Raw genomic sequence first — 57,166 nt, 5'->3', positions numbered from 1 at the left:
GCAAACAACTGCCGCTGGTCCGCCGCTTGAGCGTTAAACCCGTGAATAAGGATCTGAACCCATGAAACAATTGTTCGCCGCGCTGTTGCTCAGCGCCTTGAGCCCCTTCACCTGGGCGTTGGACTCCATCGACCAGCAGCGCCTGAATGACATCCAGACGCGCTGGGCCCATATCCAATACAACCTGCCGGAGGAGCAGCGTACCCAAGCGTTCGAACGACTGGCCTCCCAGGCGACAGCGTTCACACAGGATCGCCCTCAGGTCGCCGAAGCGTGGATCTGGTCGGGGATTGTCACCAGCAGTTGGGCCGGCGCTCAGGGCGGGCTCGGCGCGTTGAGCAAGGTCAAGGTGGCCAAGGCCGACCTGGAAACCGCCCTCGCCCTTGACCCCAAGGCCCTGCAAGGTTCGGCTTACACCAGCCTGGCGGCACTGTACGACCGGGTACCTGGCTGGCCGATCGGTTTCGGCGATGCCGACAAAGCTGAGCAGTTGCTCAAACAGGCCTTGCAACTTAACCCGACGGGCATTGATAGTCTTTACTTCTGGGGTGAACACCTCTACCGGCAAAAACGTTATGGCGAAGCCCGTGATGCCTTGCAAAAAGCCCTGCTGGCCGCGCCACGGCCCGGTCGGGAAACCGCCGATGCCGGGCGGCGCAAGGAAATCGAAAGCCTGCTGGCCGACACCCATAAAAAACTCAACTGACAAGGGGTCTGCGTGCGTCTATTACTGATCGAGGATGACGTGGCGCTGGGGGAAGGTATTCACCAGGCGCTGGCTCGCGAAGGGTACACCGTCGATTGGCTGCAAGACGGCAGCAGTGCCCTGCACGCGCTGCTCAGCGAAACCTTTGACGCCGTGGTGCTGGACCTTGGCCTGCCACGCATGGACGGGCTGGAAGTGCTGCGTCGCCTGCGCGACAGTGGCGCCACGGTGCCCGTGTTGATCCTCACGGCACGCGATGCCACCGAGGACCGCATCGCCGGGCTCGATGCCGGTGCCGATGACTACCTGATCAAACCCTTCGACCTGGCCGAACTCAAGGCGCGCTTGCGCGCCTTGCTGCGCCGCAGCGCCGGCCGTGCACGGGTGGTGATCGAACACGCAGGCATCTGCCTTGACCCGAGCACGCAGCACGTCAGTTACCATGGCCAACCCGTGCTGCTGACTCCCAAGGAATATCAACTACTGCACGAATTGCTGTCACCGCCCGGCCGCGTCATGACCCGTGACCAATTGATGCAGTTGCTCTACGGCTGGAACGAAGAAGCCGAAAGCAACACGCTGGAAGTGCATATCCATCACCTGCGCAAGAAGTTCACCAGCGATCTGATCCGTACCATTCGAGGCGTTGGCTACCTGGTGGAGGAGCGCCGATGACCTCGATCCGGCGGCGCACCCTGACGCTGATCATCGGCCTGTTGCTCACCGGTTTGCTGGTGATCAGCGTGCTGAACCTGCATGACAGCAATCACGAAATTGCCGAAGTCTACGATGCACAACTGGCGCAGAATGCGCGCCTGCTCCAAGGTGTCATGAGCCTGCCACTGGCAAGCAAAGACCAGGCCGACCTGTATCGCGCCTTTAACAAAGCCTTGGGCGAGGCCATTCCCAAGGTGGATGGGCACCCTTACGAAAGTAAGATCGCTTTTCAGGTGTGGAGCCCAAAAGGCGAACTGCTGGTATTTACCGCCAGCGCGCCATCATTCGCCGTGCCCCCGGCACAACCGGGGTACAGCAATATCGACGACCTGAACGGCCGGGAATGGCGCGGTTTCGTGCTCAAGGACAAGGACAATGGCCTGCGCATCTGGGTAGGTGAGCGTGACGACGTGCGCTCCGACCTGGTGCAACGCATCGTGCGGCATACTTTATGGCCCAATGTGTTAGGTAGCCTGATCCTGGCAGCAATGGTCTGGCTGGCCATCGGCTGGGGTCTCAAGCCGCTGGCCGATATGGCCGCCACGTTGCGGGCGCGGCACTCAGGCTCACTGGAACCGATGCAATTGACGCCCTTGCCCACCGAGCTGGAGCCGATGCAGGCGGCATTGAACCGGATGCTCGCGCAGATCCAGGAGATGCTCGGCCGTGAGCGGCGCTTTATCGCCGACGCTGCCCACGAGATGCGCACGCCCCTGGCGGTATTGCGCGTGCACGCGCAAAACCTGCTGGAGGCCGGCACCGAAGCCGAACGACGCGAATCACTGGCCTTTCTGATCACAGGCGTCGACCGCACCAGCCGGCTGGTCAGCCAATTGCTGACCATGGCGCGCCTGGAACCCAGCGCCGGGCAACTAACACTTCAGACGATCGACCTCGCGACAACCGTGCGTGAAACGCTGATCCAGCTGACCCCCTGGCTGCTGAGCAAAGGCCTGGAACTGGTGTTCAATGCCGACGATGCCCCGTACCGCGTGACGACCGATCCTGGCGCGATCAACATTGCCCTGACCAACCTGGTGACCAACGCGGCGAATTTCTCTCCAGAACATGGGGTCATCACCGTGAAGCTGAGCCAGGACGCCAAACGCTTCGTACTGACCGTGGACGACCAGGGGCCGGGCATCGACGAGAGTCAGCGCGAACGTCTCTTCGAGCTGTTCTACAGCCGGGGCAATCCCGAAGGCGCTGGCTTGGGCCTGACCATCGTGCACACCATCGCTCAGCACTTGGGCGGCCGGGTACACCTGGAAAACCTGGCGTCCGGTGGCCTGAGAGCGACACTGGAGATACCTAGGTGAAGTCTGCGCCGGCGGGCACTTTGGAGCGCCTGTTACTGGAGCGCTTAGAGAACCCTTGAGGTCTCCTGCAATCGGAAAGCCGATCTCGATCAAATGTGGGAGCTGGCTTGCCTGCGATGGCATCACCTGGCTATGCCTGATGTGCCGAGTACCTGCATCGCCGGCGAGCCAGCTCCTATCGTCGAGTGGTATCAGCGCTGTTATTGCGCGTTAGCCTTCGCCGCATCGTTGATGATCGCCACCACCCGCGCCGGGTTCGACACCATCACCACGTGAGAAGCCCCCTTCACATCCACGGTTTCCTTCGAACCCGCACGGTCGGCCATGAATTTAAGCGCGGCCTCGGGAATATTTTTGTCAGCTGAGCCGTATATGAAGTAGGACGGCACGCTTTTCCAGGCTGGATCACCCGACGGCTCCTTCAGCGCGGCTTCGGTGATCGGACGTTGCCCGGCTGCCATCAACTGGGCTTCCTTGGGTGCCACGTCGGCGGCGAACTGGCTGTTGAACTTGTCTTGCTGGATATACAGGTCGGTCACGCCGTCCTTGGAGACCACCGGTTTGTCGAGGGTCGGACCCAGGGTGCCGCCAGGGTAGCGGCCGGACAGTTCGAACGCGGTCTCGCCTTTTTCCGGGGCGAAAGCGGCCACGTACACCAGCGCCTTGACCTTGTCGCTGCCATGCACGGCGTTGGTAATGACCGAGCCTCCGTAGGAGTGGCCGACCAGGATCACCGGCCCCGGGGTATGTGCGACGATGTCGGCGACGTAGTCCGAGTCGGTCTTGACGCTGCGCAGCGGGTTGGCCACAGCGACCACCGGGTAGCCTTCGGCCTTGAGTCCGGCGATCACGCCGTTCCAGCTGGAGGCGTCGGCGAACGCGCCATGCACCAATACCACGGTGGCTTTCTGTGGCGCGGCAAAGCTGGCGGTGGCGGCACCGAAGGCCAATGCACCAGTGATCAGGGCGGCGGCGACGCGGGAGAACTTGAAGGTTTTCATAGACGTTTGCTCCGTTAGGGTAGGCGCTCAAGGCGTTGAACGTGAGGCCATGATGCCGAAGCGCGTTTTACAAATGGAGGCTAATAGTCGACGATATAGCGCAGATCGTCTAAAACTATTGTTTATTTGCTATCAGGTGAGTCATGGATCGCTTGTCCACACTGCTGGTGCACTTCGGCATCGGTGCCGATACCTTTCACAGCGGGCCCCTGCACGGCGCCCTCGACACCCGCGATCTGCAGCAGCGCGGCCGGGTTTACTTGCTCAAGGAAGGCCAGGCCAGCCTGGAAATGCCCGACGGCACCCTGCGTATTCCCGAGCCCAGCCTGGTGCTGGTGCCGCGCCCCCTGCCCCATCGGTTGGTCGCGGCAAAAGCCGAGCGCGCCCAGGTGGTGGCGGCTTCGCTGCGCTTTGATGGGGGGATCGATAACCCATTGTCCGTGGCGCTGACCGACACCATCGTGATGCCGCTGCAGCAGATCCCAATGATCGCCGGCACGCTGGACTGGCTGTTCGACGAAGCCTTTGCCGAACATTGCGGTCGCGAGGCGGTGATGAACCGGCTGTTTGAGCTGATGGTGATTCAGTTCCTGCGCCACATGATGGCCTATCACAGCATGACCACCGGCATGATGTCTGGCCTGGCTGACTTGCGCCTGGCGCGGGCCATGACCTTATTGCACAACAACCCCGAACGCCCATGGACCGTGCAGGAAATGGCCGTTGAGTCGAACATGTCCCGTGCCAGTTTCGCCGCGCATTTCCATAAAGTGGTCGGCCAGACTCCAGCCGACTACGTGCTGAGCTGGCGCGTGAGCCTGGCACAGAAACGCCTGCGTGAAGGTCGCCCCATCGCCCTGATCGCCGATGAAGTCGGTTATGAAAGCCCCTCGGCGCTGGCCCGTGCGTTTCGCCGCAAGATCGGCACCAGCCCGCGGGAGTGGCTGCAGTTGCAGGCGCCGCTACGGGTCGAGCACGCCGCCGCTGTAGCTGGCGGATAACCGTGTGCCAGTGAACTTGGCGACCACCGAGCCCTGGGCCACCAGGCGCTCGCGGTGCGCGGTGACCATGCGTCCGGCCTGGGCAGCGTGCAAGGTCACTTCGGAGGTCGGATCACCGGGGCGGCCGATAATGCGCGCGAAACACGTGCCTTCGTCCACGTAGTCGCCCAGGCTTTTCTCGAACACCAATATCCCGGCGCAGGGGGCGAGGATGGTTTCCATGCAGCCCATGTCGACCACGTCGCCTGGCCATTCGGCGATGCTCGCCACCTCGTCGATCACGCCGTGGACGCACAACCACGCCCACAAGCCATCGGCATCCTGTTGCGCCAGGGCGTCGCTGACGTCTGCCTGCCCGCGCAGCTCAATGGTGGCGGCCAGTTGCGGCGATGCGTGATTGATGATGGTTTCTTCAAAGGAGCCATCGCCGCCTTCATCCCAGACAATCACCAGCTCCACCTGCAACGCTGCTGCCAGCGCCAGGCCTTGGTCGGGCCAGAAACGGCGATGGATGTACAGGTACGGCAACGCCTCGTCATCGGTGTGCAGGTCCAGCACCAGGTCAGCCTCGGCAGCCAACTGCACCAGGCGTTTCTGCCATTGCGCCAGGTTGCTCGCCGGGCGCTCCATGGCCAGGGAATGGTCGAAGGCACGGTTGAAATTCTGCCCGGTGGCTTCGTGAAACCGTCCGAGCAAGCGGCCCTGGCGAAACTGGCCGATGCCGAAGGGATTGGCTTGGGGCACCACGGTGACCGTCCCCTTGAGTCGCCCCTGATCGGCACATGCCTGCAAGCGCGGCAGCAATTGATGCAATACCAGCATCCCGGCGATTTCGTCGGCATGCACGCCCGCCTGCAGGTGCACCTTCGGCCCACTGCCGTCGCCGTCAAAACGCCAGGCCCCGATATTCAGCACATTGCCGGCGTCGCCGGTTTCCTGCCACGAAAGGTCTTTCGCCATGCCTTGCCCTCCTCTGATCAATTAATCGGTAGAGATTGAACACACGTTCAACTAATCTGAGCGCTGTGCTGTTTCATCCAAGGCCTGCCCATGACCTCCGACCTGCCCAAACTGCGCCGCGCCGACCCCGACGAACGCCGGGACCTGCTGATTGCCGCCACCCTTACCTGCCTGGCCCGTGATGGGCATGCCGGGATATCCGTGCGCCGCATCGCCTCCGAGGCCGGGGTGTCAGTGGGGTTGCTCAACCACCATTTCGGCAGCATTGACGCGCTGATCGCCGAGACCTACCACAAGCTGGCCAACGAGCTGACCAGCGCCCTCTGGGCACACGTGGAACAGGCCGAAGGCGCTGCCGCGCGCCTGGACGCGTTTCTCAGTGCCTCATTCTCGCCCAGGGTCATGGACCCCGATCTGCTCGGCGTGTGGGTGGTGTTCTGGAGCCTGATCCGCCACTCGCCCCACGTGAACCAGTCCCACGAAAACAGCTATCACGCCTACCTGGCATTGATCCGACAACTGCTGGACGACTTGGCCAACAGCGAAAACCTGGTAATCCACGACAGTCACCTGGCCGCCATCGGCTTATCGGCGATGCTCGACGGACTCTGGCTCGAGGGGTGCCTCAACCCCGGCACCTTCAGCCCCGCCAACGGGCTGCACATCTGCCGCTGCTGGGTACAGGGGTTGCGTCACGGCGCATTCGGCGCCGACCACGTCCTGTGACACCGGGTGCCGAGCGCTGAGCATGGCCAGGGTGCCGCTGATGGCAATCAACACCGCGCCGATGATCAGCGAGCCATCCATCAGCGTGCCCCACACCAGGCTCGAGAGAATGAACGCCCAGATCAGCCCGGTGTACTCGAACGGCGCGAGTAACGTCGCCGTGGCGCGGCGGAAGCTGGCAAACAGCAGGAACTGTCCGATACCGCCCACCAAACCCGCCGCCAACATGCCCAGCCAGGCCGGTGCAGGGGCCGGTGTGTGGGTCCACGGCAAGGTCATGCCCATGCACACGACAAACACCACGTTGGTGATCAACATCTGCTCCAGCACCGTGCTGCTCGGGTCGACCTGGCGCAACTGGATATAGGTAAACGCCCAGCACAACGCCGCCCCCAAGGTCAGGGCGATGGGCCACGGGTCGAGCATATGGGTGGGACGGCACGCGATGATCACCCCGACAAACCCGATGATCAACGCGATCCACTGTCCACGGCTGGCGCGCTCCTTGAGGATCAGCGCTGCCAGCAGCGTGACCATGATCGGCGCGGAGAAATACAGGGTGGTCATTTCCGCCAGGCTCAGGTCCTTGGCGGCGGTGTAGTAGAGCAACCACGCCAGCAACGACAACAGACCGCGAATGATCAGCAAGCGGCGGCTGACCGATGCCCAGGCCCGCCGCAACAAGCCCATGCGCCCAGCCACCAGACACACGATCACCACCACCAGGCTGCGCCAGAACAGAATGGTGAACACCGAATAATCCGCCACCAGCCACTTGACCACCGCGTCCTGCAACGCCAGGAACAAGTAGGCCAGCGAACACAGGGCAATCCCTTGCAACCCGCGGTCCTGTGTCATCCGGCCGACCTGCGCAGCGGTGTGCCGCGCCGTTCGGCAATGGCGTAGACGCCTTCGATGAGGAAGGTCAGACACAGGTAGACCGCCGCCACCAGCAACAGCGGCTGATAGATCTGCAAGGTCTGTGCGCGTACCACGTTGGCCGCACCCAACAGGTCGACCACGGCAATGGTCGAGGCCAGCGCGGTGGATTTGAGCAACATCACCGTCTCCCCCGCCAGCGTCGGCAACAACAGGCGCATCGCCCGTGGCAGCCGCACCCGCAACAAGGCTTGGCGCGGCGTCATGCCGAATGCTGACGCGGCTTCCATTTCGCCCTTGGGCACTGCCAACAGGCCACCGCGAATCACTTCGCCGACATAGGCGCCGACTGACAACACCAGCGCAAACACGATGTACCAGTAACCGTCACGCAGGTAGGGCCAGAGAAAACTGCCACGAATCATCGGAAACTGCGCGAACAGGCTGCCCAGCCCGTAGTAGAAAATGTAGATCTGAATCAGCAGCGGCGTGCCACGCAACACGCTGGTGTAGGCCTGCGCGCCACGGGCCAGCCATTTGCGTCGCGACAACCGCGCCAACGCCACCAGCACCGCCAGGGCAAAACCCAGCAGCGCCGAAATCACCAGCAGCGACAAGGTGGTCTGCAAGCCTTTGGCGATCAGCCCCGCGTAGTAACTTATCCAATCAGGCATGGGCCGCTCACTCGACAACCGGCATCCAGCGACGGATTCGTCGCTCCAGGCGCCCGGACAGGTAGTTGGAAGCCAGCGTCACCAGGTAATACAAGGCGGCGGCCGTGAGGTAGAACAGCAGGTATTGACGGGTCGAGCCCGCCGCCTGCTTGGCGGTGTACAGCAACTCGTTGGTGCCGACCACGCTGATCAAGGCGCTGTCCTTGATCAGGTTGATCCACAGGTTGGACATGCCGGCCAGGGCGAACGGCGCCATGATCGGCAAGGTCACCCGGCGGAACAGGCCAAACCCGCTCAAGCCAAACGCCCGTGCCGCTTCGATCTGGCCGTGGGGAATCGCCAGGATTGCCGCGCGGAAGATCTCCGAAGCATAGGCGCCTTGCACCAGGCCCAACACCAGAATCGCCACCAGCGGTCCGCTGATGTTCATCTGCGCGAAGCCCATCCACAGCATCAGGGCGTTGAGGCCCATGGAGCCGGCGTAATACAGCAACAGGATCAACAGCAGCTCCGGGACTGCGCGAAACACCGTGGTGTAGCCGCGCATCAACAGCGCGATGGGCCGCGGCGCACTGAGCTTGAGGCAAGCCACCACCAGGCCGATCAACACGCCCACCGCAAACGAGCCGGCGGAGATCTGCAGGGTCATCCATAACCCTTTGAGCAACGCATTGCCCCACCCTTGTTCGTCGAAGCTGAGAAGGTCGAACATGGTTATTCGGTCTTCTGGGCGATTTGCGGGTAGGGGCTGTCACAGGTCTTGCTCACAAACGCCGGGGTATCGGTGCGCTTGCACGGGCTGACCGACAGGCCGAAATAGTGCTGCGACAGGTCGTCGTAGTCCTTGCTCACCAGCAACTCGCCGATGGCCTTGTCCAGTCGGGCCTTGAGCGCGGTGTCTTCCTTGCGCAGGCCGGCGCCGACCCCACGGCCGATGATCGGGTCGTAGGGCACGCTGGCGATATGGGCCAGGCCACTGGCTTCCGGGGTCTTGACCATCATCGCGATGGCGGTGTCGTCGGCCATCATGTAGTCGATACGCCCGGCGATCAGGTCGGCGTTGGCCGATTCCTGGGTGTCGTAGTACTTCAGGTCAGCGATGTTTTCGTAGTACTTCTTCAGGTAGTTGGCGCTGACGGTGGAGATCTGCACGCCGATCAACTTGCCCTTGAGGCCCGCCGGGGAGATCTCGACTTCGCTGCCTTTTGGCCCGGCCACGCCTAACAGGGAATCGTAGTAAGCACGGCTGAAAGCAATCTGTTTTTCACGCTCATCGGTCACCGACATCGACGAGAAAATCACGTCGATCTTCTTCGCCAGCAACGAGGGAATGATGCCGTCCCACGCCACTTCCTTGATCTGGCATTCGGCTTTCATGCCTTCGCAGAGCTTGTGGATCAGGTCCACCTCAAAGCCGGACCACTGGCCATTGCCGCCTTTCACGGTAAACGGCGGATAAGGTTCTGCGGCAACCGCGAACACGATGGGTTTCTCCGCCGCCCAGCTGAAACCGGCGGCCAACATCAACACTGCACTGCCCAACCACGTTGCCATTCGCTTGGATTTCATGATGTTGCCCCGTCTTGTTATGGAGTTAGCGAGTTTGATGCGCGTTGACGAACTGTCGGCAACGTTCACTGCGTGGATCGATAAACACCGCATCCGGCGAGCCGGTTTCTTCGATCATGCCTTGGTGCAGAAACGCCACTTTTGACGACACATCCCGGGCGAAGGCCATTTCATGGGTGACCAGGATCATGGTGCGGCCTTCCTCGGCCAGGGAGCGGATCACCCGCAGCACTTCGCCCACCAATTCCGGGTCGAGGGCCGAGGTGGGTTCGTCAAATAGCATGACTTTGGGGCGCATGGCCAACGCGCGGGCAATCGCCACCCGCTGCTGCTGGCCGCCGGACAGGAACGCCGGGTATTCGTTGCGTTTGGCCGCGAGGCCGACACGTTCGAGCAAGGCTTCGGCGCGTTCGATGGCCTCGGCGCGGCTTTCGCGCAGGACCTGGGTGGGAGCTTCGATGAGGTTTTCCAGCACGGTGCGGTGCGGCCACAGGTTGAAGTTCTGGAACACCATGCCCAGGGTCGAGCGGATACGCACCAGTTGCCTGGCATCCGCGACCAGGGGCGCGCCGGGACGGCCGTAGTTGAGTTTGATGCTTTCGCCGTCCACATGGATGCTGCCCTGGTCCGGCACTTCGAGCATGTTGATGCAGCGCAGCAGGGTGCTTTTGCCGGAGCCGCTGGCGCCGATCAGCGAGATCACGTCGCCTTCGTGGGCCGTCAGGGAAATGCCCTTGAGCACTTCGATATTGCCGAAGCGCTTGTGCAGGTCGATGACCTCGATCATCTTTTTGGCTTCGGCCGCTGGCACCTCTTCGATCCTGGGCGCTGCCGCAATACGCGGTTCACCGGCGAGCTTGGCGACAAAGTGCGCGATGCGTTGGCAGGCTTCAGACAGGCGCTCCTCGCCCAAGGTGAAAGACAAGCGAACGAAACCCTGGGCCGGCGCCCCAAACGCGGCGGCGTCGAGTACCGAAACGCCGGCTTCACGAAACAGGCGCCAGGCAAAGTCAAGGGAGCCCAGGCCGGTGCCGCGCACATCCACCAGCACAAACATCCCGGCTTGCGGCGCCTGTACCTTGATGCCAGGGCATGCACTGAGCCCCGCCATCACCAAGTCGCGACGGCGCCGATAAATCTCGCGCATGCCCTGAGTCACGTCGTCATGGGCCAGCACCGCGGCGGTGGCGGCTTCCATCACGAAACCCGGCAGTCCGTAGAGCATGCTGAGCACCAAGGTTTCGGCGTGTGCGACCATCTGCGGCGTGGCGATGATCCAGCCGATACGCCAGCCGGTCATGGCATGGGACTTGGACAAACTGCCAATCACCACGCAACGCTCGGCCATGCCCGGCAGCGCAGCGAGGCTGTGGTACTCACCGTCGAACACCAGGCTTTCATAGACCTCATCCACCACCACCCACAGGTCGCGGGCAATCGCCAGGTCGGCAATGGCTTGCAGCTCTTGCAGGTTGAGCACCACGCCGGTCGGGTTGTTCGGGTTGGAGAAGAAAATCGCCCGCGTACGCGGCGTGATGGCGGCGCCGAGCAACTGGGCATCGAGGCGAAAACCGGATTCCGGGGAACAGGGCACGCGCACCAACGTCGCGCCGCTGGCCTTCAGCGTGGCCTCGTAGGTGACGTACATCGGGTCGAGCACCAGCACTTCATCACCGGCCTGCAACAGACACAGAGAGGTCACGAACAAAGCGTTCTGCGCACCCGCCACGGTGATCACGTTCTCGGCGCTCAACGCACGTGCCAGCGTTTTACTGTAGCGCGCGGCAATGGCCTCGCGCAGTGCCGGGCGACCGGGGATTTCGGTGTAGTGGGTGTCACCTTCGCGCAAGGCACTCACAGCGGCGTCGGTGATGAACGATGGCGTGGCGAAATCCGGGTCGCCGACGCTGAGGATGATGATGTCTTCCCCCTGGCTGGCCGCCTGGAACGCGGCGTGGTGGATGTCCCAGGCGGCTACGCCCTGCCCTGCAATTCGTTCGACGAAGGGGGAAAACCGCATGCCAGAGCCTCTTGTTCAAGAAGAAACAGCGCGAACCCGTCCGGTGACAAACGGGTGGATGCGGTCAACATAGTTCAAACTGAACAGTCGTTCAATGGGTAAGTTTGCGACCGTGTCGTTTATGGTCCAAAGAGGTCGTTGTGGCGATTTTTATCGATTGGCAGCGGTGACAGTCCTGCAATTCGCCGGCTGAGCCGAAGTTCAGCTCGCTCAACGTGACGTGGGTGGAGAGCAGCATGAATTCCCATAGGTTCGCAATTGACCCAATCACATTGAACCGGTGACCCGCCACAGTCCTCCAAGCTGAATAGACCACGGCCCGGTACACCTTCGATGACTTTTATTCTATGGATGGCCGTACTGGGCGCCGTATTGCTCACCCTCGCCCTCACCTCTTCCTATCTGCGCTGGATGCCGGTCACCACCTCGGCAGTGTGTCTGCTGCTGGGTGTGGGGATTGGCCCCCTGGGTGTTGACCTGCTGCACCTGGATATCAAGCACTCGGCACGCTGGATGGAGCACCTCACGGAAGTCGCGGTGCTGTTTTCGCTGTTTGTCAGCGGCCTGAAACTGCGCCTGCCGCTCAAGCACCGTACCTGGCGCATCGCGTTTGGCATGGCCGGTCCGGTGATGTTGCTGACCATCCTGGGGATCAGCCTCGCGCTGCACTACCTGTTTACGCTGTCGTGGGGCGTGTCGCTGCTGGTGGGCGCGATACTGGCGCCAACGGATCCGGTGCTGGCAGGCCTGGTGCAGGTTAATAACGCTCAGGATTACGACGCGCTGCGCTTCGGATTGTCCGGCGAAGCGGGCTTGAACGATGGCACCGCCTTCCCCTTTGTGATTTTTGCCCTGCTGTTCATGCAACACGGCGGGTTTGACGGCGATTGGCTGGGCGGTTGGGTGTTGAAGAATTTGCTGTGGGCAGTGCCGGCCGGGTTGTTGATCGGCTACTGGATGGGCCGGGGCATTGGCCGCGTGACGTTGTGGCTGCGCATCACCAACAGTGACAGCACGCTCTCGCCCAATGATTACCTGACCCTCGCTCTGATTGCGCTGGCCTATGTGGTCGCCGAGGCGGTGGGCGGTTATGGCTTTCTGTCCGTGTTTGCGGCCGGCCTTGGTTTGCGCCAGGCGGAATTCCGCTCCACCGGAAACTCACAAACGCCTTCGGAGCATCTGGCATTGCCAGTGGTGGGCCATTTGGAAGTCGAGCCGGACCGGGCGTTGCAAGGGGATGTGAGCGAACTGAAGGACACCCAGATCGCCGCCGGCGTCATGATGGGCGACATGCTCTCATTCGGCAGCCTGGTGGAACGCTCGATGGAGGTGTTCCTGGTGACCGTGTTGGGGATTGTGCTGATAAGCCATTGGGATTGGCGGGCATTACCGATGGCGGCGCTGTTGTTTGGCGTGATTCGGCCGATCAGTGTGCTGGCGATGCCTTGGGGGCGTCTGATTGATCGTCAACAACGCGGCCTGATGGGCTGGTTCGGTATTCGCGGAATCGGCAGCATTTACTACCTGTTTTACGCGCTCAATCACGGCCTGATCGGCACCAGCAGCGCGGTGGCGGTGAACCTCACCTTATCGGTGATCGCCCTGAGCATCGTCGTTCATGGCCTCAGTACCCAACCGATGCTGGTGTGGTATGAACGACGTGCCCGGGTGAATACTCAGTCCTGACGCTCGGTGTTACCCACATCCGCCGCGTCATCCAGATCGTTGAGCGGCACCTCTGCATCATCCATCAACGAACCCGGGTCTTCATTGCCGGGGTCGTTGAGTTCATCGTCGAGTTCTTTGGACATGACCGCCTCCTCTAACCACCTTGGGTGTCGATATCGGCATCGGTTTCAGGCTTGGGCTCAGGCTTGGGCTTGAAGTCTGGACTGTAGTCGTTTTCCTTGGCCTTGGGGTCTTTTGCCGGAACCGGGTCTTTGGGCGCATCCGCACCGGTGGCGGGTTGTTTGTCTGTGCTCATGGTTACCTCTCGGAAAATATCGCCTGGGTAGAGTTAAGGTCATGCCCGGGGCGATGAAGTTCCATCGGCTTACGACCCTGGGTTGTCGACCTGGATGTAAAACGCGTAAGCGGCGAGCATTACCCAGAACACCATGAACAACCAAGGTGCGCGCATGGAGAACAGCAGCGACTTGCGATACCCCTTGTGGGACGACTCCATCTCGGAAAACAGCGGCGACTCGTCATACGCCATGCCCATCACCGGCTCGCTGCGCAACAGCTCGCTTTGCTTGAAGTGCCAGTGATCGATGATGTCATACGCCGCACGGATCCCAGGCCATGCGTTGAGGGAACTGAGGATGCCCAACACTGCGAGAAAGATCGGCACCACCAAGGTGAACAACTTGCCCCATTCGGGGTTGAGGTTCCCCATGCCCGACACAAAGGCAATCACCAGGAACGACTGCGCGGTGAGATAAGCGTCAGTACGGTTGGCGAGGATGGAGGTTTCGTATTGGATTTCGCGCCGATAGAAGTCGAGGCGGTCCTTGGGCGAGCCGAAAATCTTGGCGTTGTGTTCACTGTGATCGATCAGGCTCGATTCCGGAGTGTCCGGTGAGATGATTCTGGGCACATCGATGCTCCATGCGGGTTCGTGTCCTGTTAGAAGAATCAGGTACGGATGAAGTTCAAGTTTGCTCACGCACCAAATCGGAACAGAGCGTGCACCATGAATGGGAGCGCTGGCCTGTTGGAATCGCCCCATACCCAACAAATCGAGGGTTTCCGGCATTCCGGCACAGGCATTGCTTTATCCATTCATCTGCCCGGATACAGGAGCATTGGTTACCCCCCGACCCAGAGCCGACCCCATAAGAAAGTAAGGACCAGGCCCATTGGCACCCATCGCCACGGGCTCATAAAAAATGCGTTTTTTGAAACGGCAGTGCCCCCCCTGCTTCCTCGGCACTGACAAGGTACTGGAATGGCTCGATCTTTCTTTGATGAAATGAATGACGCAAACGGCGTGTGCCGTGCGCATTACCAGGATTTCTCCCGCTGGCTGGCGAACACGCCGCCGGAGCTGCTGGCCCAGCGTCGCCGTGAAGCCGACTTGCTGTTCCACCGCGCCGGTATCACCTTCACCTTGTATGGCGACGAGCAAGACACCGAGCGCCTGATCCCCTTCGACATCATCCCCCGCAGCATCCCCGCCAGTGAGTGGAGCGTGATCGAACGCGGCTGTATCCAGCGCGTCAATGCCCTGAACATGTTTCTTGCCGACATCTACCATGACCAGCGCATCATCAAGGCCGGGATCACTCCGGCGGACCAGGTGCTGGGCAACGAGGGTTACCAGAAGGCCATGGTCGGCCTGGACCTGCACCGCGACATCTATTCGCACATTTCCGGCGTGGACCTGGTGCGCGATGGCGACGGCACCTATTACGTGCTTGAAGACAACCTGCGCACCCCCAGCGGCGTGAGCTACATGCTCGAAGACCGCAAGATGATGATGCGCCTGTTCCCCGAAGTGTTCGCCAAGCAGCGCATCGCGCCGGTGGACCACTACCCCAACCTGCTGCTCAAGACCCTGAAGAGCTCAAGCCGCCTGGACAACCCCAACGTGGTGGTGCTGACGCCGGGTCGCTTCAACAGTGCGTTTTTCGAGCATGCGTTCCTGGCCCGTGAAATGGGCGTTGAGCTGGTAGAGGGCGCGGACCTGTTTGTGCAGGACCTCAAGGTGTTTATGCGCACCACCGACGGCCCCAAACCGGTGGATGTGATTTACCGGCGTATCGACGACGCCTTCCTCGACCCCAAGGCGTTCAACCCCGAGTCGATGCTTGGCGTGCCCGGCCTGGTCGCCGCTTATTGCGCCGGCAACGTGGTGCTGGCCAACGCCATCGGCACCGGCGTGGCCGACGACAAATCAATCTACCCCTACGTGCCGGAAATGATCCGTTTCTACCTGGATGAAGAGCCGGTGTTACAGAACGTACCGACCTTCCAGTGCCGCAAGCCCGACGAACTGTCCCACGTCCTGGCCAACCTGCCGCAACTGGTGGTCAAGGAAACCCAGGGCTCCGGCGGCTACGGCATGCTGGTAGGGCCGGCGTCCAGCGCGGCCGAGATCGAGGATTTTCGCCAACGCATCAAGGCCAGGCCCCATGCCTACATCGCCCAGCCGACCCTGAGCCTGTCCACCTGCCCCACGTTTGTCGAAAACGGCATCGCCCCACGGCATATCGACCTGCGGCCCTTTGTGCTCTCGGGCAAGGAAACCCGCCTGGTGCCGGGCGGCCTCACCCGCGTGGCGCTGAAGGAAGGCTCGTTGATCGTCAACTCGTCGCAAGGCGGTGGAACCAAGGACACCTGGGTGGTGGAGGGCTGAGTATGTTGAGTAGAACCGCCGCAGATCTGTACTGGATGTCCCGTTACCTGGAACGTGCCGAGAACCTGGCACGCATGCTGGAAGTCAGTTATTCGCTGTCATTGATGCCCCAGGCCGGGCGCAGTGACGGACTGGATGAACTGGCCATGTCGTTGCTCAGCAGCGGCACCCTGGACAGTTACCTGGAACGCCATAAACAGCTGGACGCCGAGCGTATGCTGCACTTTTTCGCCCTCGACGAAGAAAACCCCGCCAGCATCTACAACTGCCTACGTGCCGCCCGTGGCAATGCCCACGCGGTACGCGGGCGCATCACTGCCGATATGTGGGAAAACCTCAACGCCACCTGGCTGGAAATGCGCAGCATCGCCGCCGGCGGCCTGGCGCGACATGGCATCAGCCACTTCTGTGATTGGGTCAAGCAGCGCTCGCACCTGTTCCGGGGGGCTACCTCCGGGACGATCATGCGCAACGACGCCTATCGGTTTATCCGCCTGGGCACCTTTGTCGAGCGCGCCGATAACACCCTGCGCTTGCTGGATGCGCGCTACGAGATGTTTGGCGAGGAGTCGGAAGAAGTCAGCGACTTGTCGGCACGCGGTTACTACCAGTGGAGTGCCCTGCTCCGCGCGTTGTCGTCGTTCGAGGCCTACACCGAGCTGTACCCGAACGCACTGAATGCCCGTTCCGTGTCCGAGTTGCTGCTGTTGCGCAGTGATGTGCCGCGTTCGTTGCATGCCTGCATCGAGGAACTGAGCCATATTCTGGCAGACCTGCCAGGCAGTTATGGGCGCACGGCGCAGCGGCTGGCGGCGGAGTTCGAGGCGCGGCTGAGGTATACCGGGATTGATGAGATTCTTGAAGAGGGATTGCACAGCCGTCTGACGGACTTTATCGACACCGTGCGCGAGTTGGCGCGGGCGATTCAAAGTTCCTACCTGGAAATGGTCTGAGTGCATTTGGGGCACTTAACTGTCAGTTAGGGTGATTGACCCTGCTTGGATACCGCTCTTATGTTGGGCAGGTGAACGCCTTCCCATCATAAGAACAGGTACAGCGCATGTCCGAACTCAACCTCACCCCTACCGCCGCCAAAACCTTGCAACGCTGGCACGCCATGTTGGCCAATCGTGACCTCAAGGCCCTGCCCGACCTGCTGGCGCCCGACGCTGTTTTCCGCTCGCCCATGGCCCATACACCGTACCCTGGCGCGCCGGTCGTCTCGATGATCCTCAATACGGTGATCAACGTGTTCGAGGACTTCACCTATCACCGCGAACTTGCCACCGGCGATGGCTTGAGTGTCGTGCTGGAATTCAGCGCGCGTGTGGGCGACAAGCAACTCAAGGGCATCGACCTGATCCGTTTCAACGAACAAGGGCAGATCATCGAGTTTGAAGTGATGATCCGCCCGTTGAGCGGGCTGCAAGCCCTGGGTGAGGAAATGGGCCGGCGCCTGGCGCCTTACCTGGCCAAGGCCAAGGGCTGATTAGCGACGTCGGTGCCAACGGTGCTGGCGGACGTGAGCCTGCGCCTCGTGCACCGCACCCTGCAATTGCATGGGCGCAGCATCCGCTTGGTGGATCAACCGGGTCGAGGCGCGACCTTTAGATTTTCCCTAGAAACCCGAGCATTAGCGCGTTGACCTGTCGGGCTTGTTCGTTCTGGATCCAGTGACCACAGTTCGCCAGTACGTGCTGCTCAAGCTGTGGCACTGAATCCGGCATGCGCTTGAGCGTGTGGGCTTCGAAGACCCCCACCGGATCGCGGTCGCCGATCAGAAACAGCGTGGGTTGCAGTACTTGCTGTCCCGCCAGGAACTCAGTGCGTTGCCAGTTGCGTTCGAAATTGCGATACCAATTCAGCGGGCCGCGGAAACCGTGGTCTGCGAAGGTGCTCACATAAACGTCCAGATCCGCCTGGGAGCACCAGTGTGGTAATGGACCGGGCGCCGGAACGCCTTCAAGCAAGGTGGCGCTGGCCGTTTTCTGTTGCAAAAACACATCCTGGTCCTGCATGAACAGGCGCAGTGTGCGTTCGATATCGGCGTCCAACTCCTGCTCGGCAACGCCCGGTGTCTGGAAATACAGGATGTAGTTGAAACGGTCGGCGTACAACTCGCGCATGATCTCGATCACTGGCCGCCGTGCACGTCCGGCGAATGGCACGGACAGCGTGATCAAGCGTGTGACACGCTCAGGCTCAAGCAGCGCCAGGTGCCAGGCCACCACGGCGCCCCAGTCATGGCCGACCATCACCACCTGGGTATGGCCGAAGTGGTCCATGGCCTGCTGGATATCGCCGCATAGCGTCAACAGGTCATAGTCGGTTATTTCAGGCGGTGAACAGGTGCGGCCATAACCGCGCATTTCCGGGGCAAACACCCGATAACCCGCCGCTGCCAGTACGGGAATCTGTTCGCGCCAGGAGTGCCAGCACTCCGGGAAACCGTGAAGCAGCCAGACCGGTACGCCCTGTTCGGGCCCCGCAATATGAACACTTAACTCAATACCGTTGACGCTGATGAGGTGCTGGCTCATGGGCATGACCTGTTTGACGGTTTTGCCCAGCGTGGACCCTTGCTGTTCAAGCCGCCAGCATCATTGACGCCAGGAATGACTCAAGCTACCGTCCACCAGCGCGGCAACAATTGACGTACCCGTGCCTCGCCAAACCGGTCATCGATCAGCATCACCACGCCCTGATCCTGTTGGCTGCGAATCACCCGGCCTGCGGCCTGCACGACTTTCTGGATACCAGGGTACAGGTAGGTGTAGTCGTAACCCGCGCCGAAGATCGCGCCCATGCGCAGCTTCATCTGTTCGTTGACCGGGTTTAGCTGGGGTAAGCCGAGGGTGGCAATGAATGCGCCGATCAGGCGGGCACCGGGTAGGTCGATGCCTTCGCCGAATGCACCGCCCAATACCGCGAAACCGATGCCCTGACTGTGCTCGGTGAATTGGTCGAGAAAGGCCTGGCGCTCGGCTTCGGCCATGCCGCGAGACTGTTGCCACAGCGTGATCGTTGGGTGCTTCTCGGCCAGTAACTGCGCCACTTGTTGCAGATAATCGAAACTGCTGAAGAATGCCAGGTAATTGCCAGGTTGCTGGGTGTACTGGCGAGCGATCAGCTCGACGATAGGTTCCAACGAGGCGTGGCGATGGACGAAACGGGTGGATATTTCATCAACGATGCGCACGTGTAATTGCTCGGCCTTGAACGGCGATTCCACATCGATCCATGCCGTATCCGCCGGCAAGCCGAGCAAGTCCGCGTAGTAATGTCGGGGGCTCAGGGTCGCGGAAAACAGCACGCTGCTGCGGGCTGCCGTCAACCGTGGGCGGATGAACTCGGCGGGCACCACGTTGCGCAGGCACAGGGTCGAGCTGCTGCGCTTGCCGTTGAGCTGGCGCTTGCTGATGTCGAAAATGAAGTGTTCGTTGAACAGCTCGGCGACCTTGCCGAACTGCAGCACCTCGAAATAGAAGCGTTGCAGGTCGCCGCTGAGGGATTCGGGGTGATCGTTGAAGTATTCACCCATGGCGCTGGCGCACAGGCTCAGGGCCTGCAACAGCTTCTCGGGGCGGGCGGTGTAGGCCTGGTACGGCGCGAGTTGGTCCTTGTGCAATGCGTTCCACGCGCGGTTAAGCCGCTGCAAGGGTTGCTTCAAGGGCTCGGGGGCGGTCTCGCGCAGTGTCTTGAGGTGGTACTGGTCGAGACTGGCGCTGTACATCGAGCGAGCCCGCTCGACCAGATTGTGCGCCTCGTCCACCAGCACGGCTGCGCGCCATTGGTTGAGCTGGGCCAGGCCGAACAGCATGGCGCCAAAATCGAAGTAGTAGTTGTAGTCGGCGACCACCAGGTCGGCCCAGCGTGCCATTTCCTGGCTCAGGTAATACGGGCAGACATCATGGGCCAACGCCACGTCGCGCAGGTTGCGCTGGTCCAGCAGGCGCACCTTGGCGGCGGCGATGCGCGCGGCGGGCAGACGGTCGTAGAAGCCCTTGGCCAGCGGGCAGGCGTCACCGTGACACGCTTTGTCCAGGTGCTCGCAGGCTTTGTCCCGCGCCACCAGTTCCAGCACTCGCAGTGGCTGGTCAGGACTGCTGGCATGCAGCACCTGGGCGGCATCCAGGGCGAGCTTGCGGCCGGGGGTCTTGGCGGTGAGGAAGAACAGCTTGTCCAGTCGCTGAGGCGCCAATGCCTTGAGCAAGGGGAAAATCGTACCGATGGTCTTGCCAATGCCGGTCGGTGCCTGGGCCATCAGACAACGGCCGGTACTGACCGCCTTGTACACCGACTCGGCAAGCGAACGCTGTCCAGGACGGAAACCGGCATGGGGAAACGCCAGGGTTTGCGCGGCGCTGTTGCGCGCTTCGCGGTGTGCCATTTCCTGCTGGGCCCAACCGAGGAACAGCGCGCATTGCTGGTTGAAGAAGGGTTCCAGCTCGGCGGCTTGAAAGCGTTGGTTGAGCACCGTCTCTCCTTCACCGACGATGTCGAAGTACACCAGCGCCAGGTTGATGTGCGAGAGGTTGAGTTTCTGGCACATCAACCAGCCATACACTTTGACCTGAGCCCAGTGTAATTGACGATGGTTGGCGGGCTGGGCATCGAGGTCACCGCGATAGGTCTTCACTTCTTCCAGACGGTTGGCGTCCGGGTCGTAGCCGTCCGCCCTGCCCCTCACCTTGAGTTGTTGGTACTCGCCTTCTAGCGCCACTTCATTCTGGTAGTGCGCGCTGCGCCGCGAAGCGACGGTGCGGTGGCCGATGATGCCTTCCTGAGCACTGGGCGACGGTGTGAAGCGCAGGTCGAGGTCACCGACCTTGGCCGTGAACTCGCACAGTGCGCGCACGGCAACGCTGTAGCTCAAGCCGACTCTGCCCAGCGCACATAGCAGACCGTTACCGGCATCTGGTATTCGCTGCAGAACTCCAGCCAGCGCAACTGGTTATCCTGCAGGCGATCGCCAGGTCCCTTGACCTCGATCATGCGGTAGGTTTTTTGCGTCGGCCAGAACTGGATCAGGTCCGGCATGCCGGCGCGGTTGGCGCGAATGTCCAGTAACAGCCGTTCGAACCAGTAGCGCAGGTGTTCGGCGGGCAGGCAGGCTAGGGCCTGTTCCAGCAGGTCTTCGCTCAGCAGGTTCCAGAACACGAAGGGCGACTGGATCCCCCATTTGTCGCTGTAACGCTGGCGAATGGTGGTTTTGTAACGTTCGTCCTGCAACTGCTCGAAACACGCAGCGAACAGCGGTGCACGGCGCGGGCGGAAGTCCTCGCTGTGCAGGTCCGCCGGGCCACGTTGAAACGGATGGAAGAATGAGCCCGGCAGCGGCGCAAAGATTACGTCCCAGCACAGCAGGCCGAACAGTGAATTGATCAGCCCGTTTTCAACGTAGTGCACCGGCCCATCAGGCTCGCTGAGGTGCGCCTGCACGCAGTACTCCACCGACATCAGCGGCTCGGGTAGCGCAAGGGCCAGGTCCAGGCGCGTGACCGCACGAGGCTGCGCTTTGGGCAAGGCCGGCTTACCCAGTTTGCGGCGCAGCCGTGGCACCACACGCAATAAGTGCTGCTGCTCGGCGGCGCTTTCCGGAGCCTGTTGAGCGGCGTTCGCCAAGGCCATGGCTTGGCCGTAGTCCTCCTGGCGCTCCAGCACCCGTATCAACCTGGAGCGGGCACCGGGATAGGCGCACGTGCGATAGATCTGTTCCGCCAATGCCAGTTCAGCAATGCGCTCGCACTGTTGACCGATCTGGAACAACAATTTGGCCCGCCGCTTTTCCAGCCAAGGATTGTCGGTACTCAAGGTTGCGATCTGCGCCAGTACCTGCTCCAGCGTTTCACCGGCCTCAAAAGCCTGCTGGCATTGGTGCAGGAACAGAAAACCATGCATATCGTCACGGCTGCGCAGGCCGCGGGATTCTGCGCAGAATTCGACTTTTTCGTAGGTGTAGATGCCCAGGTCTGCCAGCACGAATTCCGACCAGTCCTGATGCAGGTTGCCGAAGAACATCAGGCGCAGGCGGTCGCACAGCTCCATGATCGAGAGGCTGTACAGCGTGTCGGCAAGCTCCGGACACCAGCCAGCAAAACTGCGGCGGTCGGTAAAGTGTGCCGACAGCCCTTGCAGCCAATCGGACTTCCTGCCTTTGGGCTGGTCGATCCAGGGCTTGAACGCGCCGAGGATTTCGCCCTTTTGCAGCAAGGCAAACAGCTCTTCAAAGGCCAGTAAGAACTGAGTGTCGACCCAGCCCAATTCAAGCAACGGCGCAGCAGCGGTGTGGGTGCAGCCGATCTCCACGTAGTTGAGTTTGCCCGCCCGGAAATGCACGCCCTTGCGCATCACCATGCGCACCAAAAGCGCCTGGGATGGCTGCGGCAACCTGTCAAATTGCTGAATGAAATGCTGTTCGTCCGCATCGAGCAGATCCGCATAACGTAGCCCCAGCCAATGCAGGACCTGGCGGAAGTTATGCAGGTAATAGAGCGGGTCTTCGAGGGGATTGGCCATGGTACGCAGCGATCAAATACTGGTTATGCATACAGAGTGCCGTCGCAAAGACCAGGTTGCAATCGCTAATAGATAAATGGCGGCTGCAACTTTTTGCATAAAAGTGATCAGATGGTGAAGTCGATGGCGTAACATTTGTTGCCCGCGGCCTCTGGCGCGGGACTTTTAAGGGTTAAGGTAAGGGTTATGAACATGAAGAATTTGGGTCTGCCGCTGGTTGCACTCACTTTTCTGGTATTGGCCGGTTGCGCGACGCAAACCGTAGTGACGCTGCAAAATGGCACGCAGTATTTGACCAAGGACACCCCGAAAACCCAGACCGCCGATGGCTTCTACGAGTTCACCGACATCGCCGGCAAGCGTGTACGGGTCAAGGCTGCCGATGTGGCCACCGTGCGTAAGGAAGGCTGATCGAATAGGTCAGTGGGGGCCGGGCCCCCACTGACCCTCATCAACCGATGGCAACGCCCTCCCCCGACCACCCGTTGACCCCCACCAATGTCACCGAATCTGCGCCGAAGCTGATCACTGTGTCCCCTCCCTGCTCACGGTATTGAGCACTCCCCTCTACCTCCTTGAATACCAATTGATCGCTTGGCTGATAGCCGATGATCCGGTCCTGGCCGAACTGACCGCTGAACAAAAAGGTGTTGTGCCCGCTGTTGTCACGAATCGTGTCATTGCCTTTGCCGCTTTCGATAAAGTCCGCACCCTTGCCGCCCTGGATCAGGTCGTTGCCGTCGCTGCCGATGATGAAGGTATTGCCCTTATGCGGCTCGGCATTGCGGTTGAGGTCCTGCACCCAGGTGGTGGCCCGTGCCGGGTCGGACAGGTTGGCGACGATCACGGTGGAGTCGCGGGTCATTTGCTCATAGAACCCGGAGTCGAGCACGCGACTCAGGCCATCGCCGTACCCGGTAGGCAGGTGCGAAACCCAAGTCGGCAAATTGACAATGGAAAACGGCAGCACATTCCACAGCGTCGAGGCGTAGTGGTCGTTGAAACTGACAATATTGTCGGTGGTGGAGTCATGGGGGGTGTCGTGCACACCCAGGGAAGACAGGGTGAAGGATGAGCCATCCAGCGCACGGAACACCGGGTCATTCTCGTAGCCGATGTTGAGCACCTTGTCGCTGGCACTCTGGGTCGGCGAGGCGTAGGCCACGTAGTTCGCGTCCTTGTAGAACCCCGACCACTTGCTGTTGCTCAGGTCGGCCATGCTGTTGACTGCCAGCCCGCCCAGGCTGTGGCCGCTGACCACCACATCGTGACCGCTCAAGCCATGGGCGCTGGCGTAGTCGGCCACATTCTTGAGCAAACCGCCGAAGGCTTCCCCGGCGTAATTCTTCGCGTAATCCTTGGGGCCCAGGGCGGCCAGCAGGTCGCTGACCAGGTCACCGATGGAATCGCTGATCAAGGTTTCCCGAGGCCCCGAAGTGCCGCGAAAACCAATGCCGATTTCCAGCAGTTTTCCGGCGTCATCGTACTTGCCCAGCACCTCGACCTGGGCCGTGGTGTAGCCCGTCTTCTCGCCAAAGAAGGTGCCTCGCGCATCGACGTTGCCACTGTAACCCAGGGTGCTGGCGCTGATGGGCGTCCAACCGGCCTTGTGTACCGCGTCCAGCGCGGCTTTTTCGGAGTCCGGGTTCCAGGGGATGCCGGGGATTACGCCCTGGGAGTCCGTGCTGCCCAACAGCGCCCCGACCAACGTAGCTGGCAAGCCCAGCCCCAGGCCGTTGTGCTGGTACCCCACGGCAAAGCCGTTATCCAGGTTGTGATAGGAATACAACGTGATCGCCATGGCATCGGCGAACAATGCTTTTGAGCCCTCGGTCCCGAGGTTTTTATAATCAAAGATACCCATGGTGCCGCCTCTCTTGTTGTTGAATGTCGAGAAAGCCAAGTAGCAATCATCAGAACGCCCAATCGAGGCTCAAGCCCACCCCATGGGCTTTGTCCTTGCTGGACAGCAGGCCGTTGTAGTCGAAGTTCACCCGCGCTTCCTTGCTTAACGCCAGACTCACCCGTGCACCGACCAACGCGGCATCACGCGCCATCGGCGCACTTTCGACGGCAAACGAAGGTCCGCCCGAGGCGAAGGCCAGGTGCTGCTCCGAGTCAGTGCTGCTCAGGGTGTGCTGCCAGCCCAGGGTGCCGGACACCTCCAACTGCTGGTGGTTATTCACATTGAAGGTTTTCAGGGCGCGCATACCCAGGGTGCTCAGCACCAGGTCGCGGGTATCGTCGCGACTTTCAAGCGCCGCAGCGTCACCTTTTTCGGTGAAACCATCGCTGTCCAAGTGCACATAGGCCAGGTTGGCGAATGGCTCCAGCGCCAACGGTTGCACGTTGATGCGATAGGCCGCCTCGGTGAACACCTGGGTGCTGCGTGCATCAACCTTGGCTTTCTGCTTGCCGGAGACGTCGCCGTATTGCAGGTCGCGCTTCACGTCTGCGCGGTGCCAGCTGTAGGTGGCACCCCCGCTCAAGCGCCAGGCGCCGATCTCATGCCCGGCATAGGCGCCGAAGTGGTAGCTGTCGACCGACGCACGTGAATGCGTGCCGCTGCCCATGTTCAGTGAGGTATCGCTGTAGCCCGCGACCAGGCCGATGCGCGTGGACTCGTCGAGTGCACCGTCCACCCCGGCGAGCATGCCGCCGATGGAGGTCGTATAGCCGGCAGTGTCGCTGCGGCTGTCGGTCTTGCCCCAGGCGCCCAAGGCCTTCACCCACACGTTGCCACGGGTGTCGACGGTCTCGCTGGTCGCACCCATCTCTCCATTGCGCAGGCGCTCGCCGACGGCTTCGCGTACATAGCGGCTGTCATTGACCAGGGCGGTTTCCAGTGCCGGGTAGATTTCCCCCGACAGTTGCTGGAAAGCACCTTGCGCCGAAGCAGCATCCGGCGCCAGCAGCAGGCTCTCATACACGGCATTGCCCGCGCCCAACTGCTCGGCGGAGGCGGCCACGGCCCGCTGGTTGTCCGTGGCCCCCACGCTGGCAAAACTGTTGGCGTTACGCGCCACGTCCAGTTGCACGCCGTTGGCCGCATAGTTCAGATTGCCGCCAAGGAACAGGTAGTTGGGCAGCACCGCGCCAAAGCTGCCGCTAACTCCGCCGGCGGCTTGCAGGATGTTGTACTGGCGCCCGATCAGGCTTTGCGCCTGTGCGCCACTGAGCAGCGTCGGGCTGTTTTCCAGCGCGAGGGTTACCGTGCCGCCGTTCAACGTGGCGGTGCCTCCCGCCACAATACGATCGCTGTTGGTGGGCGACAGCTCCACGGCGTAGGTCGACCCGGCCTCAAACGTCACATCCCCCGCCACGTTCAAGGTGCCGATGGAGTTGCCCGGCGCTACCGTGCCGCCGGCTTTCGCCAGCAGTGAACCGATGCGCCCTGAGCCTGCGACCACGCCACGTTGGCTCACGGTCACCGGCGAGGTGACCGAACCATTGATCGCCAGCAGGCCCTGGTTGACCAACGTCGGGCCGCTGTAGGTATTGGTGCCGGTGAGTATCAGCGTGCCAATGCCCTGTTTGGTCAGGCCGCCGTGCCCGGCGATGTCATTGCTCCACAGGTCCAGCCCGCAATGCACATCGTTGCAGATGCGCTGAGTCGGCTTGCCGGCATCGACAATCGCGCCCACGCCCGGCAAATCCGCGACAAACTGCCCGCTGCCATAGGCGCCGTCGATGCGGAACTCGGCCGGGATGTCCTCGGCCGTGACAAACATCCCCGGGCCATTGATCGCCTTGCCCAGGTTGATCATGCCCCAGCCGTACAGCGAGTCGATGCCCGGTGCGCCGAGATCGGTGGCGGTAGTCTTGAGCAGCGTCGAAATCTGGTCGCCGCTCATGTACGGGAAACGTTCCATCAGCACGGCCGCGCTGCCGGCCACATGGGGCGCCGCCATGGACGTGCCGTTGAAGTTGGCGTAATCGGTGGTGAGATTGTCCAGGTTGGTGCCGTTGATGACGGAACTGTAGATCTTGGTACCGGGGGCCGACACGCAAAAGCTCGCCGCATAACCGCAACGTGAAGAGAACGTACTGATCACATACGGATCGGCGCTCGCGGTGTCCGGGTTCTGTTGCAAGGCCGCAACGGACAGCCAGTTGGGTGCAATCTCCGGCACAAAGTACGCCAGCCCCGAAATCGCGTCCGGGTTATTGCGGTTGTAGTCGTTACCGGCGGCGAAGATCGTCAGCACGCCGCTGCGGGCCGCGTCGATCGCGCCCTGGTAGGCGCCACCGGCGATCGTTCCGAGGATCGGCCGGATGTTATTGAACTGCGCCTGCGCTTCATTGACCGTGAAATTCGGGAAAGCCGGGTCGCGCCCGCCCTTGGCGTACTGGTCACCGATGCCGATGCCCCAGCTGTTGTTGATGATCCGCGCGCCGCTGGCGACCAAGGCGTCCCAGCCGGCCTTGTACACCGCGCCATCGTTGCCGAGGATGATGCCGTCTTCCGGACCTGGGTCACCGTTCTCGGCGCTGATGATTTGCGCATCAAAGGCCACGCCGTGCATCGGCCCGCCATCGCGGTTACCCGCGGCGATTCCGCCGACGTGGGTTCCGTGGTTGCCGAGCTTGCCATTGGAACCGAGGGACGGTGTGCCGTCATAACGAAACGCATCGCCGGCCTTCACCGGAATGTACGGGTCGGTGTATTGGCGAATTCCCTCGGTGACAATCGTCACCACCTTGCCGGGGCTGGCGAACTCCGGATGCTGGGCATACACCGGCTGATCGAAGATCCCCAGCTTGACGCCTTTGCCGGTGTAGCCGGCGGCATACGCGGTATCCGCATGCACAGCGCCCAGGCCCCAGTCGGCCTTGAACTCATTGCTGCGCCAGCTGGCGGCATCGCCCAGCTTGCCGGTTTCCACATAGGGTGCGGCCTGGGCGGTACCCAGGCTTGCCAGGCAACACAGTAACGCACCGTATGGCACGCTGCGGTTGGCCTTGAGCGGATAGCCCAGGGCGGTGCGGATGGCGGTAGTTAACCCTGACTTGCGTGTATTCACGGTGACCTTCCTTAGTTTTCTTATTGCACGTGTGTAAATCGCTTCAGAATTGCCAGTTGAGGCTCAGCCCCACACCCTGGGTTTTCTCCCGGCCACCCAATTGGCCGTTGTAATCGAGGTTGACCCGCGTGACCGGGCTCAGCGCCAAGCTGGCCTGCACGCCCACCAGCGCGGCGTCGCGCAGCAAGGGCGAACTGCGCACGGCGAATGAAGGCCCGCCGGCAACAAACGCCAGGTGTTCTTCGGATTCAATGGCGGTGAGGCTGTGCTGCCACCCCAGCGAGCCAGAAAGCTGCAGCTGTTGGTGATCATTGAGGGCAACGGTTTTCAGCGCGCGCATGCCAAGCGTGCTGAGCACGGCGTCCCGGCGATCGCTACCACGCTCCAGCGCCGCAGCAGCGCCTTTTTCATGGAACGCCTCACTGTCCAGGTGCACATATGCCAGGTTGGCAAACGGCTCCAGTGCCAAGGGTTGCAGGTGTATCCGGTAGGCCGCTTCGGTGAAGAGTTGCGCCGTGTGCGCATCCAGCTTGGCGTTCTGTTTACCGCTGACAGCGCCGTAGTGCAGATCACGCTTTACATCACCGCGATGCCAGCTGTAGGCGCCACCGGCACTGACGCGCCAATCGCCCAGCTCGCGCCCGGCATACGCGCCGAGGTGATAACTGTCGATGGACGCCGAGGAGTGTGTACCGCTGCCCATGTTCAATGAGCTATCGCTGTAACCGGCGACCAGCCCCACGCGAGTCTGCTCGTCCAGCGCACCCTCCACGCCGCCCAGCAAACCACCGAGGGACGTGGTTGAACCCGCCGTCTCACTGCGGCTGTCGGCCTTGCCCCAGGCGCCAAGTGCCTTGAGCCACAGGTTGCTTTCAGCGTTGACCGGCACATGGCGCAAACGCTCGCCCACGGCGTCACGTAGCGACTGGCTGTCGTTGATTAGCATGGCGCCAATCGCCGGGTAGATCTCCCCGGACAGTTGCTGCAAGCCTTGTTGCGCGACCGCAATGGAATCCGACTGCAGCACGCTTTCATACACGGGGTTGCCCGCGCCCAATTGCTCGGCGGCAGCGGCTACGTTGCGTTGGTTGCGGGTCGCCGCCACGCTGGCGAAGGTGGCGTCATTGCGGACCACGTCCAACTGCACGCCGTCGGTGGCGTAAGCGAGGGTGCCCCCGAGGAACAGATAGTCGGGCAACACCTGGCCAAATTGGCCCTGGATACCCCCCACCGCCTGCAGGATGGTGTACTGGCGGCCGATCAGGCTTTGCGCCTGCGCGCCGCTAAGCAGGGTCGGGCTATTTTCCAAAGCCAGGGTGACGTTGCCGCCGCCCAGGATTGCCCTGCCGCCGGCGACGATACGGTCGCTGTCGGTGGGCGTGAGTTCCACCGCATAGGCCGAACCTGCCCCCAGGTTCACGTCACCCGCCACCTGCAAGGTGCCCACGGAGTTGCCCGGTGCTACGCGGCCACCCTGGTGAACCGACAGCGCGGCAATCCGCCCGGAGCCGCCCAGTGTGCCGCTGTCGTTGACCGTCACCGCAGAGGTCAGCGAGCCGTTGACTGCCAGCAACCCGCCGTTGACGGTGGTCGCCCCGCGATAGGTGCTGTCGCCGCTGAGTACCAGCGTACCCGCGCCGGACTTGATCAGGCTGCCTTCATAGATGCGCGTCGCGGCCGCTTGATCGCGTGCCGTGCCGACAGCGTAGTCCGTTTGGTCCTGCTGGCTGGCACTGGCGCCCACGCCGTTTTGCCAGCCCTTGTCGATCAGGGTCTGCTGCCAAGCGCTGTGCTCGGTAGCGTCCTCGGCCTGGCGCCGCAGCAAGGCCTGGTCGGAGATGCCGTTGCTCCATACATCGCCCTGCCCGGCCGCGAGGCTGACGTTCATAGGCCCGAGTAACTGCCCCGGGCCGTGCATCGCCCGTCCCAGGTCCGGCACACCCCAACCTACGGTGGTCGTGGGCGCCTGGGTGAGGGAACCATCGAGCTGCGTGGCGGTGGTCAACAACACCTGCAACGCCTGCTCGTTGGTCATATAGGGGTAGCGCTCCATCACCAGCGCCAACGCGCCGGTAGCATGGGGCGCCGACATCGAAGTGCCGGATTTGACGCCATAACCGCCGTCGGGGATGGTGCTGTTGATCAACGCACCGGGGGTGGAAATGCACCAGTATTTGGCAATGCCACACTGGTTGTATTTCTGGTTGTTGGCCTTGTCTAGGCCCGACACCGCCAGCCAGTGTCCTTCCAATTCCGGCTGGAAATACGGCAACACCGAGCGCACGCTGGCGTTCGCGTAACCACTGTTGCCGGCGCTGAAGACGTTGATGACACCGGCTTTGGCCACGTCCGCCGCCGCATCCAGCCAGGTGCCCTGGTTGTAGTGCTGGGCGTAGGCCGCATGCAGGTCAGCGAGGGTGCGGTAACTGACATCCTTGGGTTGGCTGCCCCAGCTGTTGTTGATTGCCCGCACACCGGAATCCACCAGGGCGCTGTACACCGCCTTGAAGTATTTGGGATCGGGCGTCGGGCCAAACAGGAAGCTGTCGTTGGCGTTGGTATTGCCCACGTAGAGTTGTGCGTTGTACGCCACGCCGTGCATGCCCACGCCGTCGCGGGCTGCGCCCATCGTGCCGGTAACATGGGTACCGTGAGAATCATTGTTAGGGTTAAGCGCGCCGGTGGTGCTGAAGGCGCTGCCATCGACGTAACTGCCGCTGGCGCTGACGGCGTGATAACGATCCCTGGAGGCCTCCGGATGGTTGGGATCGAAGCCTGAGTCCAGTGCGCCGATCTTTACCCCGCTGCCGGTAATGCCGGCAGCGTAGGCTTCATCCGCCTTCATGCGTCCCAACCCCCAGTCGCTCTGGAACTCGCTGGAACGCCAACTGGCGGCGTTCCCTGGCTGGCCGTTCTCGGTGTAGGCCGCTTGCGCCGCAACGGACAACAGCAGCAAGGAGGTGGCGGTAAACGGTTTGAAACGCGGCGAATCGGTGATCATAGAAACCATCCTTATTGTTGTTATAGAGGCCTACTTCATGGGGCCGAAGGCCTCATCGACTTTTGCCAGGTCGGTGTCCCGCAGGTTGCCGGCGTAGTAATGCAATTTGGTCCAGGCCATCAGGTAGTCATACCGTGCCTGTGCCAGGTCGCGGCGGGTGCTGTAGAGCTGCTGCTCGGCGTTCAACGCATCCAGGTTGACCCGCTCGCCGCCGAGGATGCTTTGCTGGGTCGACACCACCAGCGCTTCGGCAGACACCAGTGCCTTTTGATACGCACGCAACTTGCTCACCCCCGACAGGCAGGCGCTGAACTGCCGACGCAGTTCGATCAGGGTTTCGCGGGTCTTGCCCTCCAGTTCGTACTCGGCCTGCTCCATGGCGCGGCTGGCCTGGCGCGTGGACGCGGAGATACCGCCACCGGCATACAGCGGCAGGCTGACTTCGACGCCGATGGTGTTGGTGTCATAGCGCTGGTTGTAGGTGTTGCCGCTGTCGGACTCCTGTTGTCGCGAGCTGGCATAGGCCGTGACCTTGGGCAAATGCCCGGCGCGATTGCGCTCAACTTCATAACGCGCCACTTCCAGAGCCTGGCGCTGGGAGGCCAGCGTGGGGTTGTTGCTGATCGCCAGCTCATGCCAGGTGTCATAGTTGGCCGGCGTCAGGGTGAACGCGGCAAACCCCTGGTTCAGCGGGGCCAGGTCATGGATGTTGACGCTCTGCACGCCGATCAAGGCGCCCAGTTCCCGCAGGGACGCATCCTGTTCGTCCAAGGCTTGGATCTCTTCGACGGTGGCCAATTCGTAGCGTGATTCGGCTTCCAGAATGTCCGTGCGAGTCCCCTCGCCTTGCTGGAACAAATGCTGGTTCTGCTGGAATTGCTGTTCGAACGCCTTCTTCTTGGCACGCGCGATGTCGATCTGGTCCTGGGCGAACAACGCCTGGGTGTAATACGTCAGCACCCGCACCAGCAGCGCCTGGCTCTTGTCGCGAAAGCTTTCATCGGCGAACAATGCCTGGGCCACGCCCTTGCGGTAATTGGCATAGGCCTCGTAGTCGAACAGCGGCTGTTGCAGGCTGAAGGTAGAGCCGTAGCTGTTGTAGTTGCGGTCGTCGTGGTAATTGCCACCTCGCCCGTCCGGCAAGGTCGCTTGGGAATTGTTGCGGCCCTTGTTGTAGTTGTACGAGAGCCTCGGCAATAGCCCGGCGCGGCCGATGGCGCGGTTTTCCAGACCGGCGTCGCGCTCCTTGATGGCGCCAAGGAAAACGGGATCGTTACGCAAGGCCTGCTCATAGACATCGAACGGGCCCATGGCGGCCTGGGCACTCGCGCTGGTCAACAGCAAGGCGATAAACATGTGCTTCATGCCTACTCCTCGGTCAACGCGGAGCCGGCACGGTCGAGCAGCGGCTTGAACAGGTAATTGAGCAACGAGCGCTCGCCGGTGCGCACGAACATCTCGGCGGGCATGCCCGGCTTGATCACCAGCCCGTGGAGTTTTTCCAGGGCCGCTTCGCTGACCGTGGTGCGCAGCACGTAATAGGGCGCGCCGGTTTTTTCGTCGAGCATCTGGTCAGCGGAAATCAGGCTGACCTCCCCCGGCACACGCGGTGTGCGGCTCTGGTTGAAGGCGGTGAACAGGATGTCGACCGGCAGGTGGGTGCCAACCTTGTCGACCAAATGCACCGGCAAGTGCCCTTCCACCTCCAGGCGCGTGTCCTGGGGCACGATTTCCAGCAGGGTTTCACCGGCACGCACCACGGCGCCTTCGGTGTGCACGCTGAGATTGACCGCGATGCCATCTGCCGGCGCGTTGATTTCGCTGTGCTGCAGGTCGAACCCCGCCGAGGTAAGTTGCTGCTCCAGGGTCAGGCTACGCAGTTGCGAATCGGCCAACTGGCTGCGCACCTCCTTTTGGTATTCCTCACTGTGCTGCTGCAGTTTCAATCGCGATTCGAGAATGCCCTGCTCTACCCGGCCACTTTCGCCGGTGTTCTGCGCCAGGTCCTGTTGCACCTGAGACAACTGCCGCTGGTAGTCCATCAGCCGATTGCGCGGGATGTAGCCATTGTCGGCCAAGGGTTGCAGATTGCTCAGTTGATCGCGCAGGGATTGGGCCTGGGCGGTCAGGTCGCTGCGGGCACGGCGCATGCCGTTCAACTGTGCGGTGGCGCCGTCGATATTGGCGCGGATACCGGCCTGCTCCCGGGCAAAGGCTTCGCGACGGCTGCTGAACAATTGACGCTGACCTTCCAGCACCAGCGCCAGGGCGGGGTCGGGATTGGCGCTCAGTTCAGGCGGAAAGAGGATGCTGGCCCGGTTGTCGCGCTCGCTCTGCCAGCGTGCCACGCTGGCCCAGGCCATGCGGTACTGGGCTTGCAGGGACTGCACGTCGGCCTGGTGCTGAGTCTGGTCGAGACGAAACAGCGGCTGGCCTTGCTTCACCCGTTCGCCCTCCTTCACCAAAATCCGGCTGACCACGCCGGGGCTCAGGGTTTGCACCGCCTTGCGCTTGCCCGATACCACTACGGTGCCCTGCACCGGAATCCCCTGGTCCAACGGCGCCAGGCTGGCCCACAGGAAAAAACCGCCAGCCCCGACCACCGTCAGCAGCCAGCCCATACGCGCGAAGAAGTTCGCGTCGCGTTGTTCAAAAGTGATGCTGCTCATGCGCCTGGATTCCTTCCGGCCTGGTACTGACGACTGAAACTCACGCCCGGTTTCTCTCTAGGCGGCTCCTGCTGGCCGGACAGCGCCCGCAGCACTTCCTGACTCGGCCCGAATGCCTGCAAATGCCCCTCGCTGAGCACCAGCAGCTTGTCGGCCTGGGCCAGCGCGGACGAGCGATGGGTGACCAGCACCACGCTGCTGCCCTGGGCTTTCATCTGCACAATGGCGCTGGCCAGGGCCGCTTCGCCAACGGTATCGAGGTTAGAGTTGGGCTCGTCCAGCACGATCAGGCGCGGCCCGCCGTACAGGGCGCGCGCTAACGCCACCCGTTGTTTCTGACCGCCCGACAGGCCGCCGCCGTTGTCGCCCAGCACCGTGTCGTAGCCTTGAGGTAAACGCAGGATCAGTTCATGCACGCCGGCCTGCTGCGCGGCACGTACCACGGATTCAGGATCAGCCTGGCGAAAACGCGCGATGTTGTCGGCAATGCTGCCGCTGAACAGTTCGATGTCCTGGGGCAGGTAGCCGATGTGGGGGCCGAGGTCGTCGCGGTCCCAGCGGTGAATGTCCGCACCATCCAGGCGCACGGTGCCCGCCAGGGTCGGCCATACCCCCACCAACACACGGGCCAGGGTCGATTTGCCGGAGCCCGATGCCCCCAGAACGCCGAGCACTTCACCGGCGATCAGGTTGAAACTGACTTGATGCAAGGTCGCCACACGCCGGCCGGGCGGGCCCGCGCTGACCTGTTCGAAACTGACCTGACCTTTGGGCGCCGGCAGCTTCATCTGCTCCACTTCCGGCGGAAATTCGCGCAACAGATCATCCAGCCGCTGGTAGGCCAGCTTGGCCGAACTCCATTGCTTCCACACCGCAATCAACTGGTCGATGGGGCTGAGCACTCGCCCCATCAGAATGGAACCGGCGATCATCATCCCGGCGGTCATATCGCCCTTGATCACCAGCAATGCCCCCAAGCCCAGCACCAGCGATTGCAGGCACAGGCGCAGGCATTTGCTCAGCGAGGTCACGACTGAGCCGGTATCACTGGCTTGGTTCTGCAAGCCGAGAAACTGCGAATGCACTGCAAACCAACGTTGGCGCAGCGCACCGAGCATGCCCATGGCCTGGATGGTTTCGGCATTGTGCAAGTGGCTGGTGGCCAATTGCGTGGATTGCTGGGAATAACCACTGGCCTCGCCCAACGGCTTTTTGGTCAGGTATTCATTCAGGCACGCCAGGCCGATCAACAGCACTGCGCCCGCGGTGGCCAGCACGCCCAGCCATACGTTGAACAGGAAGATCACAAACAGGTAGAGGGGAAACCACGGCGCATCGAAAAACGCGAACAGCGCCGGTCCCGTGATGAATTGGCGGATATGGGTCAAATCGCCAAGGGATTGCCCGGCATGTCCCTGCCCACGTTGCAGGTTGCGCTCAAACGCGGCCTTGTACACACGCAGGTTGAAACGCCGCTCCAACTGGCTGCCGATACGGATAACGATAAAACTGCGGATCGCCTCAAGCGTGCCAATAAACGCAAAGAACCCCACGACCATCAGTGTCAACATCACCAGGGTGGTTTCATTCTGGGAGGACAGCACGCGGTCATACACTTGCAGCATATAAATCGACGGCACCAGCATCAGCAGGTTAATCAATGCCGTAAAACAGCCAACACTGATCAAAATACGTTTGTATTCACCCAGCGCCTTGAATAACGGCGCGACGGCATGGGACTTCGCCATGTTTTCTGATCTTCCCTGAAACAAATTGCGCGCAATAGTTGCCCCAGCCCCACATAACGGAGCGGCCAACTAATATATTCAAGTTATAAGCTTATAACGGCAACTAAGGTGCGCGTTGCAATACAACTTCAAGACCGGTGGGTGTGCGACCGGTATATTCACCCTCTTTCTGCCGATTGAGGTGAGTAATGCCGCTGCCTTCGGCGTTCATCAGCCAGATGCCATCCGGCGTCGGCGACCAAGTCAAGGGTTTATCACCGAGCCACTGCGCCACACAGGCCACATCGCCAGCCAAGGCATTCGCTTGCTCCAGCAGGTCCAGCGCACACACCTGATCGTGTTGATGCAATTGCCAGTGGCCCGCCAATTGGGCGGTGGTGGGTAATACAAGACTGCTCGCCATTGCGTGGGCTCCTGCCGACACGAACATCACCTGCAATACGCCGGTGATCATTTTGAAAAAACGCTGCATGTTCACGCTCCATCGGTAAAGCGCGGCGCCGAAGCGCCGCGCCCGTGCATCACGCCACGATGTCGCTGACCGCAGCCTGGCCGACGGTGGTGACGAGGAAGTCCGCCACGCCGTGACCGGAGAAGTCCACTGCCAAGGTGCCCAGGTTGGTGCCTGCGGCGTAGGTCAGCACAGCGTCGCCGGCATGCCCGGTGAAGGCATTGACGAAGGTCAGGCCTGCGCCCTTGGTGATGCCGGACAGGTCGATCTTGTCGGAACCGGAGGCAAAGTCAAAGATCTTGTCCGCCGCCCCAGGCTTGGAGTCGGAACTGGCACCGAACACAAAGGTGTCACTGCCCGCGCCGCCCCACAGCTGGTCCGCTCCGCCGCCGCCGTAGATGAGGTCGTTGCCGGCCCCGCCTTTGATCACGTTGGCCGCGTTGTTACCAATGATCAAGTCATTGCCGGCGCCGCCGAAAGCGTTCTCGATGGTCACGCCCTTGGCGATGGACACGTTGCCCACCAGGCCGCCCACGTCGGAGAACGACGCTTCATTGAGGTTGATCTTCTGGTTCTGGGTGAAGCCGGAGAAGTCCAGGGTGTCGTTGCCGCCACCGTCCCACACCGAGAACACCAGCTTGTCGGCGTTCGACGTTGCGCTAAGGAAATCACGCCCGGTGTTGGAGTTGAACCCGTAGGTGGTGTCGCTGGCACGGGTGCTGTAGTTGGCGCCGTAGAGCTTCTGGATCGCCGCAATGTCGTCGATCAGCGGGCCGGAGGCGTAAGCTTCGACGCCGCCTTTGCTGAAGTTCTGATTGGTATTGCTCTCGCTCCAGTAGCTCATCAGGCTGTAGCCACGCGTGTCCTGTCCATAGGTCGCGTCGTTGTAGGTCGGGTTGCCATTCCCGGCGTTGTAGTCGCCAGGGTGAGCCAGGCCCAGGGTGTGGCCGATTTCGTGGGTGAGGGTCTGCCGGCCGTAGTTGTTCAGGTCCGGGGTCTTGTTCGGCGTGTAGCTGTTGTTGGTCAGGTACCACGACGTGCCATCGTAGCCTGCGCCGGTGCCGGGCAGGTAGGCGAAGGCCGCTGCGCCGTCCTGGCCGCTGCTGTAGTTGCCGAAGGTCATGTGCCCGTCACCGCCGCTGGCTTTCTCGGTGAAGGTGACCTTGGCTACGTCCGCCCAGGATTGCATGGCCAGTACGGCCTGTGCTTTCTGCTGTGCGTTGAACTGGCTGAAGCCCGAGATGCCATGTTTGTTCATGGTGCTCGAAGAGGCCGAGGTCAGGAAGGTGTAGGTCAGGTCGATCTTGCCGTTGCCGTCAAAGTCCCGGTACGCGGCGCCGTCGCGCAGCAGCTGGGTGGCTGCCTGATCAACGGTGTAGGAGGGTTTGCCATTGACCGTGAGGTTGCCGCCACGGTCGTACAGATGGCTGAAGCTATCGATTTGCGAGTAAGCGGTGCTGGCTTGCGCCGCCGATACGATAGCCTTGTCTTTTACTTTTGACATAAACGTACTTCCTTGTGTGCAAGTGCATCAGTCTTTTTTCGATAGGAACCTCGCGGGCGAGATCGTCCTATCACTCGCCTCTTTTGAAGGCGTAAGAAAACTGACACAACTTGAAATCTTTCGTCTACATCTTTTCCAGCGGCAAAACCTGACTCATCATCAACCCAAATAAAGTTCCGCGCCGTGTTTGCTGGGTTAACTTGGGTTTGCCCGCCGAAAACCCACCTCCACTTATTTAAATATTAAATAGCACTAACGCCGTTTAACTAGAGCGGCGCTGTTAATTGTGGATCCAATATATTGGCAGGGTGTCATTGGCAACATTAAACAGCCACTACTTGAATTAATAACTTAAGGTGCCCCCGATTACCGGGACACACTCCACCCCGTCTTGTGCAAGGCCGCCAACAGCGTTTCACCCTCCAGTCCGGGCACCAGGACACCTTGATCGGTGAGCATGTCCTCTCCGGCCAAGATCGCATTGATGATGGCCTCTTCCACCGCCTCCGCCGCAGCGCTGAACAGCGGCGAAATATGGTCGTTATTGACCATCTGCAACGCGCTGCTGAAAGGCAGGCCCTTGCGCCCGTAATCCGCCGCTGGCAAATCGCGGTTACCGGTGGCAAAGGCCAGGAACAGATCGCCGCTGGAGTCCTCGGTACCGCCCCCGGTACGTGCAATGCCGATGGACGCGCGTTGCGCCAGGCGCTGGCATTGGTGCGGCAACAACGGCGCGTCGGTAGCAAGGATCACCACGATCGAGCCCATGCCTGGCGTACCCTGTTCGGCAAAGGGCGACGCAATCTCCATCAACCGGCGCCCCACCGGGTAGCCATCCACCCGCAGTTCCTGGCGCTTGCCATGGTTGGCCTGCACCAGCACGCCGACGGTCCAACCGCCCTGCTCTGCCGGCAAGCATCGCGAAGCCGTGCCAATGCCGCCTTTGAACTCATGGCAGATCATGCCGGTTCCGCCACCGACTGCGCCTTCCTGCACCGGACCGGTTTCGGCGTTGTCCACGGCTTCACGCACATGCTCGGGGCCGACGTGCTGACCCCAGATATCATTGAGCAGACCGTCATAGGTTTCCATCACCACCGGCATGCACCAGTACACCGCCGGGTCCGCCACGCGTTCGCGCTCCAGGGCGATCAGGCTGTCACGCACAACGCCAATGCTGTGGGTGTTGGTGATGGCCAGCGGCGTGGTCAACAGCCCTGCTTCGTTGATCCACTCAAGGCCGGTGGCATCACCATTGCCATTGAGCACGTGATAGCCGGCAAAGCACGGTTGCTGGCGCGCCTCGCCAGCGCGCGGTTGGATCACACTGACGCCGGTACGCACGTGCTTGCCGTCGACAAGCGTCTTGATCGTGCTGTGGCCGACCCGGATTCCCGGCACATCGGTGATGGCGTTCCACTCACCGGGCGTACCCAGTCCCAACGTGATGCCCAATTGACGTGCGCGCATAACCACTCCTTACAATTTCTGGAAGACCGGACTCAACCGGCCACTGATGCAATACAGAATCACCGACAGGGCCAGCAAGCCGACAATGATCATGATGTCGCGGATCGAGGCCGCCGCCACCAAGGTGACCAATAGATAGCCCGCGCCCAGTACCGCGACCAACGCCGGCAGGGGCCACAGCGGCATGCGATAGGGATGCTCGCGATCACGCAGCAGCACCCGGCTCATCAACGCACTCAACGCCACCACCAGGTACACCAGCATGATCAGCAAGACGCTGAACGAGGTCAGGTCGGCCAGGTTGGAGCTGAAACTGAGCAGCGCCGAAGGAATCGCCAGGAACAGCGTAGCCAACCACGGCGAATCCCAGCGCGGGTGAATGCGCGTGAACAGTTTGTTGATGCTCGGCATCCACAGCGCATCGCGGCCGCTGCTGAACACTACGCGGCCGATCTGGATCACGATGGCGACGATGGCATTGAACACCGACAGGAAGATCCCGGCGCTGACCAACCGCGAGAGGGTTTCATTGCCGTGGCTGGTCAACAGATAGCCGATAGGGTCCGGGCTGCTGATCATTTCACTGAGCGACGGCGCGCCGATCAACAACGCGGTGATGGGCACCAGTTCGATGATCACCACCAGCCCCAGGGACCACAGCACCGCCTTGTGCACGCCTTTGCCGCCGCACTTCATGTCCTCGGCAAGCAACACCGCCGGACCATAGCCATTGTAGGAAAACAGACCGATGCCCACCGCGCCGATCACCAGGGCCCAGGGCGCCAGGTGCAGCACGCCGTTTTCGACGATCTGCGGCTGGAACAGCACGCTGGCCGGTTGCACCGGGTTGCCGAAACCGATCACCACGATCACCAGCAGCGCCGCCACTTCAAGCAGCAGGCAGGTGCCGGTGATCCAGGCATTCAGCTTGATATTGAGGATGCCCAGGGCGTAGCTGCACACCACGATCACCAGCGCCACGGTTTGCGAGTCAAACTTCGTGCCCAGCGCGTTGTTCAGGTAAGTCGCGGCTCCCGTGGCGAGTACCGGCGGGATAAACAGCAACATCACCAGCACGGTCAGGAACGTCGCATAACCCGCCATGCCACCAAACACGCGCTTGGCGTACACATACTCGCCCCCGGCGCTGTTGTGTGCACGGCCCAGCTCGGCGTAGCAAAAGGCAAACATCAAGGCAAGCAGACCGGCCATCACGAACGCCAGGAACACCCCGCTACCCGCCTGCTGGATGGCAAAGGGCGCAATCACAAACACGGAACTGGCCGGCGTCACCGCCGATACGGTAATGGCGACTACATCGAAGACACTCAAGGTGGGTTTCAGCACGCCATCGGGCGTGGGGGAAGTGCTCATATCGTTATCCTCTGTCGTTGTTCTTGGTGTGAGGCAGAAACGAAAAGTCTGATGAGTCACGGGCTATGTTTCCCGCTGAATGATGGCGACGATAAACGCGACGTTCATATCAGCCAATTCCCCTATTGGCGTACTCCCCTTGACGCCACCCGGCAAAAGCCGAACCCTTGGCCGATGTTTTGTGGGTGGGAGCCTGTCACATGAGCCTGTTTCGCGAAGTCGGCATGCACGCCGGCCTGGGCCGCACCGTCGCGCACATCGGCACCGAGCGCTTCTGGAAACAGCTGGTGTTGTTGCTGCACCAGTGCCTGCCCTTCGATAACGCCCTGGCGATCTTCTACCCATTGGAGGGGCCGCCCCAGGCCCTCGAAGAATACGACGCCCAGCCCAGCAGCAAACCAGCGTCGATGCTGGTGTACCTCAATGGCTTGTATTTGCTCGACCCCTTTTTCCAGGCCTGCCGTGAGGGGTATGCCAGCGGTGTGTATCGCCTGGAGGAAGTGGCGCCGGACCACTTTCGCCAGAGTGAATACTTCCTCAATTACTTCCACGACAACGTGCTGGAAGACGAGGTGCAGTTCATTCTGCAATTGCCGGGTGCGGGGACCTTATCGCTGTCGCTGGGCATGCAGCGACGCTTCAGCCTTGAAGAGACCGGGCTGATGACCACCGTGGCGGCCTGGGTACTGCCGTTGATGCAGCAGCACTGGCAGCAAAGCACCCAGCGAGCGCCGGCGATGGACAGCCAGATCAGGGATGCATTGAGTCAGTTTGGCTGCGGCGTGCTATCGGAGCGCGAATTGGAAATCGCCCGCCTGGTGCTGCGCGGGTTCTCGTCCAAGGCCATGGCTGAGCGCCTGAACATCTCGCCGGATACGGTGAAGGTGCACCGTCGGCATTTGTACGCGAAGCTGGATATCTCATCACAGCCGGAGCTGTTTTCGTTATTTATCCAGTCGTTGGGGCATGACCTGGAAAACCCCTGAGCCCGAGGTTGTACTCGGTTTAAATGTGGAAGCGGGCTTGCCCGCGAATGCGGTACACCAGTCGCCCGATCTATTGACTGACATTCCGTATTCGCGGGCAAGCCCGCTCCCACAGGGGGCGGGCGTCGCACTTACTTACCGGTGCGAATGGTGTTCCATACCCGCGTGCGCCCCCGGTCGATATTCAGCGGCATGGCTTCCAGCGCGAACAGCTTGCCCATCATCTCGGGGCTCGGGTAGATCTTGGTGTCGGCCTTGATCGCCGGGTCCACCAGGCTGTCGGCGGCTTGGTTGCCGTTGGCGTAATGCACGTAGTTGGTGATGCTGGCCATCACTTGCGGGCGCAACAGGTAGTTCATGAACGCATAGCCAGCTTTCTCGTTGGGCGCATCGGCGGGCATGGCGACCATGTCGAACCAGATCGCGGCGCCTTCCTTGGGAATGTTGTAGCCGATGTTCACGCCGTTCTTGGCTTCTTTGGCACGGCTTTCAGCCTGCAGGATGTCGCCGGAGAACCCAACCGCCACGCAGATATCGCCGTTTGCCAGGTCCGCGGTGTATTTCGAGGAATGGAAGTACGCCACATAAGGCCTGACTTTCATCAGCAGGTCTTCCGCTTTCTTGTAGTCCTCGGGCTTCTTGCTGTGGTGCGGCAAACCCAGGTAGTTGAGCGCGGCCGGCAGCAGCTCCGGGCCGTTATCCAGAATCGCCACCCCGCATTTCTGCAGCTTGGCCATGTTCTCCGGCTTGAAGATCAAGTCCCAGGAATCGACCGGCGCGTTGTCACCCAAGACCGCCTTGACCTTATCGATGTTGTAGCCGATGCCGGTGCTGCCCCACAGGTACGGGAAGCCATGGGCATTGCCCGGATCGTTGTTTTCCAGGGCCTTGAGCAGCACCGGGTTGAGGTTCTTCCAGTTGGGCAACTGGCTCTTGTCGAGCTTCTTCAACGCGCCGCCCTGGATCTGCCGGGCCATGAAATGGTTGGACGGGAACACCACGTCGTAGCCGGATTGACCGGTCATCAACTTGCCGTCCAGGGTTTCATTGCTGTCGTACACATCGTAGGTGAAACCGATGCCGGTTTCTTTCTGGAAGTTCTTGGTGGTGTCCGGCGCAATGTAGTCCGACCAGTTGTAGATTTTCACCGTCTCGGCGGCCTGGCCGATAGAGGCCACCAACATCAAGGGCAACAGGGCAATGGCTTTCATGGTTCGATTTCCTGGCGGTTTTAGGGCTGTTGTTATGGCAGGCGATCAAGGATCAAAGCGTTACAGAATCAACACGTAGGTCTTGCGCACGGTCTCCTGGATATCCCAGATACCAGTGCTGTTGGCCGGCAACATCAGTGCATCACCGGCTTCTATGTGGACGACTTCACCGTTGTCAGGGGTAAAGGTGCAGCGGCCCTGGATAAAGTGGCAAAACTCCTGGGATTTGATCTGTCGACGCCAGACGCCTGGGGTGCATTCCCAGATGCCGGTCTCGACACCGTCGTTGCGCTCGACGCTCAGGGTCGAGGCCACGGCGATGGGCTCACCCAGGGGCACGGCGACGGGCGACGAGTCCGGCAGGTGGGCGTTCAGCGTGTCTTTGAATTGAGTGATGCTCATGGGTTTTCCCGTGTAAGTGAAACGACTTAGTGCATGAAACCTTCCATGAACCCGGCCACGCCGGTCGCCAGCTTGCGGCGCCAAGGGGCGGTATTGGGGTTGGCCAACACCTGGTCTTCATGGACGAAACTGCGAATGATCGCGTTGTAGCCCAACCAGCGGCAGGGTTCGGGTTCCCAGGGCTTGAGTGCGTCCAGGCCACGTTCGCGGATCACCCAGGGTTGATGGATCAGCGCAGTGTCGCGGCCCAGGATCAGGTCGGCCAGGGTGCGGCCACCCAGGTTGGTGGCGCCGACGCCCTCGCCGCCATACCCGCCCGAGAGCGCGATGCCGGTTTTGTGGTCGCACAGCATGTGCGGTCGGAAATTGCGCGACATGCCCAGGTTGCCGCCCCAGGAATGGGTAATGTTCACGTGCTTGAGCTGTGGGAAAAGCTCACCGAACAGGTAGCGACGCAGCTCGACCTCGCTGTCAGTCAGATCGAAGTCGTGGCGCAGCTTCCCGGCAAACTGGTAACCGCCACGGGCGCCGAACACCAGGCGGTTGTCCGCCGTACGCTGGCCATAGGTAACCTGGCGGCTGCTTTCGCCAAAGGCTTGGCCATGGCTCAGGCCGATTGCCTCCCAGGTACTGGCCGGCAACGGCTCGGTGGCGACGATCAAGCTTTGCACCGGCAGTTGGTAACGGCCCAAAAGCGGCAAGGTGTTGGCATAGCCCTCCACTGCCGGCACCACCCAGGCAGCACGAACACTGGCCTTGGCCGTGCGCACACTGCCCGACTGCCAGTGCGTGGCCGGGCTGTTTTCGTAGATCGTCACGCCCATGCGCTCGACCACCCGCGCCAGCCCGCGCACCAGCTTGGCGGGGTTGATAGTCGCTACGTGCGGCGCATAGATACCGCCATAAGGCTTGGCGATGCGAATCTGTTCGGCCAGTTGTGGCGGACTGAGCCAGCGATAGTCGGCTTCGGTCAGGCCCTGGGCGTAGAGCTTGTCCAAGTAGCGACGCAGGCTGACTTCCTGCTCAGGGTAACGCGCGGCGCAGTAAAGGGCGCCGCCCTTGCGGTAGTCGCAGTCGATGCCTTCACGCGCCAGCACCTGGGCCACTTCATCGGGGATGGCATGCAGCAGGTCAAACGAGGCGCGGCGTTGTTCTGGCCTCAGGCCGGCCAACAGGCGGTCTTCACCCAGCACGTTACCCATCAACCAGCCACCGTTACGTCCGGAGGCACCAAAGCCGGCGGTCTGGGCTTCGATGATCGCGATGTTCAGTTCGGGCGCCTGGCGTTTCAGGTAGTACGCGGTCCACAGCCCGGTATAGCCGGCACCGATAATAGCCACGTTGACGTCCAGGTCATGTTCCAGCGACGGCCGCGCGTGCAGCGGCTCGTCCAACTGGTCCATCCATAAGCTGATGTTGCGCCATGCCGGCATGCCGGGATCCCCTACCTCGTTTCGATAGGTTGGATCCTAGAGCGCGGTGTCAGGGGCTGTCTTGCGCGCGTGCACGCAGGGAAATTTGTTTGACGTAGGCCTTGGGCGACTGGCCGGTGTGCTGGCGGAACGCGCTGTAGAACGCCGACAGCGAGTTGAAACCCGCGGCGAATGCCAGGTCGTCGACCTTTATCGGCGGGACGGCCTTGTCCAGCGCCGCCAGCAAGTGCTGGAGCCTGGCCTGGTTGACGTAGCGATAGAAGCTTTGCCCCAGCACCTGGTTCAGCAGGTAGGAAATCTGATTGCGGCTGTAGCCACATTCCTTTGAAACCCGCTGCAGGTCCAGTTCCGGGTCCAGGTAGGGTTGTTTGTGCTGGAAGTACTGCTGCAGGTCATTGGCCATGTGCCCCAACTGCTGGGGCGACAAGCCCAGGCGGCTGACCGAAGGCCGCGCGGCCTGGGCGGGCTGCTCATGCACCAGGGACGCGTATTCATTGACCCGCCAGATCAGCCCGTCACGTACCGTGATGGCTTCGCTGGTGCGGAATGACACCAGCCCGTGACCGCCACGCAAGGTGATGCGGTACTGGATGAACGCGGTGTCGCCATCGGCGCGGATGCGATCACTGTGCTCGATCGCTTCGTCGGCCTCGCGCGGCATGCTGGCTTGCAGGTATTCACGCAACTCGGCGTAACCGACGACACGGTTCTGGAAAAAGTCGTGGTACTGGATGTCCGGATGGTAGTAGGACATTACGCCCTCCAGGTCCCGATGGCGCCAACACAGGTGGTGGCGTAGCACCAGCTCGCGTGTGGCGTGGGATTGCTGGGAATCATCGTCTGGAGCGATGTCAGGCATGGAGGGCTCTGCGGCGGGTAAACCGTGAAGATTGCCGAATTTTGCCGGAGTCTTCAATGGCCAGTGGGCTCTTCTGACTAATGGCCTATTGCCCAACCTCAAGCAGGACATGACCTGTATCAACCTAACGCAAAACAACCGCCAGACGGGGCCGAAAAAGTCACCTTGCGATTGCGAACGGATGCTATTTTGAATGCTTGAACGCCATGACCAGTGAAGGTCATGGCCCCCCTGCCACGAGCTAAAGGAAGCGCTCTATGAACAAGGTGGGCAACATGAACAAAGTGACGTTCCCCAACGCCTGCCAGTTGATGCGCTGGCATTTCCATCCAATGGGCTTTGAGGGCAGCATGGACGCGCCCGGCAGCATGATCGTTCGATTGTTCAACCGCGCCAGCGGCGAGACGCTGATCGCCATCGCCGGCATCCCCTGCGCCACAGTAATGAATGCCGCCGATGTGGAACGCATCATCGAAGCGGTGGAGGATGAGCTGGAGTCGTTTGTGCCGCCGCAGTCCCTGAGGGCCTGACTCGCAAGCCCGCTCACAGGCTAGCTGCGGTGCACCCTCAGTTGCGTTGATCATCGAAGAAGGCTTTTTTGCCATCCACCCGCTCCGACGCCTTGGGCACATTCACTGCCTGGCCTTCGGGCTTTTCCACGTACCAATAGCAATGGCTCACGGCGCGGGTGATGCCCACATAGGCCAGGCGCAGCACTTCGTCCTTTTGCGCATTGTCATAGGGCTCGCTGTCGCCAGCATTGCCCAGGCCCGCCATCCGGTATACCTGGTTTTTATACGGCGAGCTGGTGACATGCTGGCAATCCCCAAGCATAAACACCGCGTCCGCCTGCAGGCCCTTCGCACTGTGATAGGTCAATTGCTTCAGCCTGCGTGCCTGGGGCGGCAAGCTAGAATCCACATTAACTACAGAGCTAATATGCTCTTGAATCAATGACTTATCGCCACTTTTTCGACAAATCATCAAGATCGAATCGCCCTTTTGGTAATGCTCCGACAGCTGCCGACCCAATGCCGCGTCGTCCCGTTCCAGCACCTTGACCGGCACCAAGGCCTGGGGCGCGCCACTGGCCTTGGCTTTCTTGCCAGGAATCGCCGGTGCGGCGCGCACGATGTGCTCGGCCGCATCAATGATGTGTTGGTGACTGCGGTAGTTCTCGCCCAACATCACGCGGGTAGTAGACGGCGATGGGAACTCCTTGTCGAAGGCCATGAAGTACTTGGGCGAACTGCCCCGCCAGCCATAGATCGACTGCCAGTCATCCCCTACACACAGCAACGATGAGCGCTGGGCGCCGCGCCCGATATGCATCGAAGGGCCACGGCTGCGGATCTCGCGCAGGCTGGCGCGGATCCACGAGACAATCTGCGGCGAAATGTCCTGGAATTCGTCGATCATGAGGTGCGACAGCGGCCGCAGCAGCGGATCACTGAGCAGCTTGAGGTTTTCCGGGGTGTTTTCGCCGAACAGCGAGAACATCCGGTTATAGGTCATGATCGGTGGCGATTGGTCCAGCAGGTGATCTTCCAAGGCCTTCCAGAAGATGCTCAAGGCTTCAAAGAAGAAGCGGTCCGGGTCATCCTTGGCAAAGCTCATCTGCCCGACAGCGGTGGGTACGTCCAGGCCGAGGTTCTCGATAAATCCGGCGGCCGCGACGAAACTGTCCAGCAGCGGCGCTGACGCCAACTCGCCTTTGACCTTGTAATCAAAGCCGGGACCGGCCATGGCGTCACCGGCCACACTGCTCAGCAAACGCTTTGATGATTCATAACTATCCAGCCATATCAATGGCTTATGACAGAAAGCTTGAAACAACGTGCGCTTTACCGCCCACTCTGCGCGCACCGAAAGCTTTGAGTGAGGTCGGCTGGTCTGCGGGTTTTCCCGTGAATCGAAGCCCAGCACTACCCAGGCATCCAGCTCGGGGATATAGCCATGGCAGTGAAATTGCGCGCCGTTGATTTCTATGGTCTGGCGGTTGGGTTCAATGCCCTTGATCGGCCACGCACCTGCACGGAACCACAGGTCCTCAATCACATCGCAGAGTTCTTCATCGCGCTTGGCGGCCAGCTCAGTAACAGCCACGCGTTTTTGCACATCCGGGTGATCGCGCTCCAACGCCTTTAGCTGCAGGCCGTGGCGCGCCAGCGGCGCAATCAGCTCACGGAACCGTGGGTGTTCCCTGTGCAGCCGGTGATAGCAGGCATTCATCTGCTGGCGCTGGGCTTCGTTGATACGCAGGTCGAAGGGGTTGCTGTCGGCGTCTTCAAAACCCGAGTTCAGGTTTTCGAAGGCTTGCAGGCGCTCAAAGCCCGGGAGACTGCGCACCATGGGCAGAATGCGCGAGTGAAAGGTACGCACCACGGCTTGGGCTTCTTTCACACCCAGGGGTTGGCCCCACAGGTTGAGAATTTCCATGAGTTTGTTGATGAAGTCCTTGCGCGATTCACGGGTGAAGGTCACCACCGTCATCGAGCTCAGCTCAAAGCCCAGGTAATGGGTGAGCAGCAAAATGCGCAACACCAGCGACGTGGATTTGCCGGCACCGGCCCCGGCGATCACTGAGGTTGAAGGCGTTTCGCTGAAAATCATCTTCCATTGCGCCGCGCTGGGCTGGGCATGAGCCGGCAGCAATCGCGCAACGTCGGCCTTCATGCGTTTCTTCAGCTCGGCGGTAAGCGGCAGGCGCCAATCATCGAACAGACTGTCATCCACGCCCGGCGCTCGGTGTTCATCCGGGCGGAAGTCACGAATCAATAGCACCTGACGACCTTCCTCGATGCCCTCGGCCTTACCTTCGCGGTAGCCATACTCCACGCCCGCCTCATGCCCGCTGCGAAAACCGTCGGCCTGCCCGTGCAGCCAGGAGAACCGGTGCTGGGCGCGCAGACGCGTCAGACCATGGCCAAACAGGCGTGCAGCCAAGCGTTTGAATAGCGGCATTTCAGCCAAAGGGCGCAGTTCGGGAGGAAGATCAGGCTTTTGTTGCGACACGCGGACTCCTGCGATGAGCTGGGTTCAGACAAGTGCGCCATGGTCGCCGGAATCGACGCCGAGTTCCAGCCAATTGCTTTGCAGTCATGCAGTTAGGCGATGAACTGAAAGTCAAAACCCCAGCGACCAATCTAATTAGCCGATAGGAATAAGGCAGTTTTTACGCTTTTTATCGATTATGAGCTGCAGGATCATAGAGCCATTCACAGGAGACGATCATGCTTGAACTTCGACCTTTCAAATCCCTGGGCGGCGCCCACCACGGATGGCTTGACGCTCATCACCACTTCTCGTTTGCCGAGTACCACGACCCCGAGCGCATGCACTGGGGCAACCTGCGGGTATGGAACGATGACATTATCGCGCCGGGCACTGGCTTCGCGCAGCATCCGCACCGCGACATGGAAATCATCACCTACGTGCGTGAAGGCGCGATCAGCCATGCCGACAACCTCGGCAACAAGGGTCGCACCGAAGCCGGTGATGTACAGGTGATGAGCGCAGGCACCGGGATCGCCCACAGCGAGTACAACCTGGAAGACACGCCGACCCAGATTTTCCAGATCTGGATCATTCCGAACGAGGCCGGCTTACCGCCGTCTTGGGGTGCCAAGCCGTTTCCCAAGGGTGAACGCGAGGGCTTTGTGACGCTGGCCAGTGGCAAGGCCGGGGACAGCGAGAGCTTGCGCATTCGTGCGGATGCACGGCTGGTGGCGGCGAACCTGAGGGCTGGAGAAACTGCCGAATACCGGCTGGACAACGGGCGTCGGGCGTATCTGGTGCCGGCGACCGGACTCATTGAAGTCAATGGCTTGCGTGCACAAGCTCGAGATGGTGTGGCGGTTGAAGACGAGCAGGTGTTGCGAGTGACAGCGGTTGAAGACAGCGAAATTGTCTTGGTCGACCTCGCCTGACCCTGTTGGAGCTGGGGAACGTCGAGTGCTTGCCGACGTCCCCCAAGTTCCTACACAGGATCAGTTATTGGCTGATAGCACCGTCTACCAACACCTGCGCCTCTTCCACCAATTGCTTGAGGTGATCCTCACCGATAAAGCTCTCGGCGTAGATCTTGTAGATATCCTCGGTGCCGGATGGGCGCGCGGCGAACCAGCCGTTTTCGGTCATCACCTTCAACCCGCCGATCGCTTGGTCATTGCCCGGCGCATGGCTGAGGATCTGCTGGATGCTCTCCCCGGCCAATTCGGTAGACGTGACCTGGTCCGGCGACAACTTGCCCAGCAGGGCTTTCTGCGCGGGAGTAGCCTTGGCATCCACACGAATCGCGAACGGTTCGCCCAGGGCGTCCGTCAGGCCGCGGTAGATCTGGCTCGGGTCCTGGCCTTTGCGCGAGGTCATTTCCGCGGCCAACAGCGCCGGGATCAAGCCGTCTTTGTCCGTGCTCCAGACCGTGCCGTCCTTGCGCAGGAACGAAGCACCGGCGCTTTCTTCGCCACCAAAGCCCAACGAACCGTCGAACAGGCCATCGGCAAACCACTTGAAGCCTACTGGCACTTCGTACAAACGACGGCCAATGCGGGCGGCAACGCGATCGATCAAGCCGCTGCTGACGACAGTCTTGCCCACGGCGGCGTCCGCGCGCCAGTCAGGACGGTTCTGGAACAGATAGTCGATGGACACCGCCAGGTAATTGTTCGGCGCCAACAGGCCGCCGGACGGGGTGACGATGCCGTGGCGATCGTGGTCCGGGTCGCAGGCGAAGGCAACGTCGAAACGCTCCTTGAGACCAATCAGGCCTTGCATGGCGTAGCTGGAGGACGGGTCCATGCGGATCTGGCCGTCCCAGTCAACACACATGAACCGGAAAGTCGCGTCGACCTCGGTATTCACCACCTCCAGGTTCAGCCGGTAGTGTTCGGCAATCGCCGACCAGTAGCGCACCCCTGCTCCGCCCAGCGGATCCACGCCCAGGCGCAGGTCGGCGCTACGAATGGCATCCATGTCGATCACATTGACCAGATCAGCCACATAGGTGTTGAGGTAGTCATGACGATGGGTGGTGTCAGCCTTGAGGGCCTGGGCGTGGGTGATGCGTTTGACCCCGGCCAGTTTTTTGGCCAGCAACTCATTGGCCTTGGCTTCGATCCACTTGGTGACGTGGGTGTCGGCCGGCCCACCATTGGGCGGGTTGTACTTGTAACCGCCACTCTGCGGCGGGTTGTGCGACGGCGTGATGACGATGCCGTCGGCCAGGCCGCTGGTGCGGCCACGGTTGTAGCAAATGATCGCGTGGGAAATCGCCGGCGTCGGCGTGTACTCATCGCCCTCAGCCAGCATCACGTGCACGCCATTGGCGGCCAGCACTTCCAGCGCGCTGGCACCGGCAGGTGTCGACAGTGCGTGGGTGTCCAGCCCCACAAACAGCGGGCCGTTGATGCCTTGGGCTTCGCGGTACAGGCAGATAGCCTGGCTGATGGCGAGTACATGCCATTCGTTGAAGCTCAGTTCAAACGAGTTGCCACGGTGGCCGGAGGTACCGAACGCCACGCGTTGGGTGGAGATTGCTGCATCAGGCTGGCCAGTGTAGTAGGCCGTGACCAGTCGCGGGATATCCACCAGCAACTGGGCTGGCGCCGGCTTGCCCGCAAAAGGACTGATTGTCATGCATAAACCTCGGAAAGAAGGATTCGGGAAAAAAACGGCAGTTTACTGAGTGTTGGACTGCTTCGCGACGTTATCGATCCTACAACAGTCAAAGAAACTTCACGCAATCATCCCATCTGTGCCTGACGCAATGCTTCGCTTAGCGCCGCCAGGACGACATTCAGGTCCGGTTGCCCCTGAAAGGTGTGGCTCAGGCGCAAATGCTGCTGATGCAGGCCATTGACACTGAACAGTTCGCCGGGGGCAATCACCACTTGCTGGGAAAGCAGGCGCTGGAATACCTGGCGCATATCGACGGTTCTTATGGAGCGCAACCAGAACGCTGCGCCGGCAGCTGGCGCACGGTAGGTCATTTGGTCGCTCAGGTCCCGGTCCAGGCGCTCGCACATTTCGTCCGCCTGCAGGCGTAACTGCAGGCGCAGCCCACGCAGGTGCTGGTCGATCCGCCCGCTGTGATAAAGGCGCGCAATGGCGCGCTGACGGATCGGTGATAAACGAAAGGAGCGCAGCAGGAAATGGCGCTGCAATTCGTTGTTCATACGCCGAGACAGCAGATAGCCATAGGGCGCTTCCGAACCCAACACTTTCTCGAAGGAGGAAAACACCATCAATCGTTCAGGGTTCACCAGCTCGCGTAGTGCAGCCTGCGGCTCGTCGAAACCCAACTCGCCAAAGGTGTCGTTTTCCAGCAGCCAGCAACCGTATTGATCGAGCAATTGTGCAAGGGCCAGGCGATCTTGGGGTGGCATGGAAACCCCGGCCGGCAAGCTGACCCTTGATGACAGCAACACCAGACGCACCGACTCAGCGCTTAACAAGTGATCGAGGTTCACCAGATCCAGTCGCCCGTCCGGTGTCCAGGGCAGCTCGATAACACGCACCCCGGCATCCTGGAGCAGGCGCAGGACCAACCAATCGCAAGGCGATTCCACAATCACCGGCGCCCCCCTCAGGCCCAATACTTCGATGAGGATGTCCAATACACCGCGCAGGTCGGGACCGATGTAGACATCATCGGCCTGCCAGCAGCGGGTGGGCGACGACGTATAGCGCGCCGCCAACGCCGCGCGCAGCTCCCAGACACCGCAAGGCTGGGACCAGGGTTGCAGATACCGCGGATATTGGCGGACGAGTTCGCGCTCCAGACGCAACAGCGTGCCATCCAGCGAGGCCAGCAGCGCGGGTTCATCTCCGCTGAGCACCACCATGCCAGGGCGCCGCGCCGCTGCGTAGAGCCGATCAAGCGGATCACCGCTGGTGCCCGCCAGCGGATTTGCCGAGAGTGGCCAGGCGTAATAACCCGATTTAGCCACCGAATAAACCCTGCCCTCTTTTTCAAGCAACGAGTAGGCATACTGGACCGTCGAGATCGACACGTTCAAGCGTCCCGCCAATTGCCGCAGGGATGGCAGTTTTACTCGTGTATCGGTACTGACTTCGTTGATCAGGTTGATCATGTAGCGATAGACCGCCTGATACGCGAAATCCGCCTGTCGTTCGCCGCGCAGCGTCATCGCCCGGACGATTGACAGGCCTGCGCGCTGCCCTCTGCCATGGTGTCAGCACTGCGCAGTTTGCCACTTGAGTAGCCCAGCGCACGCTTGCGATAGAGGTGTTGCAACAAAGGCATCGGTAAACCGCTGGTATCGGTGACCCACTGTTGCAGCATGTCGGCAGACGGTTTGCCCTGCAGGGCTTTGTGCAGTTCAGGCAAGGCCACCAGCATGCCCGGATGGCATTGTCGCAAATAGCCTTCCAGCCGTTCACCATGATGGACAAAAGGTGAAAACAACAGGCAAATCAATTGCGTCTCGTCCAAGCCAAAGAACTGTTGAGCGTAGGTGCTCGACAGGCTGCGCCCTTCACTGCTCCTCACCTGCGCGAGCAACGCCTCGGGCATATGGCGTGCGGCCTGCCGGATAAACTCTTGCACGCCCTCTTGATAATCCAGGTCCCGTAGACATTGGGCCTGCAACCCACGCAGGTGCGCCATCAGCAGGGGATTGGAATAGGAAGGATGGCTGAAGTGAAAACCCTGCGGGTCAGGCGTGAAGGCCATGAACTCGTTGAGCATGGGCGAAGATGGCAGGTCGACGTCGTCCAGCAAATCGGCAACACCAATGTAAGCCAAGTGACGATGGCCGTTCTTGCTGGGGTCGTCACTCACCCCATAGTGCTCTCCGTAGACGTCACCGTAATAAGCGGTACTCCATTCGTCCATGCGCGCGAACAGCCCGGTGAGCGACGACGGCCAAGTGTCCGAGATCGCGATACCCGCGCCGCGTGCTGTGTTCTTGAGCCAGGCAAGAAGCTGACTTTGTTTACGCGGGGAATCGCCACTGACCAGTGCATGGACCCCGCCATCCCAGGCAGTGACGCGTTGGTAGAAATCCCCAAGCGCCAAGTAGGTATCACTGCTTAATGTGGCACGGCAGTCACCGGCGCTCAGGTGGCCGATCATCAACATGTTGCGCTGGCTGATTTCTCGCCCAATCGTAGACGCAGGTCGCAAATGGTTGAAGGGTGTCACTTCCTGGTTGTCTACCATCAGCAGCTCAACCCTTGGATCATCATGCAGAAACAGGCGCCCATAGCCCTGATTGAGGTCGTCGAGCATGCCCTGGGTCATTCCCGCATGCCGCAATGTCGCGACCCGCAAGTGAAAGGTTCGCGGGGCTCGGCCGGCGATGGTCAATTGGGCAGCCCGCAGCAAGGCCAATGTGTAGCTACTCACTTTGCCGCCACCATGGGCCACCAGCACTTTGTAACCCCCCACTTGCTCCATGCCGCCTGCCGCCACCACGATTCGCTGGACCAATAACTGGAGTGCCGTTCGCTCTGCACGAGAAAAGTGCCCGATCAGGCGTTGTAGAACTTGCTGATAAACATACGTCATAGCTTGTTCGTGAATAGTGCTCATCATTCTATTACCTGAGTTTGGATATCAGTTTCAAGCAACTGCTGGCAGTATTTGCTCGACCTATTACGCGTGTAAGAAATTCGCGCGCAGCCCTGTGCGCTAATGACTAGACACTAGCACCACGCAACAAAATGACATCAGGTCCATCGTATTAGGATCGCCCCCTGAAAAGGCTTAAAAACCCCGTATTTACTGGCCCTCGGCAAACTGGATCGCGACCCTAGGATGTTTCCGACAAACTCTTACACATACCTGAGCAACCAGTTAAGGAAGCGTCTTACAAATAACTGCGACCAACTTTCAAACTTATTGTATTGAGGTTTTACATGGGCAAATGTATTCCCCTGGCGTCCTGCGCTTGCCGCGAGATCAGTCTCAACTACTCGCAATAGCGGTATCGGATATTCAATCATTGCTCAGTCCTTGAGATGAAAGTGAAGGCGCAATTATCAGTGCTGGAATAATGATTAATAGATACAGAACCCTGCCGAAAAGCAGTGCAGATGAATAACTACCGGCCTATAAGTCACGCGCACACAAAGACGCCGCACTGGATTTCAGGGCGGCGTGAGTGAAAAGATCAGATTTCAGGGGTTAAAGTACCCGTCTTGCAGCTGAAGGGTAACACCGCTGCAGCCTGTCAAATGGCGCTTTTGCCCCATGCGACAGGTGTACGAAATACTTTTTTGAGAATATTCCTACAGGCTAAACAGCCTCAACCTGCAACGCAACGCGCTCGCGGCACGGGCACTCGTCCATGTAGCGATGCGCTTCCACGAACTGATTGAACGGAAACACGGTGGTTTTCAACGGTACCAGCACACGGTCGGCAGTCAGTTGGTTGATGTCCCTCAGCGCTCGCTGCAAGGCGACCTGGTCCTGGATGATGCCCAGTTCAGGCTTGCCGGTGAAATTGCCGATACAGTGCACAAAGAACTGAATGTTCTTCTGGAACGCTGCACAGGCCGGGAACGGTGTCTGGTTGCCGCCCTGCAAGCCATACAGCACCAGACTGCCACGCGGTGCGAGCACATCGCCCAGCAACGACATCTGCGGGCCGCCCAAACCGTCAAACACCACGTCAACACCACGGTTGTCGGTGAACTTGTTGATCTGCATCAGCAAGTCCTGCTCTTCGGTGACGATGACTTTCTCCGCACCGAGGGACAGCAGGTATTCACGCTCATCACGGTCTTTGGTGGCGGCAATCACCCGTATGCCCAGCGCTTTGCCCAGTTGCACAAAGGACGGCCCGGCGCAGTGACTGGCGTCCGTCACCAGGGCAAATTGCCCAGGCTTGACCCGCGCCAGATCCACGTACGCGAAGTAGGCAATCAATAGCGGCGTGTAGTGCACGCTCGCCTCGATAGGGCTCAAGACATCCGGATACCGGGTCAAGGCCGAACGGGGCAGGACGATCTGCTCGCCATACACCGGGTAATCATTGGGGCTCTCGGCCGGAAAACTGGCCACCTTATCGCCCACAGCCAAATCATCCACGCCATCGCCTACAGCGACCACGACACCGGCCATCTCATGACCAAGGCCGGACGGCAGGCGTGCATGGGAAGACGCCAGGTTCTGGCGCCACAGGATGTCATACCAGCTGATGCCAATCGCTTCGACACGCACCTGCACTTCGCCCGGTGCGGGCTGCGCGGCTGCATGCTCTTCGCATTTGAGCACCTCGGCCGGACCAAACTTGTGAAAACGGATCGTGCGGGACATCGCAAACCTCGTCAAAGTAACCTCTAATGCCATGAACTCTATCTGGGCTTTCCGGGTAAGGCCACCGGTCGCCATTAATAGTCGACATGTCTGTCATTGATTCCGCATGTGAGGGATAGACCTCAGCTATCGTAGGAAAACTCAATTATCCTGTGCAGAGTACCAGCCTTTCCCCGTAAGATTCATGCCGGCCATTGTTTACATATGGCCGCTCTCGTCAAGTTTGCTGACTCTTCCAGGACACAAGATGAACCGTAACGACCTGCGTCGTGTCGACCTTAACCTCTTGATCGTATTCGAAACCTTGATGCATGAGCGCAGTGTGACCCGCGCTGCCGAGAAATTGTTCCTCGGCCAGCCGGCCATCAGCGCGGCCTTGTCACGCCTGCGCGGGCTGTTTGATGACCCCTTGTTCGTGCGCACCGGCCGCAGCATGGAGCCATCGGCGCGGGCAGTGGAAATCTTCGCCCTGCTCTCCCCGGCGCTGGACTCTATTTCCACCGCCGTCAGCCGCGCCGCCGAGTTCGACCCGGCCACCAGCACTGCGGTGTTCCGCATCGGCCTTTCCGATGACGTTGAATTCGCGCTGCTGCCCCAACTGCTCAAACGCCTGCGCGCCGAAGCCCCCGGCATTGTGCTGGTAGTACGCCGCGTCAACTACATCCTGATGCCCGGCCTGCTGGCGTCCGGCGAAATCTCCATCGGCGTCAGCTACACCGCCGACCTGCCGGCCAACGCCAAACGCAAAGTGTTGCGCCGCAGCCTGCCCAAACTGCTGCGCGCCGACAGCGTACCGGGCTCCCTGAGCCTGGACGACTTCTGCGCCCGCCCCCATGCGCTGGTGTCGTTTGCCGGTGACTTGAGCGGGTTTATCGATGAAGAACTGGAGAAACTCGACCGCAAACGCCATGTAGTACTGGCCGTGCCGCAGTTCAACGGCCTGGGTACTTTGCTGGCAGGCACGGATATTCTGGCAACCGTGCCGGATTATGCGGCCGAGGCGCTGACCTCGGCGGGAGGCCTGCGGGCGGAGGACCCGCCGTTGCCGGTGCGCAGCTTTGAGCTGCATATGGCGTGGCGTGGGTCGCAGGATAACGATCCGGGTGAGCGGTGGTTGCGGTCACGGATTCAGATGTTTTTCGGCGATCCTGAGAGTCTTTAGGTGTCGTTGGGCAGGCTGTTTAGCTGAGCATTTCTGGCTTTTCATGGGCATGGAGCCCCTTTCATTTCCAAGCCCGCCAGTCCCGTTGCCTTACCGAAATCGCCATCAACTTATTCTGGCCCAGCAAATACAATCGGGCCCCGTCAATAAATGGTTCCGACGCCTGATGTTCGATCTGTTCGGCGATTAACTGCGCGCACAGCCTTTACTGCCAATGCGAAAACCTTGGAGCGCAGGTGCGACACCTGCGGCCAGACCCCATGCACATCAGCGTTACCGAAAAACCACTCGCGACACGAAGCAGACATTGGAGCAGGTAAATAAGCCCGTCGTTTTTCTTCCTTTGGCCTCGTTTTTTGCCACCCGTTTTCAGGTTGCTCGCCGATCACTCCGATAGGATCAGGCAATACTAAAATCGAATCAGGCATAGTTCCCAACCACTCCCCGCCCTAGCATAGCCTGACCTTATATATTCAGGAGTGCGCCCCATGCGTGCAGACAAAACCATTTTTATCACGGGCGTTAGTAGCGGCTTTGGCCAGGCCCTGGCTAAGGAAGCTCTCGCTCAGGGCCATCGAGTGATCGGCACTGTTCGCAGCGAATCCTCTCTGGCAACGTTCCAGGCGCTCTTGCCTGAGAGAGCCCATGGCGTGGTGCTGGACGTTACCCACTTTAATGCCATCGACGCCGTCGTCGCCGCTATTGAGGGTCAGTATGGCCCGGTGGACGTGCTGGTTAACAACGCGGGTTATGGCCACGAAGGGGTTTTCGAGGAGTCGTCGCTGGAGGAAATGCGCCGTCAGTTCGACGTCAATGTATTCGGCGCGGTGGCGATGACCAAGGCGTTTGTGCCCTTTTTTCGCCAGCGGCGGGCGGGACGTATCCTCAATATCACGTCCATGGGTGGCTATATCACCATGCCAGGTATTGCTTACTACTGCGGCAGCAAATTTGCCCTGGAGGGCATCTCTGATACGTTGAACAAAGAGCTTGCGCCCTTCAATATTTTTGTAACGGCCGTGGCGCCGGGGTCTTTCCGAACGGACTGGGCAGGTCGTTCGATGCAGCGTACGCCGCGCAGCATCAGTGACTACGATGCGACGTTCGACCCGGTGCGAAAAGCCCGTGAGGAAAAA

Annotated in this window: 48 protein-coding genes and 1 pseudogene (2 of these 49 only partly in view); 16 read left to right on the top strand and 33 right to left on the bottom strand. The window is 60.8% G+C overall.

What is annotated here, in order from left to right; translation table 11 throughout:
* The 4 genes in view from BMZ57_RS17545 to BMZ57_RS17530 are tightly spaced (at most 12 nt apart) and all read left to right on the top strand, a layout consistent with a single transcriptional unit that may run on beyond the window.
* A protein-coding gene (locus tag BMZ57_RS17545; protein ID WP_021493163.1) for an SDR family oxidoreductase crosses the window boundary here: on the top strand, positions 1–65 show its final stretch. 745 nt of this gene lie to the left of the window's left edge; the window shows 65 of its 810 coding nt (coding positions 746–810); its start codon lies off the left edge, out of view; the stop codon is at positions 63–65.
* On the top strand, positions 62–706 hold the full coding sequence (locus tag BMZ57_RS17540; protein WP_047542020.1) for a tetratricopeptide repeat protein: 645 nt from the start codon (positions 62–64) through the stop codon (positions 704–706). Before BMZ57_RS17545 ends, BMZ57_RS17540 begins: the two co-directional genes overlap by 4 nt.
* Positions 707–718: 12 nt before the next feature.
* Positions 719–1,381 carry a response regulator gene (locus BMZ57_RS17535; RefSeq protein ID WP_010210483.1) on the top strand — a complete coding sequence of 221 codons (663 nt, stop codon included), beginning with the start codon at positions 719–721 and terminating at the stop codon, positions 1,379–1,381.
* A complete protein-coding gene (locus BMZ57_RS17530) occupies positions 1,378–2,742 on the top strand; it encodes a sensor histidine kinase (protein ID WP_021493164.1) in 1,365 nt (454 codons plus the stop codon). The genes BMZ57_RS17535 and BMZ57_RS17530 overlap by 4 nt, the downstream gene beginning before the upstream one ends.
* Before the next feature lie 200 nt (positions 2,743–2,942).
* On the opposite strand, the gene BMZ57_RS17525 is transcribed toward BMZ57_RS17530, so the two are convergent.
* Positions 2,943–3,743, bottom strand: coding sequence for an alpha/beta fold hydrolase (locus BMZ57_RS17525; protein WP_010210486.1), 801 nt, complete (start codon positions 3,741–3,743; stop codon positions 2,943–2,945).
* A 143-nt stretch (positions 3,744–3,886) separates the two neighbouring features.
* Between BMZ57_RS17525 and BMZ57_RS17520 the strand changes: the two genes are divergently transcribed.
* Complete coding sequence (locus BMZ57_RS17520) at positions 3,887–4,744, top strand: AraC family transcriptional regulator (protein WP_010210488.1); 858 nt, start codon at positions 3,887–3,889, stop codon at positions 4,742–4,744.
* Here BMZ57_RS17520 and BMZ57_RS17515 read toward each other — a convergent pair.
* The gene (locus BMZ57_RS17515) at positions 4,706–5,704 is read right to left on the bottom strand and encodes a M14 family metallopeptidase (protein WP_069673064.1); all 999 of its coding nucleotides are present in this window, start codon (positions 5,702–5,704) and stop codon (positions 4,706–4,708) included. The genes BMZ57_RS17520 and BMZ57_RS17515 overlap by 39 nt on opposite strands.
* A 90-nt stretch (positions 5,705–5,794) precedes the next feature.
* Here BMZ57_RS17515 and BMZ57_RS29810 point away from each other — a divergent pair.
* A pseudogene (locus BMZ57_RS29810) lies at positions 5,795–6,334 on the top strand (TetR/AcrR family transcriptional regulator); the annotation flags it as partial.
* On the opposite strand, the gene BMZ57_RS17505 reads toward BMZ57_RS29810, so the two are convergent.
* Genes BMZ57_RS17505 through BMZ57_RS30005 form a run of 5 tightly spaced genes read right to left on the bottom strand, consistent with a single transcriptional unit; the run spans position 6,290 to position 11,572 of the window.
* On the bottom strand, positions 6,290–7,288 hold the full coding sequence (locus tag BMZ57_RS17505) for a DMT family transporter (protein WP_069673065.1): 999 nt from the start codon (positions 7,286–7,288) through the stop codon (positions 6,290–6,292). The pseudogene BMZ57_RS29810 and the gene BMZ57_RS17505 sit on opposite strands and share 45 nt — an antisense overlap.
* Complete coding sequence (locus tag BMZ57_RS17500) at positions 7,285–7,983, bottom strand: ABC transporter permease (RefSeq protein WP_010210492.1); 699 nt, start codon at positions 7,981–7,983, stop codon at positions 7,285–7,287. Before BMZ57_RS17500 ends, BMZ57_RS17505 begins: the two co-directional genes overlap by 4 nt.
* Before the next feature lie 7 nt (positions 7,984–7,990).
* Complete coding sequence (locus BMZ57_RS17495) at positions 7,991–8,695, bottom strand: ABC transporter permease (protein WP_010210493.1); 705 nt, start codon at positions 8,693–8,695, stop codon at positions 7,991–7,993.
* Positions 8,696–8,697: 2 nt separating this feature from the next.
* Positions 8,698–9,552: a transporter substrate-binding domain-containing protein gene (locus tag BMZ57_RS17490; RefSeq protein ID WP_029529146.1), complete on the bottom strand. Its 855-nt coding sequence runs from the start codon at positions 9,550–9,552 to the stop codon at positions 8,698–8,700.
* 25 nt (positions 9,553–9,577) lie between these two features.
* Positions 9,578–11,572, bottom strand: coding sequence for an aminotransferase class I/II-fold pyridoxal phosphate-dependent enzyme (locus tag BMZ57_RS30005; RefSeq protein WP_010210497.1), 1,995 nt, complete (start codon positions 11,570–11,572; stop codon positions 9,578–9,580).
* 333 nt (positions 11,573–11,905) lie between these two features.
* Here BMZ57_RS30005 and BMZ57_RS17480 point away from each other — a divergent pair, with 333 nt between their 5' ends.
* Positions 11,906–13,258 (top strand): cation:proton antiporter, encoded by a 1,353-nt coding sequence (locus tag BMZ57_RS17480; protein WP_021493170.1) that lies wholly within the window; start codon positions 11,906–11,908, stop codon positions 13,256–13,258.
* Here BMZ57_RS17480 and BMZ57_RS30000 read toward each other — a convergent pair.
* The 3 genes from BMZ57_RS30000 to BMZ57_RS17475 all read right to left on the bottom strand — a co-directional run bounded on the left by BMZ57_RS30000 (position 13,249) and on the right by BMZ57_RS17475 (position 14,171).
* Positions 13,249–13,383, bottom strand: coding sequence for a hypothetical protein (locus tag BMZ57_RS30000; RefSeq protein WP_010210499.1), 135 nt, complete (start codon positions 13,381–13,383; stop codon positions 13,249–13,251). The genes BMZ57_RS17480 and BMZ57_RS30000 overlap by 10 nt on opposite strands.
* A gap of 11 nt (positions 13,384–13,394) precedes the next feature.
* Positions 13,395–13,556, bottom strand: a complete 162-nt coding sequence (locus BMZ57_RS29545; RefSeq protein WP_010210501.1) for a hypothetical protein — start codon at positions 13,554–13,556, stop codon at positions 13,395–13,397.
* 69 nt (positions 13,557–13,625) lie between these two features.
* Positions 13,626–14,171: a hypothetical protein gene (locus BMZ57_RS17475; protein ID WP_010210502.1), complete on the bottom strand. Its 546-nt coding sequence runs from the start codon at positions 14,169–14,171 to the stop codon at positions 13,626–13,628.
* 351 nt (positions 14,172–14,522) lie between these two features.
* Here BMZ57_RS17475 and BMZ57_RS17470 point away from each other — a divergent pair, with 351 nt between their 5' ends.
* The 3 genes from BMZ57_RS17470 to BMZ57_RS17460 all read left to right on the top strand — a co-directional run bounded on the left by BMZ57_RS17470 (position 14,523) and on the right by BMZ57_RS17460 (position 17,421).
* The gene (locus BMZ57_RS17470) at positions 14,523–15,932 is read left to right on the top strand and encodes a circularly permuted type 2 ATP-grasp protein (RefSeq protein WP_069673066.1); all 1,410 of its coding nucleotides are present in this window, start codon (positions 14,523–14,525) and stop codon (positions 15,930–15,932) included.
* 2 nt (positions 15,933–15,934) lie between these two features.
* Positions 15,935–16,885 carry an alpha-E domain-containing protein gene (locus tag BMZ57_RS17465; protein ID WP_010210504.1) on the top strand — a complete coding sequence of 317 codons (951 nt, stop codon included), beginning with the start codon at positions 15,935–15,937 and terminating at the stop codon, positions 16,883–16,885.
* 107 nt (positions 16,886–16,992) lie between these two features.
* Positions 16,993–17,421 carry a nuclear transport factor 2 family protein gene (locus BMZ57_RS17460; protein ID WP_021493172.1) on the top strand — a complete coding sequence of 143 codons (429 nt, stop codon included), beginning with the start codon at positions 16,993–16,995 and terminating at the stop codon, positions 17,419–17,421.
* A gap of 118 nt (positions 17,422–17,539) precedes the next feature.
* Here the strand turns inward: BMZ57_RS17460 and BMZ57_RS17455 are convergent, their stop codons facing one another.
* The 3 genes from BMZ57_RS17455 to BMZ57_RS17445 all read right to left on the bottom strand — a co-directional run bounded on the left by BMZ57_RS17455 (position 17,540) and on the right by BMZ57_RS17445 (position 22,451).
* Positions 17,540–18,472, bottom strand: coding sequence for an alpha/beta fold hydrolase (locus BMZ57_RS17455; RefSeq protein ID WP_069673067.1), 933 nt, complete (start codon positions 18,470–18,472; stop codon positions 17,540–17,542).
* 80 nt (positions 18,473–18,552) lie between these two features.
* The gene (locus BMZ57_RS17450) at positions 18,553–20,808 is read right to left on the bottom strand and encodes an ATP-dependent DNA helicase (RefSeq protein ID WP_010210510.1); all 2,256 of its coding nucleotides are present in this window, start codon (positions 20,806–20,808) and stop codon (positions 18,553–18,555) included.
* Complete coding sequence (locus BMZ57_RS17445; RefSeq protein WP_069673068.1) at positions 20,805–22,451, bottom strand: VRR-NUC domain-containing protein; 1,647 nt, start codon at positions 22,449–22,451, stop codon at positions 20,805–20,807. The genes BMZ57_RS17450 and BMZ57_RS17445 overlap by 4 nt, the downstream gene beginning before the upstream one ends.
* Before the next feature lie 186 nt (positions 22,452–22,637).
* Between BMZ57_RS17445 and BMZ57_RS17440 the strand changes: the two genes are divergently transcribed.
* Complete coding sequence (locus tag BMZ57_RS17440; RefSeq protein WP_010210513.1) at positions 22,638–22,862, top strand: YgdI/YgdR family lipoprotein; 225 nt, start codon at positions 22,638–22,640, stop codon at positions 22,860–22,862.
* Between the two features lie 40 nt (positions 22,863–22,902).
* Here BMZ57_RS17440 and BMZ57_RS17435 read toward each other — a convergent pair whose 3' ends face one another.
* The 10 genes from BMZ57_RS17435 to BMZ57_RS17390 form a co-directional block, all read right to left on the bottom strand.
* Complete coding sequence (locus BMZ57_RS17435; protein WP_042571154.1) at positions 22,903–24,315, bottom strand: polyurethane esterase; 1,413 nt, start codon at positions 24,313–24,315, stop codon at positions 22,903–22,905.
* 49 nt (positions 24,316–24,364) lie between these two features.
* Positions 24,365–27,475: an autotransporter serine protease gene (locus tag BMZ57_RS17430; RefSeq protein WP_069673069.1), complete on the bottom strand. Its 3,111-nt coding sequence runs from the start codon at positions 27,473–27,475 to the stop codon at positions 24,365–24,367.
* Between the two features lie 43 nt (positions 27,476–27,518).
* Positions 27,519–30,476 (bottom strand): autotransporter serine peptidase EprS, encoded by a 2,958-nt coding sequence (gene eprS / locus BMZ57_RS17425; RefSeq protein WP_069673070.1) that lies wholly within the window; start codon positions 30,474–30,476, stop codon positions 27,519–27,521.
* A gap of 30 nt (positions 30,477–30,506) precedes the next feature.
* The gene (locus BMZ57_RS17420) at positions 30,507–31,841 is read right to left on the bottom strand and encodes a TolC family outer membrane protein (protein ID WP_044287177.1); all 1,335 of its coding nucleotides are present in this window, start codon (positions 31,839–31,841) and stop codon (positions 30,507–30,509) included.
* Positions 31,842–31,843: 2 nt separating this feature from the next.
* The gene (locus tag BMZ57_RS17415; protein ID WP_010210522.1) at positions 31,844–33,145 is read right to left on the bottom strand and encodes an HlyD family type I secretion periplasmic adaptor subunit; all 1,302 of its coding nucleotides are present in this window, start codon (positions 33,143–33,145) and stop codon (positions 31,844–31,846) included.
* Positions 33,142–34,893, bottom strand: coding sequence for a type I secretion system permease/ATPase (locus BMZ57_RS17410; protein ID WP_069673071.1), 1,752 nt, complete (start codon positions 34,891–34,893; stop codon positions 33,142–33,144). Before BMZ57_RS17410 ends, BMZ57_RS17415 begins: the two co-directional genes overlap by 4 nt.
* A gap of 103 nt (positions 34,894–34,996) precedes the next feature.
* Complete coding sequence (locus BMZ57_RS17405) at positions 34,997–35,365, bottom strand: AprI/Inh family metalloprotease inhibitor (RefSeq protein ID WP_010210526.1); 369 nt, start codon at positions 35,363–35,365, stop codon at positions 34,997–34,999.
* A gap of 49 nt (positions 35,366–35,414) precedes the next feature.
* Positions 35,415–36,848 (bottom strand): serralysin family metalloprotease, encoded by a 1,434-nt coding sequence (locus tag BMZ57_RS17400; RefSeq protein ID WP_044287175.1) that lies wholly within the window; start codon positions 36,846–36,848, stop codon positions 35,415–35,417.
* Positions 36,849–37,214: 366 nt separating this feature from the next.
* Positions 37,215–38,318 (bottom strand): DmpA family aminopeptidase, encoded by a 1,104-nt coding sequence (locus tag BMZ57_RS17395; RefSeq protein ID WP_021493180.1) that lies wholly within the window; start codon positions 38,316–38,318, stop codon positions 37,215–37,217.
* 9 nt (positions 38,319–38,327) lie between these two features.
* Positions 38,328–39,692, bottom strand: coding sequence for an APC family permease (locus tag BMZ57_RS17390; RefSeq protein WP_069673072.1), 1,365 nt, complete (start codon positions 39,690–39,692; stop codon positions 38,328–38,330).
* Between the two features lie 200 nt (positions 39,693–39,892).
* On the opposite strand from BMZ57_RS17390, the gene BMZ57_RS17385 reads away from it, so the two are divergent.
* Positions 39,893–40,678 (top strand): helix-turn-helix transcriptional regulator, encoded by a 786-nt coding sequence (locus BMZ57_RS17385; protein WP_010210532.1) that lies wholly within the window; start codon positions 39,893–39,895, stop codon positions 40,676–40,678.
* A gap of 131 nt (positions 40,679–40,809) precedes the next feature.
* Here BMZ57_RS17385 and BMZ57_RS17380 read toward each other — a convergent pair whose 3' ends face one another.
* The 4 genes from BMZ57_RS17380 to BMZ57_RS17365 are packed head-to-tail and all read right to left on the bottom strand — an operon-like array spanning position 40,810 to position 44,583.
* Positions 40,810–41,889, bottom strand: a complete 1,080-nt coding sequence (locus BMZ57_RS17380; RefSeq protein ID WP_069673073.1) for a polyamine ABC transporter substrate-binding protein — start codon at positions 41,887–41,889, stop codon at positions 40,810–40,812.
* 60 nt (positions 41,890–41,949) lie between these two features.
* Positions 41,950–42,291: a cupin domain-containing protein gene (locus BMZ57_RS17375; protein ID WP_010210534.1), complete on the bottom strand. Its 342-nt coding sequence runs from the start codon at positions 42,289–42,291 to the stop codon at positions 41,950–41,952.
* Positions 42,292–42,317: 26 nt separating this feature from the next.
* Positions 42,318–43,724, bottom strand: a complete 1,407-nt coding sequence (locus BMZ57_RS17370) for an NAD(P)/FAD-dependent oxidoreductase (protein WP_044287171.1) — start codon at positions 43,722–43,724, stop codon at positions 42,318–42,320.
* A 49-nt stretch (positions 43,725–43,773) separates the two neighbouring features.
* Entirely contained in the window at positions 43,774–44,583 is an 810-nt protein-coding gene (locus BMZ57_RS17365) for a helix-turn-helix transcriptional regulator (protein ID WP_010210536.1), read from the bottom strand.
* A 257-nt stretch (positions 44,584–44,840) separates the two neighbouring features.
* On the opposite strand from BMZ57_RS17365, the gene BMZ57_RS17360 reads away from it, so the two are divergent.
* Positions 44,841–45,113 carry a DUF1652 domain-containing protein gene (locus BMZ57_RS17360; protein WP_010210537.1) on the top strand — a complete coding sequence of 91 codons (273 nt, stop codon included), beginning with the start codon at positions 44,841–44,843 and terminating at the stop codon, positions 45,111–45,113.
* A 37-nt stretch (positions 45,114–45,150) separates the two neighbouring features.
* Here the strand turns inward: BMZ57_RS17360 and BMZ57_RS17355 are convergent, their stop codons facing one another.
* Positions 45,151–47,598: a UvrD-helicase domain-containing protein gene (locus tag BMZ57_RS17355; protein WP_069673074.1), complete on the bottom strand. Its 2,448-nt coding sequence runs from the start codon at positions 47,596–47,598 to the stop codon at positions 45,151–45,153.
* Between the two features lie 218 nt (positions 47,599–47,816).
* Here BMZ57_RS17355 and BMZ57_RS17350 point away from each other — a divergent pair, with 218 nt between their 5' ends.
* On the top strand, positions 47,817–48,512 hold the full coding sequence (locus BMZ57_RS17350; RefSeq protein ID WP_010210541.1) for a pirin family protein: 696 nt from the start codon (positions 47,817–47,819) through the stop codon (positions 48,510–48,512).
* Between the two features lie 64 nt (positions 48,513–48,576).
* On the opposite strand, the gene pgm is transcribed toward BMZ57_RS17350, so the two are convergent.
* The 4 genes from pgm to BMZ57_RS17330 form a co-directional block, all read right to left on the bottom strand.
* Positions 48,577–50,220 carry a phosphoglucomutase (alpha-D-glucose-1,6-bisphosphate-dependent) gene (pgm, locus tag BMZ57_RS17345; protein WP_010210542.1) on the bottom strand — a complete coding sequence of 548 codons (1,644 nt, stop codon included), beginning with the start codon at positions 50,218–50,220 and terminating at the stop codon, positions 48,577–48,579.
* A gap of 107 nt (positions 50,221–50,327) precedes the next feature.
* Positions 50,328–51,734 carry an aminotransferase-like domain-containing protein gene (locus BMZ57_RS17340; protein ID WP_010210543.1) on the bottom strand — a complete coding sequence of 469 codons (1,407 nt, stop codon included), beginning with the start codon at positions 51,732–51,734 and terminating at the stop codon, positions 50,328–50,330.
* Positions 51,731–53,140 carry a hypothetical protein gene (locus tag BMZ57_RS17335; RefSeq protein ID WP_029529148.1) on the bottom strand — a complete coding sequence of 470 codons (1,410 nt, stop codon included), beginning with the start codon at positions 53,138–53,140 and terminating at the stop codon, positions 51,731–51,733. Before BMZ57_RS17335 ends, BMZ57_RS17340 begins: the two co-directional genes overlap by 4 nt.
* A gap of 705 nt (positions 53,141–53,845) precedes the next feature.
* A complete protein-coding gene (locus BMZ57_RS17330) occupies positions 53,846–54,868 on the bottom strand; it encodes a zinc-dependent alcohol dehydrogenase family protein (protein WP_047542056.1) in 1,023 nt (340 codons plus the stop codon).
* A gap of 247 nt (positions 54,869–55,115) precedes the next feature.
* Between BMZ57_RS17330 and BMZ57_RS17325 the strand changes: the two genes are divergently transcribed.
* Positions 55,116–56,030 carry a LysR family transcriptional regulator gene (locus BMZ57_RS17325; protein WP_010210548.1) on the top strand — a complete coding sequence of 305 codons (915 nt, stop codon included), beginning with the start codon at positions 55,116–55,118 and terminating at the stop codon, positions 56,028–56,030.
* Between the two features lie 143 nt (positions 56,031–56,173).
* Here BMZ57_RS17325 and BMZ57_RS29230 read toward each other — a convergent pair whose 3' ends face one another.
* Positions 56,174–56,458 carry a hypothetical protein gene (locus BMZ57_RS29230; protein WP_139136471.1) on the bottom strand — a complete coding sequence of 95 codons (285 nt, stop codon included), beginning with the start codon at positions 56,456–56,458 and terminating at the stop codon, positions 56,174–56,176.
* Between the two features lie 60 nt (positions 56,459–56,518).
* Here BMZ57_RS29230 and BMZ57_RS17320 point away from each other — a divergent pair, with 60 nt between their 5' ends.
* A protein-coding gene (locus BMZ57_RS17320) for an oxidoreductase (protein WP_069673075.1) crosses the window boundary here: on the top strand, positions 56,519–57,166 show its 5' portion. Its footprint extends 186 nt past the window's final position; only the first 648 of its 834 coding nucleotides appear in the window; its start codon is at positions 56,519–56,521; its stop codon lies off the right edge, out of view.

The organism is Pseudomonas simiae, assembly GCF_900111895.1.
Classification (GTDB): Bacteria; Pseudomonadota; Gammaproteobacteria; order Pseudomonadales; family Pseudomonadaceae; genus Aquipseudomonas; species Aquipseudomonas simiae.
The sequence above is the reverse complement of the archived record's forward strand: the minus strand, read 5'-3'. Positions and strand labels throughout refer to the sequence as shown.

What these genes read in the sequence shown, in the direction of transcription:
- BMZ57_RS17540 (WP_047542020.1), top strand. Translation starts at nt 62, where the DNA reads ATGAAACAATTGTTCGCCGCGCTGTTGCTCAGCGCCTTGAGCCCCTTC.
- BMZ57_RS17530 (WP_021493164.1), top strand. Translation starts at nt 1,378, where the DNA reads ATGACCTCGATCCGGCGGCGCACCCTGACGCTGATCATCGGCCTGTTG.
- BMZ57_RS17525 (WP_010210486.1), bottom strand. Translation starts at nt 3,743, where the DNA reads ATGAAAACCTTCAAGTTCTCCCGCGTCGCCGCCGCCCTGATCACTGGT.
- BMZ57_RS17520 (WP_010210488.1), top strand. Translation starts at nt 3,887, where the DNA reads ATGGATCGCTTGTCCACACTGCTGGTGCACTTCGGCATCGGTGCCGAT.
- BMZ57_RS17515 (WP_069673064.1), bottom strand. Translation starts at nt 5,704, where the DNA reads ATGGCGAAAGACCTTTCGTGGCAGGAAACCGGCGACGCCGGCAATGTG.
- BMZ57_RS17505 (WP_069673065.1), bottom strand. Translation starts at nt 7,288, where the DNA reads ATGACACAGGACCGCGGGTTGCAAGGGATTGCCCTGTGTTCGCTGGCC.
- BMZ57_RS17500 (WP_010210492.1), bottom strand. Translation starts at nt 7,983, where the DNA reads ATGCCTGATTGGATAAGTTACTACGCGGGGCTGATCGCCAAAGGCTTG.
- BMZ57_RS17495 (WP_010210493.1), bottom strand. Translation starts at nt 8,695, where the DNA reads ATGTTCGACCTTCTCAGCTTCGACGAACAAGGGTGGGGCAATGCGTTG.
- BMZ57_RS17490 (WP_029529146.1), bottom strand. Translation starts at nt 9,552, where the DNA reads ATGAAATCCAAGCGAATGGCAACGTGGTTGGGCAGTGCAGTGTTGATG.
- BMZ57_RS30005 (WP_010210497.1), bottom strand. Translation starts at nt 11,572, where the DNA reads ATGCGGTTTTCCCCCTTCGTCGAACGAATTGCAGGGCAGGGCGTAGCC.
- BMZ57_RS17480 (WP_021493170.1), top strand. Translation starts at nt 11,906, where the DNA reads ATGACTTTTATTCTATGGATGGCCGTACTGGGCGCCGTATTGCTCACC.
- BMZ57_RS30000 (WP_010210499.1), bottom strand. Translation starts at nt 13,383, where the DNA reads ATGTCCAAAGAACTCGACGATGAACTCAACGACCCCGGCAATGAAGAC.
- BMZ57_RS29545 (WP_010210501.1), bottom strand. Translation starts at nt 13,556, where the DNA reads ATGAGCACAGACAAACAACCCGCCACCGGTGCGGATGCGCCCAAAGAC.
- BMZ57_RS17470 (WP_069673066.1), top strand. Translation starts at nt 14,523, where the DNA reads ATGGCTCGATCTTTCTTTGATGAAATGAATGACGCAAACGGCGTGTGC.
- BMZ57_RS17465 (WP_010210504.1), top strand. Translation starts at nt 15,935, where the DNA reads ATGTTGAGTAGAACCGCCGCAGATCTGTACTGGATGTCCCGTTACCTG.
- BMZ57_RS17460 (WP_021493172.1), top strand. Translation starts at nt 16,993, where the DNA reads ATGTCCGAACTCAACCTCACCCCTACCGCCGCCAAAACCTTGCAACGC.
- BMZ57_RS17455 (WP_069673067.1), bottom strand. Translation starts at nt 18,472, where the DNA reads ATGAGCCAGCACCTCATCAGCGTCAACGGTATTGAGTTAAGTGTTCAT.
- BMZ57_RS17445 (WP_069673068.1), bottom strand. Translation starts at nt 22,451, where the DNA reads ATGGCCAATCCCCTCGAAGACCCGCTCTATTACCTGCATAACTTCCGC.
- BMZ57_RS17440 (WP_010210513.1), top strand. Translation starts at nt 22,638, where the DNA reads ATGAACATGAAGAATTTGGGTCTGCCGCTGGTTGCACTCACTTTTCTG.
- BMZ57_RS17435 (WP_042571154.1), bottom strand. Translation starts at nt 24,315, where the DNA reads ATGGGTATCTTTGATTATAAAAACCTCGGGACCGAGGGCTCAAAAGCA.
- eprS (WP_069673070.1), bottom strand. Translation starts at nt 30,476, where the DNA reads ATGATCACCGATTCGCCGCGTTTCAAACCGTTTACCGCCACCTCCTTG.
- BMZ57_RS17420 (WP_044287177.1), bottom strand. Translation starts at nt 31,841, where the DNA reads ATGAAGCACATGTTTATCGCCTTGCTGTTGACCAGCGCGAGTGCCCAG.
- BMZ57_RS17415 (WP_010210522.1), bottom strand. Translation starts at nt 33,145, where the DNA reads ATGAGCAGCATCACTTTTGAACAACGCGACGCGAACTTCTTCGCGCGT.
- BMZ57_RS17410 (WP_069673071.1), bottom strand. Translation starts at nt 34,893, where the DNA reads ATGGCGAAGTCCCATGCCGTCGCGCCGTTATTCAAGGCGCTGGGTGAA.
- BMZ57_RS17405 (WP_010210526.1), bottom strand. Translation starts at nt 35,365, where the DNA reads ATGCAGCGTTTTTTCAAAATGATCACCGGCGTATTGCAGGTGATGTTC.
- BMZ57_RS17400 (WP_044287175.1), bottom strand. Translation starts at nt 36,848, where the DNA reads ATGTCAAAAGTAAAAGACAAGGCTATCGTATCGGCGGCGCAAGCCAGC.
- BMZ57_RS17395 (WP_021493180.1), bottom strand. Translation starts at nt 38,318, where the DNA reads ATGCGCGCACGTCAATTGGGCATCACGTTGGGACTGGGTACGCCCGGT.
- BMZ57_RS17390 (WP_069673072.1), bottom strand. Translation starts at nt 39,692, where the DNA reads ATGAGCACTTCCCCCACGCCCGATGGCGTGCTGAAACCCACCTTGAGT.
- BMZ57_RS17385 (WP_010210532.1), top strand. Translation starts at nt 39,893, where the DNA reads ATGAGCCTGTTTCGCGAAGTCGGCATGCACGCCGGCCTGGGCCGCACC.
- BMZ57_RS17380 (WP_069673073.1), bottom strand. Translation starts at nt 41,889, where the DNA reads ATGAAAGCCATTGCCCTGTTGCCCTTGATGTTGGTGGCCTCTATCGGC.
- BMZ57_RS17375 (WP_010210534.1), bottom strand. Translation starts at nt 42,291, where the DNA reads ATGAGCATCACTCAATTCAAAGACACGCTGAACGCCCACCTGCCGGAC.
- BMZ57_RS17370 (WP_044287171.1), bottom strand. Translation starts at nt 43,724, where the DNA reads ATGCCGGCATGGCGCAACATCAGCTTATGGATGGACCAGTTGGACGAG.
- BMZ57_RS17365 (WP_010210536.1), bottom strand. Translation starts at nt 44,583, where the DNA reads ATGCCTGACATCGCTCCAGACGATGATTCCCAGCAATCCCACGCCACA.
- BMZ57_RS17360 (WP_010210537.1), top strand. Translation starts at nt 44,841, where the DNA reads ATGAACAAGGTGGGCAACATGAACAAAGTGACGTTCCCCAACGCCTGC.
- BMZ57_RS17350 (WP_010210541.1), top strand. Translation starts at nt 47,817, where the DNA reads ATGCTTGAACTTCGACCTTTCAAATCCCTGGGCGGCGCCCACCACGGA.
- pgm (WP_010210542.1), bottom strand. Translation starts at nt 50,220, where the DNA reads ATGACAATCAGTCCTTTTGCGGGCAAGCCGGCGCCAGCCCAGTTGCTG.
- BMZ57_RS17340 (WP_010210543.1), bottom strand. Translation starts at nt 51,734, where the DNA reads ATGACGCTGCGCGGCGAACGACAGGCGGATTTCGCGTATCAGGCGGTC.
- BMZ57_RS17335 (WP_029529148.1), bottom strand. Translation starts at nt 53,140, where the DNA reads ATGAGCACTATTCACGAACAAGCTATGACGTATGTTTATCAGCAAGTT.
- BMZ57_RS17330 (WP_047542056.1), bottom strand. Translation starts at nt 54,868, where the DNA reads ATGTCCCGCACGATCCGTTTTCACAAGTTTGGTCCGGCCGAGGTGCTC.
- BMZ57_RS17325 (WP_010210548.1), top strand. Translation starts at nt 55,116, where the DNA reads ATGAACCGTAACGACCTGCGTCGTGTCGACCTTAACCTCTTGATCGTA.
- BMZ57_RS29230 (WP_139136471.1), bottom strand. Translation starts at nt 56,458, where the DNA reads ATGCCTGATTCGATTTTAGTATTGCCTGATCCTATCGGAGTGATCGGC.